The organism is Streptomyces sp. NPDC088197, assembly GCF_044741185.1.
Taxonomy (GTDB): Bacteria; Actinomycetota; Actinomycetes; order Streptomycetales; family Streptomycetaceae; genus Actinacidiphila.
Genome location: NZ_JBIUSD010000005.1, coordinates 352937 through 410607 on the forward strand (window position 1 = coordinate 352937; position 57671 = coordinate 410607).

Sequence of the window (57671 nt, forward strand, 5' to 3'; positions counted from 1 at the left end):
GGGGGGGGGGGGGGGGGGGGGCCGCCGGGGGGCCCCCCCCCCCGGGCCCCCCCCCCCCCCCCGGGGCCCCCCCCGCCCGCCGGGGGGGGGGGGGGGCCCCCCCCCCCCCCCGCGCCCGCGTCACGCTCCGCTCAGCGCGGCATGTCGCTCACAGGTACAGCGAGTTGGGCTCAAGGCCGGTCAGGGACCTGCCGTACAGCTCGATGTTGGTGCTCGGCGTGATCAGGGCGTGCAGGGACGTCGCGTGCACGTCCCGCTGGATGCGGGTGATCGGCACGTCCCGGAAGATCGAGGAGCCGCCGCTGGCGGCGGCGAGGATCTCCACGGCCTGCTTGGTCTGCTTGGCGATCCAGCCGATCTGCACCCGGGAGAAGACCCGGTCGTCCTGGGACCACGGCTCGTCCCGCCGGATCTTGTCGGCCAGCAGATCGGCGAACCGGTGGGCGCGGGCCTCGGCGTCCTCGATCAGCAGGGCCGCCTCGCCGACCTGGAGATGCGTGATCGGCGCCTCCAACTGGCTGGGGTAGCTGGTGTACGTCAGCGGCCGGCCGGGGAGCCGCTCCAGGAAGCTGGACAGGGCGTACTTGGCGGCGCCGACGAGCTGGCCCGTCTGTATCACCGTGGCGCTGACCAGCATCGGCACCCGGTAGGCGCCCTTGGCCGCGTTGGCCTGCGACTTCGAGACGTTCTGGTAGAAGTCGGCGCCGGAGATCACCCGGTGGTCGGGGACGAAGACGTCCTTCGCCACGGTGGTCACACTGCCGGAGCCCGCCAGGCCGATGGTGTTCCAGTCGTCGACGATCTCCAGTTCGGAGATCGGGATGAGGGCGAAGACCGGCAGGGTCTCCCCCGCTGGCCCCTCGGGCATCGCCGCGGTGATCTTCCAGTGGGCGTGCAGCACGCCGCTGTTGTAGCCCCAGCTACCGTTGAACAGATAGCCGCCGTCGACCCGGGTCGCCTTGCCGGACGCGGCCGTCGTGCCCGTCACGCGGACATGGGGCTCGGCGAACACCTCGTCCAGCGCCTCGTCGGGCCACAGGCCGACCATCCAGGTCAGCGAGGCGTAGATGGACAGGACGAAGGCGGCCGAGCTGTTGCCCTTCGCGACCTCGGCCAGCACGTCGACGAAGGCGCGCGCGTCCGACTCGTATCCGCCGTACTGCGTGGGCACCTGCATCTTGAGCAGACCCGACGCCTCGATCGCCTCGATGACGTCCTGCGGGAGCCTGCGGTTCTCGTCGATCCACAGCGCCCGGGAGCGCAGCAGGGGCACGAGTTTCCCCGCGGCCTCGACGAGATCGTCCCGGGACGGCGCGGTGGTGGTCATGATGGGTTCCTCCCGATGTGGGTAGCACTTGACGCGCCCGCTGCCGGGCACCGGTATTCCGGACGGTCCGCGCGCTGACATCGCCGGCGGGAAAGGGGAGTTGAGAACGGAATGCGGTCGGTGCTCTGATCACCGACCGACCGTTTTCCCGATCCTCGCACCCTCGGCGAAGCGGCGGCGAAGGAGCCGGGGAAACCTACGGTTCGCCCGCAGGTTTGTGTCGCACTGCCGGGGATTCCCCGACCGCGCTCAGTACCATGACGAGTTCGCCTCTGCCGGAGATGGCGAGTTTGCGGTAGACGCCCGACAGATGGAATTCGACGGTTCTGACGTTGAGGAAAAGGGCTTCCGCAATGCGCCGGTTGCTGTATCCGGCGCGGGCCAGCTGCGCGATTCTGGCCTCCTGCGGGGTGAGTCCGCGCGGGGCGCCCGGTCCGCCCAGCCGCCGCAGCGCGGACTCGGCGCGGTGCGCCCAGAAGGTGTTGCCGCAGGTGCGCGCGACCGCGGCGGCGGCCGTGAACCGGCTCCGCGCCCCGGCCGCGTCCTTGCGTTCGGCCCGCAGCGCGCCGAGGTCGTAGAGGGCCTGAGCCACCTCGCCCTGGGCGTCGGCCAGGCGGAGCAGATCGACGGCCTCCTCCAGCAGTACGAGGGAGGTCTTGTCGCGGCGCGCCACGGCGACGGCGCGCAGGGCCGTCCCCAGGACGCGCGCCGACCCCCACTTCCGCGCGGCGACGAGTTCGTCCTCGGCCAGGGCGACGGCGAGGTCACGGCGACCCGCGACCGCGGCCCCGAGCGCGCCCGCCGAACGCCAGGCGACCACCGCGGGATTGTCGATGCCGTGCGAGGCCAGCAGCCGGCCGCTGCTCAGGCAGTCGTCGATCCCCTGCCGGAACTGGCCCGCGGCCAGGTGCAGCGCGCCGCGGGCCGCCAGGACGTGGGCCCGGTCGTGGCCTTCGAGGTCGAGCGCGCCGACCATGCCGTTCTCCTGGAGCACCGTCCACGCGCCGTCGAGGTCGCCGGTCCCGACCAGCGCCTCGGTCAGCCAGACCGCGGCGAGGGGGACGCGGGTACCGGACCGGCCACGGGCGAGGACCGCGCGCAGAATGCGTACGGCCCCGCTCGTATCCCCTCCGAGCAGCTTGATCCGTGCGCGCAGCAGGGCCAGCGTCTGGCGGTGGCGGACCGAACCCGACCAGAGCGGTTCGCGGGCCAGCCGGGCGCAGTGCGCGCTCGCGGACGAGGTGTCCCCCGCGTACAGCAGGGTCAGTACGGCCTGCCACACGCTGTCGGCGTCGGCTCGCCGCTCGTCCGCGGCGAGCAGGCGCTCGGCCTGGCGCATCGCCGTGGAGCGGTTCACCCCGCGGTGGGCCAGTTCGAGGACGCGGGGGGCCGCGGACACCTCGGTCTCGTCGGGACGCGCGCGCTCGCCGTCGTCGGCGCGGCGGATGCCCGGTGCGGGCGGGTGCGCCGCCGCGTATTCCTCGTGACGCCACCGTGCGACCGCCGAGGGTGCCTCGGCGAGACGCAGCGGCGCGGATTCATTCCTTCCGCCCTGCACGGTGGACTCCGTTCGGTAGGTCGGTGGGCCGGTGGGCCGGTGGGCGCGCGGATCTGACGTGGTGTCAGGCTGTGAGGCTGTGCAGGAGGTGGTAGCGCTTGAAGCCGATCGGCCGGACGCCGGGAGTGTCGTGGGTGGCGCGCAGGGTGGCCGCCCGCGTGGCGCCCTCAAGGAACGAGATGTGCGCCTCGTCGCTGGTCCACTCGGCGTAGTTCAGGACGCGGGTGCCGTCGGTGCTGAGGTGGAAGTTGGCCGAGAGCAGGCCGGGGTGCTGCGCGCCGGGGGCGCTTTCGAGGGCGCCCACGATCGACTCGACGATGTGCTCCTGCGGGGCGGGCCCGTCCACGTCGAAGGTCGCGACCACGAAGCTGGACGGCACCAGCGGCCCCTTGTGCAGCACGATCGCGCGGCGCAGCGTGTACGCGACCGTCGCGGCACCCGCCAGTCCCGTCAGCCCCGAGGTGAAGTCGCGGTGGGCCGAGGCTCGCGAGGTCTGGAGGTAGGTCAGCACCGTGTCGTCCTCGGTGCTGAGATACGCGGAGGCCGACAGGAGCCCGGTCGGCCAGTCGGCGGCGCGCCACTGCTCGACGGTCTCGGCCACGGCCTCGACCCCGGACTCGCGGTCGGGGACGTGCCACTGCGCGACGTGCGCGGCCGTGCTGTCGGCGCGCCGGATGTCCGGCGGTGCGGAGGAGATCTGCTGGGTCATTGCCGTCGTCCTTCCAGAGGACCGGGGTCCGGGGGTTCGGGGCGGGAAGCGGACGGTGCGTGGGGAGTCACCGGCCGGGTGCGGGCTCAGCGCGGGTACGGATCGGGCGCGGGCTCAGCGCGGGTACGAATTGGGCGCGGGCTCAGCGCGGGTACGAATTGGGCACCGGTTCAGCGCGGGTACGCGCGCTCGGCGCGGGCCGCCCGCAACGCGTTGCCCCACCAGTGCAGTTGGTCCAGGAGCAGTCCGGCCGACAGGACGCTCGGCTCCGGGTCGATCAGCCGGCCCGCCTCGTCGAAGCGGTTTCCCGCCAGGGGAAAGGCGACGTTCTCCCGTACGGTCAGGGTGTGCACCTCGGCGAAGACCTGCCGGAGCTGCTCGACGGCGCGGATGCCGCCGCTGAGGCCGCCGTACGAGACGAAGCCGACCGGCTTGGCGGTCCACTCCTCGTAGAACCAGTCGACGGTGTTCTTCAGCGCGGCCGGGAAGCTGTGGTTGTACTCGGGCGTGACCACGACGAAGGCGTCGGCCGCCACGAGCACGGAACGCAGCGCTTCGCGCGTCCTGGCCGTCTCCAGCGACACGTCCTTGCCGGGCCCCGGCAGGACCAGCGGCAGCGGATGGTCGATCAGATCGACGCTCTGCACGGTGAATTCGGGGCGTTCCTTGACCTGGGACAGGAACCAGTCGGCCACGGCGGGACCGAGCCGCCCGTCACGGACGCTGGCGGTGATGATGGCGAGGGAGAGCTGGTCATCCGTCATGGTGCGACCTGTCTGTGAGGGGTACGGAGTCCGGTCAGTGCGGCCAGCAGGCCGATCCCGGAGACGGCGGTGATCAGGGTCAGCGCCGGGCGGTGACCGTGGTGGGAGCCGAGCAGCGCCGCGGTGGCCGGGAGCATCACGACGGCGCCGACCTGCACGGCGGTCTGGAACAGCGGGACGGCCGCGGCCCGTTCGGCGGGCGGCAGGGCCCCGGTCGCCTGGAGATTGAGGGCGGCGAAGGAGAGCACGAACCCGGCGCCGACCAGAAGGAGCGTCGGCAGCATTCCCGTGAGGTAGGAACCGCTGTCGGGCCGCCACAGGTAGAGGGCGTAGCCCAGCAGCGGCGCGGTCGCGCCGAGGGCGATCAGCCGCCCCGTGCCCCACCGCGCCGTCATGGCTCCGGCGAAGGGCACGGTCACGGCCAGCGGCACGCACGCGGGCAGCAGGGCGACCGCCGACTGCCAGGGAGACCAGCCCAGTTGGCGCTGGGTCTGGAAGACGAGCAGCAGCAACAGGCTCTGGTACGTGCCGTTGAGACAGGCCGCGCCGACGGCGGAGCGCAGCAGTTGGCGGTTGCGCAGCAGCGCGGGGGTGACGCGCGGGGCCGGGACGGCGCCCCGGTCGCGCGGGATGATCCGCAGGGCGAAGACCAGCAGGATCAGGGCCACGGGCGCCGGGAAGAGAAGGGTCCAGCGCCAGCTCTCGGTCAGCAGCGCGCCCGACAGCAGCAGTCCGACCGTGAATCCGGCCGCGCCGAACAGGGCGTAGACGGACACCGCCCGCCGCTGCTGCGGTCCGCTGGGGAAGGTGGTGCCGATGATGGCGAGACCGGTCGGTGCGGTGAGCGCCGCGCTGAGCCCCTTGACCACCCGGGTGGCGATCAGCAGGGCCGCGCTGTCGGTGAGTCCGCCGACCACCGAGGCGGCGGCGAAGAGCAGCATCGCGGCGAGGTAGACCCGCCTGCGGCCCAGTCGGGCGTTGAGCCGGGGGCCCAGGACGAGCAGCGTGGCAAATCCGACGGCGAAGCCGCTCATCAGCCACTGCGCCGTCCACAGGTCAAGGCCGAGCGCGGCGCCGATGGAGGGCAGCGCGACGAGCACCAGGGAGACCTCGATCGCGTCGAGGATCATGTTGGCCGACAGGATCAGGAGGACGGTCCAGAGCCGGGCGTCCCAGCGCGTCGATTCCGCCGCCGGTCCTGTTCCCGTGCCCGTGCCCGCTCCCGTGGCCGTTCCCGTGGCCTCGGGGTCGGCATCGGCATCGGCATCGGCATCGGCATCGGCATCGGCATCGGAAGAGTCGGTCCACGAGGGAGCTGTCATGAGGGGCCGCCGTGTCTGTGTCGGATGGGGTCGCGGTGTCGGCTTCGGCGTCGGGTCCGGCTCACGGCAGCAGCGCGGGCAGCTTCTCGGTGACGAGCCGGATGTTCTCGGCGACCAGCTCGTCCGGCATCCCGGCGATGCTCGCCCAGAAGATGAGGTGCTTGACCGGCAGGTCACCGGTCAGTTCCTTGATCCGGACGGCCGCGTCCTCGGGGGTGAGGATGTCGAGCAGGCCGCGGGTGTCCTCGGCGTTCGGGTCGCGGAGATCCTCGGCGGTGAGCAGCGGTTCGGACTTCTCCCGGCCCTCCACCGACAACTGCCGGTAGGAGTTGACCTGGTGGGCCAGGTGCGGCGCGACCTGGTGCCACGCCTTCTCCGGGTCCTCGGCGAGGATGATGGGCATCAGGTCGCTGACCCGGGCCGCCTGCGGGTCGTGGCCCGCCTCGACCAGGCCCTTGCGGTAGTGCTTGAACATGGGGCGCGAGATGTGCAGCAGCCCGATGCCCAGCTCGCCCGCGAGCTTCGCGCCGCGCGGACCGTAGAAACCGCCCCACAGCGGCGGCGGGTCCTGGATCGGCAGCGGCGAGATCACCCGCTCCTGCCACAGGCGCAGGATCTCGCGGATGTTGCGGCCGGTGCCCGCGAACCGGCGGCCGAAGTCCGCGCCGAACAGCTCGTATTCGGGCACCCGGTACCCGGCGCCCAGGCCGAGTTCGAGCCGGCCGCCGCTGATCAGGTCGACGAGCGCGGCCTGTTCGGCGAGGTCGACGGGGTGGTGCAGCGCGGGCAGCACCACCGAGGTGCCGATCCGGGCCCGCCGGGTGCGCGCGGCGACGGCCGCCGCGACGGTCAGCGGCTGCGGCAGATAGCCGTCCTCGAAGCGGTGGTGCTCGGTGAACCACAGGCCGCCGACACCGCGTTGGTCGGCCTCTTCGCAGAGTTCCAGAGTATGCGCGTAGTGGTCGGCCCACGGCCGGTGCCACTGCTCGGGGTTGCGCAGGTCGAAGAGGAGTCCGACGTCCATGCCACGATCCTTTTCACTGGGGTGGGTTGCCGTGCTTGCGGTGCGGCAGGTCGGCGCCCTTGGCGCTGAGCATGTTCAGGGCGCGGCAGAGCACCGGCCGGGTCAGGCGCGGGTCGATCACGTCGTCGACGAGGCCGCGTTCGGCCGCGTAGTACGGATGGACCAGCTCGTCGCGGTACTCGGCGATCTTCTGGGCGCGCATGGCGGCCGGGTCCTCGGCGGCGGCGATCTCGCGCCGGAAGACCACGTTGGCGGCGCCCTCGGCGCCCATGACCGCGATCTCGTTGGTGGGCCAGGCGAAGGCCAGGTCGGCGCCGATGGAGCGGGAGTCCATGACGATGTACGCGCCGCCGTACGCCTTGCGCAGGATCAGTGAGACCCGCGGCACGGTGGCGTTGCAGTACGCGTAGAGCAGTTTGGCGCCGCGCCGGATGATGCCGTTGTGCTCCTGGTCGACGCCGGGCAGGAAGCCGGGGACATCGACGAGGGTGACCAGCGGGATGTTGAACGAGTCGCAGAACTGGACGAACCGGGCGCCCTTCTCACTGGAGTCGATGTCCAGTACGCCCGCCATCGCCGCGGGCTGGTTGGCGACCAGGCCCACCACCCGGCCCTCCAGCCGGGCGAGCGCGCAGACCAGGTTGGGCGCGAACGCGGCGTGCACTTCGAGGAATTCGCCGTCGTCGACGATCTCCTCGATCACCCGCCGGACGTCGTAGGACCGGTTGCCGTCGGCGGGCACCAGGTCGAGCAGTGCCTCGGACTCGCGGTCGGGCGGATCCGCGGTGATGGCGCGCGGCGGCAGTTCGCGGTTGTTGGCGGGCAACAGCGAGAGCAGATAGCGGACTTCGGCCAGGCAGGTCTCCTCGTCGTCGTAGACGAAGTGGGCGACCCCCGAGGTCGCGGCGTGCACGTCCGCGCCGCCGAGGCCGTTCTGGGTGATCTCCTCGCCGGTCACCGCCTGGACCACGTCCGGGCCGGTGATGAACATCTGCGAGGTCTCCCGGACCATGAACACCAGGTCGGTGAGGGCCGGGCTGTAGGCGGCTCCGCCCGCGCACGGGCCGAGCATCACGCTGATCTGCGGGATCACCCCGGAGGCGCTGGTGTTGCGCCGGAAGATCCCGCCGTAACCGGCGAGCGCCGAGACGCCCTCCTGGATACGGGCGCCCGCCCCGTCGTTGAGCGAGACCAGCGGGGCGCCGGCCGCGATGGCCAGGTCCATGATCTTGTGGATCTTCTCGGCGTGCGCCTCTCCCAGCGCGCCGCCGAAGATCCGGAAGTCATGGGCGTACACGAAGACCGTCCGGCCCTCGACCGTGCCCCAGCCGGTGACCACACCGTCGGTGTGCGGCTTCTTCGCCTCCAGGCCGAAGCCGCTGGCGCGGTGCCGCCGCAGCCCTTCGACCTCGGTGAAACTGCCCTTGTCCAGGAGCAGTTCGATCCGCTCCCGCGCGGTGAGCTTGCCGCGTGCGTGCTGTCGTTCGGTCGCCCGCGGATCGGGTCCCTGCCGGACCCGTTCCTTCAGGGCGCCGAGTTCGGACGTGCGGTCCGCGATGCTTCCCGGGACGTCTGTCGGCATGCCGGGCCACCTCCTCTCCCGTTCGATTCGGTCGGTTCCTGCTCCCCTTGGGCGGTCAGCCCAGCAGCGTGCCGCCGGTGGCGTCGATGAAGGCGCCGGTGATCCACCGGGCCTCGTCGGTGGCGAGGAAGGTGACCACGTCCGCGACGTCACCGGCCTTGCCGACCCGCTTGAAGGCCGAGAGCTGAGCCATCTGCTCGACCGCCTCGGGGATGTCGAAGACGGCGCTGCCGTTGTCGGTGATCCCGGGCGCGACGCTGTTGATGGTGATGCCGCGCGGCGCCAGGTGGCGGGCGAGGTGCAGGGTGAGCTGCTCGATCGCGCCCTTGGTCATCGCGTACGCGACCTGGTCGGGGTTGGCGACCCGGGTCAGGCCGGACGAGATGTTGATGATGCGACCGCCCTCGGGGATCTGCGCCAGGGCGCGCTGCACGATGAGGTACGGGGCCTTGGCGTTCACCGCGAAGAACAGGTCGAGTTGCTCCGGGGTCACGTCCTCGGGGGCGATGCCGCTCGCGCTGGTCGCACCGGCGTTGTTCACCAGGATGTCGAGGGTGGTGCCGCCGGACCGCTCCTTGAGGCCCTTCTCCAGGCCGAGGAAGAGTTCGTGCACATCGCCGGGCGCGCCCAACTCCGCGCGGACGGTGAACGCCTGGCCGCCGTCCTTCTCGATGAGTTCGACGGTCTCCTGGGCCGCCGCCTCGTTGGCGGCGTAGTGCACGGCGACCAGCGCGCCCTCCCTGGCCAGCCGTACGGCGATGGCGCGGCCGATGCCGCGGCTGGAGCCGGTGACGAGCGCCGTCTTGCCGATGAGCCTGCTCATGATGCCTCTCCTGGGGTGACGTCATCTGTGGTGGTCTGGTGTGGTGCCGCGGGGCCGGACGGGTCGGGGTCGACGGGGTCGGGGTCGGGGTCGGCCGGACCGGGTTCGGCGGGGTCGGGGGCGGCGGCGCCGAGGCCGCTGATCGCGCGGGCCAGATGGCGCCGGGCCGAGTCGATCTCCAGCAGTTGGCCGAAGACCGACCGCAGGCCGTCCACTTCGGGACCGCCGAGCAGCAGCCGGGCCTGGGCCTGGATGTTGGTGAGCGTCGCGGCGCCGATCCGGTGCCGGGTGTCGTGGTAGCTCTCCAGCAGGGCCGAGCCGCTGTCCTCGCTGCCCCCGTCGCCCTTGGCGATCTGTTCCGCGAGCTTGCGGCCGAGGTCGGCGGCGTCCTGGAGGCCGAGGTTGAGCGCCTGGCCCCCGACGGGCATCTGCACATGGGCCGCGTCGCCCGCGAGGAGCACCCGGCCCTTCACATAGCGGGTGGCCTGGATCGTGGTGTTGTCGAAGGCGTTGAGCCAGACCGGGGTGCCGGCGCCGATGTCCTCGCCGGTCACCAGGGACCAGGCCCGGACGACCTCGTCCAGGCTCGGGGCGCCGGTCCGCCGTCCGGGGCCGGTGCCAGTTCCGGTGCCGGTGCCGGTGCCGGTGCCGGCTTCGGCTTCGGCTTCGGCTTCGGCTTCGGCTTCGGCGGACGGACCGCTGCCTTCGTCGTGCACATGGACCATCACCCGCGTGCTGCCGTCGGGCCAGCGGAAGGCGGTGGCGAGCCCGTTCGGATGCCGCTCGAAGCGCCGGTTGGGGATGTCGATGCCCGCGAGGTCGGCCCGGAGCATCTCCAGCGTGCCGTCCCCGCCGTCCACCTCGAATCCGGCCAACTGCCGTACGGTGCTGCGCTCGCCGTCGCAGCCGACCACGTAGGAGGCGGTCAGGACGCCCGGTTGGGAGCCCAGTTGGATGAACCCGGCCTCCACCCGGTCGGTCCGCGAACGCAGGCCCGTCACCGCGTGCCCGCGCAGCACCCGCGCGCCCAACTCCGTGGCCCAGGCGTACAGCACGGCCTCCAGACGCGCCTGGGCGCACTTCCACTGCCCGGCCCAGCGGTGGCCGGGAGCCGCCGCGGTCAGGTCGAGGCGCAGGCCGCCGAAGTGCCCGGGGCCGCCGCTGGGCAGCGTGCCCAGCCGTGTCAGCAGCCCGCGTTCGTCCAGGATCTCCATCGTGCGGGTGTGCAGCGTGGACGCCCGGGACTCGGTGGTCGGTTCGGTGAGCTGCTCCAGCACGGTCACCCGCGCTCCGCCGAGGCGCAGTTCACCGGCGAGCAGCAGCCCGACGGGTCCTGCCCCGACCACGACGACGTCGGTGTCCAGTGGGCCCGCCATGCTCAGCGCCGCGCTTCCGCGTGCTCCTTGGCGTGGTTCAGCGTGGCCCGGCTGTTGTTGCCGAGCGCCTCACGGATGAACCGGCGCGCCTCCTCCACCCCCGCCTCGGGGCCGAGCACCTTGCCGATGTTCTCGGCGTTGAGCACGACGGTGTGCTGTGAGGTGGCCGTGGTGACCCCGTCCTCGCCCTCCTCGAAGGTCCAGTAGCCGGTGTGCAGGTCGAGCAGCGCGGGCAGCGTGGTCTGCTTGTAGGCGATCTTGTGGTGCGGGAAGCAGACCCGGACCGACTCGGTGGTGTGGGTCGAGCCGTCCTTGGTGAGCGTGTCCATCCGCAGGGTCTGGAGGCCCGGGGTGTCCTCGGTGAGTTCGACCTTGGCGACGTGCGGCAGCCGCTCGGTCCACAGGTGGGCCTCGTTGACGAAGTCGAAGACGTCCTTGGCCGCGCCCTCGACCCGCACGCTGTCCTCGAAAGACAGGCTCAGCCCGGCGTCCTGCGCCGACAGCTCCAAGTTGGTCTTCAGGCCCGGCAGTTCGGCCCGGCTGTTGCGGTCAACCGCCTCGTCGATCCATCGCAGACCCTCGGGGTCGTCGTCGATCGCGCGGTAGCTGTGCAGCAGCCGTACCCGCGACTCCCGCTCTCCCAGCCGCTCGATGATCCAGGTGCCGGTCATCTCGGCCACCGGGGGCGCCGAGACCTCCTGCCAGAAACGGATACGCAGGGCCTCAGGGTCCAGCGTGCGCCGCGAACTCCAGTTCTTGGCCTCGCCGTTGGCGGTGGCCCAGATCCGGATGCGCTCCTCGTTCCCGTCGCGTTCGAGGTAGTCGACGTAGACGGACGGCGGGAACAGCCGGGGCCAGTTCTCGACCTCGGCGAGCAGCCGGTAGACGTCGGCGGCGGGGGCCCGCACGGTGATCTCGTGTTCGACCTCACGGGTCGTCATGTCACAGCTCCGATCGGTGGTGGAAAGGACCGCGGGACCGGGCGGTCGTCCGCGGTCGGTCAGGGGCCGGTCAGGGGTCGGGCAGCGGTCGGGCAAAGGGCAAACGGGATCGGCCGGAGATCGGCCGGAGATCGGCCGGAGATCGGCGAGGGCTCAGAAGTTGCCGAGGCCGCCGCACACGTTGAGCGCCTGCGAGGTGATGGAGGCGGCGGTGTCGGAGGCGAGATAGCCGACCAGGCCCGCCACTTCCTCGGGCGAGGAGTAGCGGCCGAGCGGGATCTTGGACTGGAACTTCTGGAGGATCGCGTCCTCGCTCGTGTCGTAGGCCGCCGCGTAGCCCTGCCGGACCCGCGCGGCCATCGGCGTCTCGACGTAGCCGGGGCAGACCGCGTTGACCGTGATCCCGGTCGGCGCCAGCTCGTTGCCCAGGGCCTTGGTGAAGCCGACGACGCCGTGCTTGGAGGCGGAGTACGGGGCGCCGAGCACCACGCCCTGCTTCCCGGCGGTGGAGGCGATGTTGATGATCCGGCCGCGGCTCTTGTCGCGCAGACCGCCCGTGTTCAGCACCTCACGGGTGACCCGGAAGACGCTGTTCAGGTTGGTCTCGATCACGTCGTACCACAGCTCGTCGGTGATGTCGGCGGTCACTCCGCCGCCGCTGCGGCCCGCGTTGTTGACGAGCACGTCGATGGTGCCGAAGCGGTCGACGGCCGCCTGGACGAACGACCTGACCTCCTCGTCGCTGCGGATGTCGACGACCGCGCCGTCGACCTCCAGCCCCTCGGCGCGCAGTTCCTTGACGGTGGCCGCGACGTTGTCGGCGTTGCGGGCGCCGATGAAGACCCGGTGCCGCTGGCCGGCCAGCAGGCGGGCGACCGCCAGGCCGATACCGCTGGTCGCGCCCGTCACCAGGGCGACCCGCTCCGTGTTCTGCGACATGTGCCGTCTCCTCAGACGCTCGGGGCAGCGGAGAGCTGCGAGTTGACGGCGTCGATGAGGCCGCGCGGTGTGACCGCGTCGGTCAGGGCGGAGTCGTCGAGCGAGATGTCGTACTCGCGCTCGATCCGGCTGCCGGTCTCCAGCAGGGCGAGCGACTCGTAGCCGAGCGCCTGGAACTCGGTGTCGATGATGTCGCCGCTCAGGTCGACGCCCTCCTCTTCGCCCGCGGCCTCCAGCAGGATGCGGCGGAGGTCGTCGAGGGTGAACGGGCTGGTGGTGGACATGTCCGGTGCCTTTCGTGGTGGGGATGGTGGCCGGGGCGCGAAGGCCGGAGCCCGCGGTGGCCGGTGGTCCCGGCGGCGGGCGGCCTCAGCGATCGGCGGCGGGTGACTACAGCGGTCGGCGGCAGGTGGCTTCAGCCGTCGTGGGCGGGCGACAACAACCGTCGGCGCCGGGTGGGTTCAGCGGTCGGCGGCGCGTACGACGAGGGCCGAGTTGAATCCGCCCTGGCCGCGGGCGAGCACCAGGGCGGTGCGTACGGGCGCGGGGCGGGGGGCGCCGACCACCAGGTCGATGTCGTACCGGTCGGCCAGGGCCGTGCCGATGGTCGGCGGGATCACGCCGTCGCGGATGCTCAGCAGCGCGGCGGCGACGTCCAGCGGCGCGGCGCCGGAGTAGAGGCGGCCGGTCATGGTCTTGGGCGCGGTCACCGGGACCCCGTGCGGGCCGAAGGTCTTGGTGATGGCCTCGGCCTCGATACGGTCGAGTTCGGGGATCGCGGCGGCGTCCGCGAAGACCACGTCCACCTCGTCGGGGCCGGTGCCCGCGTCCAACAGCGCTTCCTCGATGGCCCGTTCGATGCCGGGCGCCCGGCCGCTGCCCGGCCGGGGATCCATGGTGGCGGCGTGGCCGACGAGTTCGCCGTAGATGTTCCCGGCGCCGCGGGCCCGCGCGTGCTCGGCGTCCTCGACGACCAGCAACGCGCCGCCCTCGCCGGGCACATGGCCGCGGGCGGACGCGTCGAAGGGCAGGTAGGCGCGCTCGGCGTCGTCCCCGGTGGCCAGCCGTCCGCCGGCCAGTTGGGCCACCCACCCCCAGGAGCAGATCGACGCGTCGACGGCGCCGGCGACCACGACCGACGTCCCCTTGCGGATCTGGCGCCTGGCCTGGGCGAGCGCGTCGAGGCCGCCCGCCTGGTCGCTGACGACCACGCTGCTGGGGCCGCGCAGTCCGTGGCGGATGGAGATCTGCCCGCTGTTGACGGCGTAGAACCAGGCGAAGGACTGGTAGGCGGAGACGTACCGGCCGCCCTTGCTCCACAGGGCCTTGAGTTCGTTCTGGCCGAACTCGAAGCCGCCGGAGTGGCTGGCGGTGATCACCCCGGCCGCGTAGGCGGGCAGGTCGTCGGCGTCGATCCCGGCGTCCTTCAGCGACCAGTCCGCGCCCACCAGGGCCAACTGGGTCATCCGGTCGGTCTGCGGCAGCAGCCTGCTGGGCAGGTGCTCGCGGGCGTCGAAGCCGCCGATCTCACCGGCGAGCCGCGACGGGTAGTCCGAGGGGTCGAAGCGGGTGATCCGTCCGATGCCGCTGCGTCCTTCGAGGGTGGCGGCCCAGTACTCCTCGACACCGAGGCCGTTGGGCGCGACGACACCGAGTCCGGTCACCACGGGGTGGGCGTTCATCGAGCGCTCCGATCCGGTCGGGCGAGCACTACCGCGCTCTGGAAGCCGCCGAAGCCGCTGCCGACCGACAGCACCGTGTCCGTACGCCAGTCGCGCGCGGTCAGCGGCACGTAGTCGAGGTCGCACTCCGGGTCCGGGTGGTGCAGATTGGCGGTGGGCGGTACGACGCTGTGCTCCATCGCCAGCACGGAGGCCGCGATCTCGATCGAGCCGATGGCGCCGAGCGAGTGGCCCACCATCGACTTGATGGAGCTGACCGGCGTCCGGTAGGCGTGGTCCCCGAGGCTGCGCTTGAAGGCGGCGGTCTCGTGGCGGTCGTTCTGCTTGGTGCCGGAGCCGTGCGCGTTGATGTAGTCGATGTCCTGCGGATCGATCCTGGCCTCGTCGAGCGCCACCCGGATCGCCTCGGCCATCTCCGCGCCGTCCGGGCGCAGTCCGGTCATGTGGAAGGCGTTGGACCGGGTCGCGTAACCGGCGACCTCGGCGTAGATGTGGGCGCCCCTGCGGCGCGCGCTCTCCAACTCCTCCAGGACGAACACGGCCGCCCCTTCGCCGAGTACGAAGCCGGTGCGGCTGGCGTCGAACGGCCGGGAGGCGTGCTCCGGGTCGTCGTTGCGCGCCGTGGTGGCCTTGATCGCGTCGAAGCAGGCGACGGTGATGGGCGAGATCGGGGCGTCGCTCGCCCCGGCCACGACCACGTCGGCCGCCCCGTCGCGGATCAGGTCGGTCGCGTAGCCGACGGCGTCGAGGCCGGAGGTGCAGCCGGTGGAGACCACCGTGCCGGGCCCCTCCGCGCCCACGGCCCAGGCGACCTCGGTCGCGAAGGAACTGGGCACCAGGAAGTTGTAGAGGTGCGGGACCGCGTACTCGTGGTCGACCAGGTCCAGCCGTCCGCCGTCGCTGACCGCGCGGTACTCCTGGTCGAGGCCGGTGGTGGCGCCGACGGCGCTGCCGATGGTCACGCCCACGCGGTGCGGGTCGACGGAGTCGAAGTCCAGTCCGCTGTCGGCGACCGCCTCGCGGGCGGTGACCACCGCGAACTGCGCGGCGCGGTCCATCCGGCGGATCTCCTGCGGGGTGAGCCCGGACAGTTCGGCGTCGAAGTCCGCCTCGGCGGCGATCTGGGAGCGGAACGGCGCCGGGTCGAAGAACGAGATCCTGCGGGTCGCGGTGCGTCCGTCGGCCAGCAGTTGCCAGAAGTCCTTGACCCCGATGCCGCCGGGGGCCGTGACACCGACTCCGGTGATCACGACGCGGCGGCCGGTCGACCTGCTCACGAAGCGCTCCAGTGGTAGAAGCGCTGGGCCATCGCGTCGGCCGGCGAGCGCCAGGTGGCGGGGTCGTACGCCTCGATGTGCGGCTTGAGGTCGTCGCTGATCCGGATGAACCGGGGGTCGTTCTTGGCGGTCTCGATGCGCTCGCCACCGTTCTCGGCGTCGAAATCCTGGAGGTGGAAGTACAGACCGCGGTACGAGAACAGCTCACGGCGGCGCGTGCCCATCAGATGCGGCATGTCGGTCCCGTCGAAGGCGCCGAATATCCGGGCGACCTCCTCGGCCGAGCCCAGGTTCATTCGGGCGACGATCAGTGTGCTGTGCATCTCTACCTCTCTCGCGAATCGAGTCGGGCGGGACCGAACCAGCGGTCCAGTGCCGCCGGAAGGTCGTAGTGGCTGCCGGGTCCGGCCCACGCCACATAGCCGTCGGGGCGGATCAGCACCGCGGTGGTGCCGTCGAGCGGGTCGGGTCCGTCGCCGCGCGGGACGGCGGTGACGATGTCGATCCGCTCGCGCCAGTCGGCGGCGCGGCGGCGCACGTGCGGGTTGTCGGCCAGGTCGAGCAGGACGCCGCGGCCGGCGTGCAGCAGCGCGGTGCTGCTGGTCGGCCGGCCCCGCACGCTGAGTTCCACATGCGGCATCCGCGCCCCGAGGAGCGGATTGGGGCCGGGTCCCACGTCGTACCGGATCGCCAACCCGCTGACCTGCGCCGCGAGATGGCGGGTCACGTCCTGGTACGCGGTCAGCTCGGCGAGCACGTCGCGCAGCGGCTGCGCCTCCTTGCCGCCGAGGATCAACTGGCTCTGCGCGCCGGTGTTGGCGAGCAACTGCCTGCCGACCTCGTGCCGTTCGGTGTGGTACGTGTCGAGCAGGGATTGCGGCGCGGTGCCGCGCAGGACCGCCGCGAGTTTCCAGCCGAGGTTCACCGAGTCCTGGATGCTGGTGTTCATGCCCTGGCCGCCCGCGGGGAAGTGGATGTGGGCGGCGTCGCCGGTCAGCAGGACCCGGCCCCTGCGGTAGTCGGAGACCTGGCGTGCGGCGTCGGTGAAGGCGCTGATCCACACCGGCTCCGCGCCGGAGATGTCGTCCCCGGTGAGCCGCTTCCAGGTGTCGGCGACCTCGTGGAAGAGCGGCGGCCCGCTCCGCCTGCGCGGCGGTGTGCCGCGCTCGCCGACGATGACGCGGTGCACGCCGCCCGCCAGCGGGGCGGACATCACCATGCCGCCGGCCGACAGTTCACCGGTCATGCGGGGCGCCACGTCGATGCCGCGGATGTCCGCGAGCAGCAGTTCGGTGGCGCCCGCGGTGCCGGGGAAGTCGAAGCCTCCGGCCTTGCGGACGGTGCTGCGCCCGCCGTCGGCGCCGATCAGGTAGTCCGCCCGCAGTGTCCGCTCCCCGTCCGGGGTGCCGACGCGTACGGCGACGGACGCGTCCTCCTCCTGGTAGGAGCGGACCTCGTGACCGCGGCGGATCTCGGCGCCGAGTTCGAGCGCCCAGTTCTGCAGAACGGTCTCGGTGACGGACTGGGGCACGGTCTTGGCGCTGCGGTACGGGCCGTCGAGCACGCCGAGGTCCAGCGGGACCCCGCCGAAGTGGCCCTGCTCGCTGGTCGTGAGCTCACCGAAGCGGCGGAGCAGTCCGCGCTGCGCGAAAGTCTCGACTGTTCGAATCGCCAATCCTATTCCGCGTGATTCCGCGGTGGGTCCGGAAAGGCGCTCCAAAACAATGACGTCAATACCGGCCAGCCGCAGTTCCCCGGCGAGTACGAGCCCGGCCGGTCCGGCTCCCGCAATGATGACCGAAGCGCTCATACACCTCTCCCATCTGAAAGGGCAATCGCGTCCGCCGGGTTTCCGTTGGACGCAAATATCGTCCGTCACGCCCTGCCCAGAATTCAAGCAAAAATCTAAAGGGTATCTGAAAATGACCGTCAGAGGAACGTCAAACCGTGTCTTCAGGTTCCTGACACTCCGACCATGAAGCCGACGTCAGGCGCCACACCGCTCGACGGCGATTCATAAGAAACCGTCAAGGGATGTACAGGTTTCTTGACCGAGCACGACCGGCCGCTCCGCCCCAACTGCGCGTATGCGCCGGATAGTTGCGGGAACCTTGCAGGAGTATGAAATGTCCCGCCGGATCTTCAAAGCGGGCCCGGCGGCCGCTAATCTGCCAAAGAAATTTGAGCGATCCCCATCGAGGTTGGAAAGTCATGCGGGTGCTGGTAGCGGATTCCGACACGATTGGGGTCGGCAGCCTGAGTACCGAGTTGCAGCGGCACGGATTCGACATCGAGCAGTGCGGCACCGGTGCGGAGGCGCTGGAGAAGTACTCCAAGTTCGATTTCTTCCTCATCGACCTGGCGCTGCCCGACATGGACGGTCTCGAAGTGTGCCGATTGCTCCGGTCGGCGAGCGACATACCGATCATCGCCTTCACCGACCCCGACACCGAACTCGACCGGATCCTGTGCTTACAGGCCGGTTGCGACGACTGCATGGCCAAGCCTTTCGGATACCGCGAACTCCACGCGCGTATCGAGGCCGTCCTGCGGCGTTCAGGACCGCAACTCTCGGCCGCCGTCCGGTCGCAGCCGATCATGATCGGCTCGCTGTGCGTCGACCCGGACACGCGGGAGGTCCGGGTGAACGGCCGGCTCATCAGGCTCACCCGGATCGAGTTCTGCCTTCTCCTCCAACTCGCGTCACAGCCGCAGACGGTCTTCACCCGTACGCAGTTGATGGCCGACGTGTGGGGCTATCAGCACGACGGCCGCCCGCTGAGCGCGCGGGCGAGCCGCACCATCGACACCCATGTCAGCGCGCTGCGGAAGAAGTTGGGCGACCCGAGCTGGGTCGTCACGCTCCGCGGGATCGGGTTCCGGATGGGACACGGCTGAACGACTCCCGCCGCCCCCACCTCACTTCACCGCCGGAACACCCGTTCCGGTATCTCGCACCCCGGAACTTGTGTCCGGTACATCTCGCCCGGAAGGCCCTGCCTCATGCCCGGCTCACGCCACCAAGCCCACCTGCTCGCCACGGCCGTCGTCCTGTCCCTGACGCTGGCGGCCTGCTCGTCGTCGGACTCCACGTCCCCGTCGACCGACGGGAAGACGGCCAAGCCCCACGCGGGCGGTCATCTGACCTTCGCGCTGGGCTCGGACCCGATCTGCGTCGACCCGCACCAGGCGGCCACCAACGACGCGGTGTACGCCGCGCGCGGGCTGGTGGACTCGCTCACCGACCAGGACGCGGCGACCGGGAAGATCGCCCCCTGGCTCGCCACCTCCTGGGACGTGAGCCCGGACGCCTCGGCGTTCACCTTCCATCTGCGCGACGGCGCGACCTTCAGTGACGGCAGCCCGGTGGACGCGAACGCCGTGAAGGCCAACTTCGACGCCGTGGTGAAGCTCGGGGCGAAGTCGATCTTCGGATCCGGCTACCTCAGCGGCTACCGGAGCACCGAGGTCATCGACGCGCACACCGCGAAGGTCACCTTCGACCACCCCAACGCCCAGTTCCTCCAGGCCACTTCCACCACCACGCTCGGCCTGCTGGCCCCCGCGAGCCTGAAGGGCAGCGCCGAGAAGCTGTGCGCGGGGCCGCTGATCGGCTCGGGCCCCTTCACCCTGGCGAGCTACACCCCGGGACGCTCGGTGGAACTCAACCGGCGCGCCGACTACACCGGGGGCTCGGCCCTGTGGAAGCACAGCGGCCCCGCCTACCTGGACAAGATCACCTTCAAGGTCGTACCGGAGTCGGGCGTGCGCACCGGCAGCCTGGAATCCGGGCAGGTCGACGCCATCGCCGGGGTCGCGCCGCAGGACGAGGCGGGCGTCACCGGCCAGGGCGCGAAGCTGCTGTCCCGTTCCAACCCCGGCGTTCCGGTCGCGCTGAGCGTCAACACCTCGCGGCCCCAGGCGGGCGACATCGCGGTACGCCGGGCGCTGGAGGTCGCCATCGACCGCAAGGAGGTCGTCGACACCGTCCTCAGCGGCAGTTACCACCCGGCCACCAGCTCGCTGTCCAGCACCACCGACGGCTACCAGGACAACTCCAAGCTCCTCGCCCACGACCCGGCCGCCGCGGGGCGGATCCTGGACGCGGCGGGCTGGAAGCCGGGGCCCGGCGGCATCCGCGTGAAGAACGGCGCGAAGCTCGACCTCAAGGTCATTCTCGCGCCCAACTTCGGCCCCAACCAGTCCGTCCTGGAACTCGTGCAGCAGCAGGTGAAGAAGGCCGGCATCGGCCTCACCCTCAAGGTGCTGAGCATCGCCGACTACCAGGTCGCCCAGAAGAGCGGCGACTACGACCTGTCCTGGGGCAACGGCACCAGGGCCGACCCGGACATCCTGCGCACCGCCTTCTCCAGCAAGCTGCTCAACCTCTCGCACATCGACGACCCCGAGTTGCAGACCCTGCTCGACACCCAGGCCGCCGCGGCCGACCCCGCCAAGCGCGCCGCCATCGTCGCCTCGGCGCAGCGCCGCGTGCTCGAACAGGCTTACCAGATACCGGTGTTCGAGATGACCAGCGTGTACGCGCTCAGCGGCAAGGTGCACGACATCACCCTCGGCTCTTCGTCCCAGGCGCAGTTCCACGACGCCTGGCTCTCCTGAACGAAGGCGACGATGAGGACCTATCTCCTACGGCGGCTGCTCCAGGCCGTGTTCGTGCTGTGGGCCGCCTACACGGTGTCCTTCGGTGTGCTGTACCTGCTGCCCAGCGACCCGGCGACGATCATGGCGGCGGGCGGCGGTGACGCCAGTACGGTCACCCCGGCGCAGACCGAGGCACTGCGCCACCAGTACGGCCTGGACCAGCCGTTGGCCGAGCAGTACGGCACCAGGCTGCTCCATGCCCTGCACGGTGATCTGGGGCGGTCGGTGCAGAACGGTGTCCCGGTGACCCGGCTGCTCTCCCACGACCTCCCGACCACCGTCCAACTGGCCGCCAGCGCCCTGCTGCTGGCCCTGGTGCTGGGCAGCGCCGTGGCGCTGCTGGCCAGTTGGACGAGGAGCGGGCCGCTGCGCCAGCTCCTGCTCTCCTTACCCGCGTTGGGGGTGTCGGCGCCGACCTTCTGGGTGGGGCTGGTGCTGGTCCAGTTGTTCTCGTTCCGCTGGCATGTCTTCCCGGCCTTCGGCGACGAGGGCTTCGACTCCCTGGTCCTCCCGTCGGTCACGCTCGCGCTGCCCGGTGCCGCGCTCATCGCGCAGGTTCTCGCCAAGAGTCTGCGCACGGCACTGGCGGAGCCGTACGTCCAGACGGCCCTGGCCAAGGGGGCGAACCGGCGGCGGGTGCTGTTCGGACATGCCCTGCGCAACGCGTCGATCGCCCCGCTGACCCTGGTCGGCATCATGATCGGCAATCTCCTGGCCGGGGCGGTGGTCGTGGAGACCGTCTTCGCCCGTGCCGGGATAGGGCGTGAGACGGCCGCGGCGGTGACGGCCCAGGACATCCCGGTCGTCCAGGGCGTCGTCGTCCTCGGCGCCGTCACGTTCGTCCTGACGACTCTCGCCGTCGACCTGCTCCTGCCCCTGCTGGACCCGCGGATCACCGCGACGACGAAGCCGACGGTGCGGACATGACCGAACTGAGCCTCCCGGACGCGGACACGGCGGGGCCGGGCGCGGACCTGACCCGCGCCGAGCCCGCGCGGTCGCCGCACCCGCGGTCCCGGCTCCGCCGGTACGCGCGGTTCTGGCTGACGCGGCCGGGGCTGCTGCTGTCGGCGCTGCTGATCGCGGTGCTGCTGCCGACCGCGTTCTTCCCCCGGCTGCTCACCTCCCGCGATCCGCTGGCCGCGGCGCCGCGGGACAAGCTCGCGGCGCCGAGCACGGAACACCTCTTCGGCACCGACCAGTTGGGCCGCGACGTCTTCGCCCGTGTCGTGCACGGCGCCCTGCTCACCCTCCAGGCGAGCGGGCTTGCCGTACTGGTCGGACTCGTCGTCGGGTCGCTGGCGGGGCTGCTCGCCGGCTACCTCGGCGGGGTCGTGGACGACACGCTGATGCGGCTCACCGACGTCCTGCTGTCCATCCCCGGCCTGCTGCTCTCGCTCGCGCTGGTGACGGCGCTGGGATTCGGCACTGTCAAGGTGGCCCTCGCCGTGGGGGTGACCAGCGTGTCGACCTTCACCAGGATCATGCGCGCCGAGGTGCTGAAGGTCGCGGGGTCCGGCTATGTGGAGGCGGCGCGGGCCTCGGGCACCCGATGGCCCGCGGTGCTGTGGCGGCACGTGCTGCCGAACGCGGCCGGTCCCGTACTGGTCTACGCGGCCATCGACTTCGGCGCGGTCATCCTCCAGGTGTCCTCGCTGTCGTTCCTCGGCTACGGCGCGCAGCCCCCGGCGCCGGAGTGGGGCTCGCTGGTCTCGGACGGCCGCAATTACCTCGCCACGGCCTGGTGGCTCACCACCTTGCCGGGGCTCGTGATCGCGGCCACCGTGCTCGCCGCCAATCGCATCGCCCGCTCCCTCGACGGCGAAGACACGGAGGACCGATGACGCACACGACACCGACGGACGGCGCATCCCCGCCGTCCGCAGGTCCGTTGCTCGACATCCGGGGGCTGCGGATCTCCTACCGCACCCGCACCGGAACCGTGCCCGCCGTCCGCGGCGTCGACCTGACCGTCCAGCCGGGCGAAGTGGTCGCCCTGGTCGGCGAGTCGGGCTCGGGCAAGAGCACGGCGGCGCTCGCGGTGACGGGGCTGCTGCCGCGCGGCGGCTCGCTCGACGCGGGGTCCGTCCTCTTCGACGGCGCCGACGTGGCGCGCGCCGGGGAGACGGGACTGCGCGGGCTCAGGGGCCGGGAGATCGGCCTGATCCCGCAGGACCCGATGCTGTCGCTCAATCCCGTGCGGCGGGTCGGGTCCCAGGTGGCCGAGGCGCTGCTCATCCACCGGCTCGCCGACCGGGCGGGGGCGGCCCGGCAGGCCCTCGACCTGCTCGGCGAGGCGGGGCTGCCCGACCCGGTCCGGGTCGCGCGCCAGTACCCGCACGAGCTGTCCGGCGGCATGCGCCAGCGGGTGCTGATCGCCATCGCGCTGGCCGCGCGGCCCCGGCTGGTCATCGCCGACGAGCCCACGAGCGCGCTGGACGTCACCGTCCAGCGGACGATCCTCGACCACATCGACACGCTGACCCGGGACCGGGGCATCGCGGTTTTGCTGATCACCCACGACCTCGGGGTCGCGGCGGACCGAGCGCACCGGGTGAGTGTCATGTCGCGCGGCGAGGTCGTCGAGACCGGACCCGTACGGCAGGTGCTCGAAGAGCCGGAGCACCCCTACACCCGCGGCCTGCTCGCGGCGGCCCCGAGTCTGGCCCGGTCGCCGGTGCCGGCTCCGGCCCGGTCGCGAGCCGCGTTCCGGTCCGTTCGGGAGCGGGCGTACGGAGCCGGCCCGGTCGCCGGGAAAGCGCCGCTCGTGGCCGGGGAGCCGGGCGCGGCGGAGGACCTGGTCGTGGCCGAGGACCTGGTCAAGGAGTACCCCGGCCGCCGAGGGGACCGGCGCCTCGGCGTACGGGCCGTCGACGGCGTCAGCCTGCGGGTCGGCCGGGGCGAGACCGTCGCCCTCGTCGGCGAGTCGGGCTCGGGCAAGTCGACGACGGCGCGGATGCTCGTACGGCTCACCGAGCCGACCTCCGGGCGGATCACCTTCGACGGGCGGGACATCACCGGCCTCGACGGCGGTGAGCTGCGCCGACTGCGCCGCCGTATGCAGATCGTCCAGCAGAGTCCGTACGCCTCGCTGTCCCCCCGGATGTCCGTCGCGGAGATCGTCTGCGAGCCGCTGCGGGCCTTCCGTATCGGCTCCCGCGCCGAGCGCGCCCGGCGGGCGGCGGATCTGCTGGACCTGGTCCGGCTGCCCGCCGCGTTCCTGGGCCGCCGCGCCTCCGAGCTGTCCGGCGGCCAGCGCCAGCGGGTCGCGATCGCCCGCGCGCTGGCGCTGGACCCGGACCTGGTGGTCTGCGACGAGCCCGTCTCCGCGCTCGACGTGTCGTCGCAGGCGCAGATCCTGGATCTGCTCGCCGGTCTCCAGGACCAGCTCGGTCTCAGCTATCTCTTCATCTCGCACGATCTGGCCGTCGTCCGCCAGATCGCCTCACGGGTCGGCGTGATGCGGGCCGGACGGCTCGTCGAGAGCGGCACGGTGAAGGAGGTCTTCGCCGCGCCCTCCCACCCGTACACACGGGAACTGCTGGCCTCCGTGCCGGGCAGCCTCGTCCGGTGACCGGTCGTCCGTGCCCGGCCCGCGGTTCGTCGCGGGCCGGGCACGGACATTGGCGCGGGCGGTTCTAGCCCGCGCTGAAGGAGACCACCGGCGTGTAGGCGGTGCCCGCGTTGAACTCCACCTGCTGGGTGCCCCTGGGCGAGCCGAGGGCGGTCAGCGGCAGCGTCCAGGTGTACGTCGAGCCGCTGATCGTGGTGGTCGGGGCCGGTGTGGCCGCGGCCCACGCCCAGCCGGTCGAGGTGCTGCGGTAGAGGGAGCCGTTCTCGATCATGTAGTCCGCGCCGAGCGGTGAGGACGACGGCGCAGGCGCCTGGTAGCCGGTCGCGGTGTTGCCGTCGGTGTTGATGAAGACGTGATGGAAGCTCTCGGAGCTGTTGAAGGTCGCCTTGAAGACGGCCGTGCCCGCCGAGGCGCACGCCGAGTACGAGGTGATGGCGCCGGAGCCCGCGGTGGTGGTGCACCCGGTGCCCCCGCCGGAGCCGCCGGTGCCCCCGGACCCGCCCGATCCGGCGGCAGCGGCCTTCGCCAGTTCGTCGGACCAGTACGCGCCGGTGGGCAGGGTGTCCCACGGATTGGGCAGGTTGTCCGGGGTGACGTACAGATAACCGGCGTTGCGCTGCTTGCTCAGTGCGACCGCGTTCTCCATGTCGGCCTGCGCCGGGGTGTCGTAGACCAGGTGCCAGAACTTGTCGGGGTTGGCGTAGTGCAGCTCCCAGTCGGGCGCGGTCCAGGAGGCGTAGACGCTGTAGGTGTTCTCGAACATCACCAGGACGTCGGCCGCCGACGCGTAGCAGGACTCGGCGGGCGAACCGGGGTTGTCGACGGTGAGGGCGCCCGGGTGGGCCTGTTTGGTGGTGGAGTTGATGCCGGTGTAGAGGTTCACGTGCGCGTTGCCCGAGCCGCAGTCGCCCAGGGCGTCGTCGAAGAAGATGCCCGCGAGGCCCGAAGAGCCGTACCAGGAGTACCAGTTGGCCACGTCGGCATTGATCTGCGCGGTCCACGCGGCGACGCTGGTCTGCCCGCCGCGGGTGGTACGCCCTGTGGTGCCGAAGTAGCCGGTGTCGACGTAGCCGAGCACCTTCGCCCCGGCCCCGGCCGCCGCGCTCACGGCCGAGGCGTAGCCGCTGTCGACCGCGGTGCCGGGCCCGTTGGAGGGGTTCGCGACGGCGATGCCGACGCGGGACCCCGCCTGGTCGATCTGGGTCCAGAAGGCGCGGCCGGCGGCGTCCGAGGGGTTGAAGTACGCGGGCACGGCCAGATGCTGCGCTCCGGCTGCCGCGCTCGCCCGGCCGGACAGCGTGCCGGACATGGTCAGCGCGAGCGCGGCGGCGACCGCCGCGCTCACGGCGGCCCTGGTCCGGTGCGCGGCGGTGAGGCGATGCCGCGACCGGGTGTGTGCGAGTGATCGGATGAGGGACATGTGATCCCCTTTCGACGGTGGGGGGTTGCGTGAACAGGGGGTGGGATCAGGGGGTGGGACCAGGGGGACAGGAAGCGTCAGCCCTTGACCCCGGTGTGCGCGATTCCCTGCACGAACTGCCGTTGCAGGAGCACGAAGACGGCGATGACCGGGAGCGAGGCGAGCAGCGATCCGGCCATCAGCACGGGGTAGTCGGTCTGGAACTGCCCCTGGAGCGAGGCCAGTCCGGCGGACAGGGTCATCTTGTCCGGGTCGGTGTTGACCACCAGCGGCCAGAACAGGTCGTTCCAGGACCACAGCAGCGCGAGGACCGCCAGCGCGACGAGTCCGGGGCGGACCAGCGGCAGCATCACCGACCAGTAGATCCGCCAGGGCCCCGCGCCGTCGATGCGCGCCGCCTCCTCCAGCTCCTTCGGCAGGGCCAGGAACGACTGCCGGAGCAGGAAGACGCCGAACGCGCTGAACATGCCGGGCAGGATCAGCGCCTGGAAGCTGTTGAGCCAGCCGAGGTCGGACATGATCTGGTACTGGGGGATGATGAACAGTTGCGGCGGCACCATCAGCACCGACAGGAACAGCCCGAAGAGCATCCCGCGGCCGGGGAAACGCAGCCGCGCGAAGGCGTAGGCGGCCATCGGGCACAGCACGACCTGGCCGAGCGTGCGCCCGAGCGACATCAGCAGCGTGTTGAGGAACTGCCGGCCGAACGGCAGCAGGTCGAAGACCTTGCCGTAGTTGTCCCAGTGGCCGCCGGGCAGCGGCGACGGCGGTACATGGGTCGCGTCGCTCAGCGACTTCAGGGAGGTGACGATCTGCCAGAGGAACGGCGCGACCATCGCCAGCGACGCCGCGATCAGCACGGTGTGCACCAGCGGATGACGTCCGCGCCGGGAGCGGCGGGCGGGCCGGTCCGCGGCCCGGCCGGCCGTGTGGACCTCAGCCATAGTGCACCCACCTCTTCTGCATGCGGAACTGAAAGGCCGTCAGCGCGACGATGATCAGCAGCAGGACCATCACGATCGCCGCCGCGTAGCCGCGGTCGTTGGTGACGAACGCGCGGTCGTAGAAGAGCTGCACGACCGTCTCCAGGCGCGGGAACGCCGGGTTGGAGCGGGCCGCGGCGCCCGATCCGGCCATCACGTAGACCAGGTCGAACAGTTGGAGCGAGCCGATGACCGAGATCACCGAGACGAAGAACGCGGTGGGCGACAGCAGCGGCAGGGTGACCGAGCGGAACTGCCGCAGCGGGCCCGCGCCGTCGATCTCCGCGGCCTCGTAGTACTCGCGCGGGATCGCCTGCATCCCGGCCAGGAAGATCACCAGGTTGTAGCCGATGCTGCTCCACACGCCCACCACGACCAGGGCGTACAGCGCCACCCGAGGGTCGGCCACCCAGTTCGGGCCGTCGATGCCGACCAGCGACAGCAGGTAGTTGATCAGCCCGTAGTCGCCGTTGTAGAGCCAGCGCCACACCATGCCGATCGCCACCGGCATGGTGACCACCGGCAGGAAGAACAAGGTGCGGTAGACGCCGACGCCGCGCAGCCCCCGACGGTTGAGCAGCGCCGCGAAGACGATCGCCAGCGGGATCGACAGCAGTCCGAGCCCGGTGTAGGCGAGGGTGTTGACCAGCGCCCGGCCGAACTCGCCGTCGTGCAGCATCCGGTGGTAGTTGTCCAGCCCGCTCCAGGTGTGGCCGCCGAAGGCGCCCCAGCGGGTGAACGAGAAGTACGCGGTCTGCACGACCGGCCACAGGTAGAAGACCGCGAGGCCCAGGCCGGTCGGCGCGATGAAGGCGTAGCCCCACAGCGCCTCGGTGACGCGGTCGCGGCGCGGTCGCCGGAAGCGGCCGGGCAGCCGTGACAGCCGCCCGGTCCGCGGCCGGGCGCCGGTGGCCGCCTGCACGTCCCCGGCGGCGGCGCCGGGGGTGGACGTGAGGGTCATGTCACTCCTTGGCGAGCAGGTCGTCCATCGCCGCGGCCAGCCCGCGCGCCGCCTGGTCCACCGGCTCCTGGCCGTTCCACGCCTTGGTGAGATACGTCAACTCGGCCTCGTTCCAGGCGGCGGTGTTCTTCGAGACCGGGTACGGGACGCCGTACGGCACCTCGTCGAGGAAGGTCTGGAGGTGGAACTGCGGGTAGGCGGCGATCCAGGCGCCCTGCGTGCCGTTGTACGCCGGCATCGCGCCGGACTTGGCCAGGATCTCGGCGGCCGGCTCGGAGCCGAGGAAGTTCACGAACTGCCATGCCTGGTCGGCGTGTTTGGTCCGCGCCGAGACCACGTTGGCGAGGCCGTGGATGATCGTGGCCCGCTTCTCGCCCGTGGGCAGCGGGGCGACGTCGACCCGGTCCTTGGTGTAGGCGTTGCCGCCGAATTCCAGGGAGTCCCAGGAGCCGCCCCAGTACATCGCGAGCTTGCCCGCCTCGAAGAGCTGGAGCGGCGCGGTGTCCGTCATGGTCTTCAGGTCGGGCGACTGCTTCTTCTGGATCAGGTCGGTCCAAAAGCGCAGGCCCTCGATCGTCTTCGGATCGGCGTAACCGGACTTCTTGCCGTCCGGTGAGATCACATAGCCGCCGGCCTGGGCGATGGTGTTGTACTGGTACTCCTGGAAGCTGGTCAGCTCCGCGCCGGTGGCGTACTGGCCCTTGCTCGCGTCCGTCAGCTCCGCGGCCGCCTTCCGGAAGTCGCCCCAGGTCCAACCGGCCTTCGGGTAGGGGACCTTGGCGGCGTCGAAGAGCGTCTTGTTGTACCAGACGCCGACCGTGTCCAGGTCCTTCGGCAGTCCGTAGTGCTTGCCCTGATACGTGTACTGGTCGACCAACTGCTTGGGGTAGGCGGACAGGTCGGTCCTGTCCTTGGCGATGCCGTCGTCCAGCGGGCGGATCACGCCGTTGGAGGCGTAGAGCTGGAAGTTGGGGCCGTTCATCCAGAAGACGTCAGGGGCGGCTCCGCCGGTGGCAGCCGCCTTGAGCTTGGTCCAGTAGTCGGCCCACGGGGTGAGCTGGACCTTGACCGTGATGCCGGGGTGGGTGCGGGTGAACTCGCGGCCGAGCTGCTCCATGGCCGTCTTCTGCGTCGCGTCCCACACCCCGTACGACAAGGTGACCTTGCCGCCCGAACCGCCCGCGCCCGAACCGCCCGCGTCCGAGCCGCTCCCGCCCGACGAACAGGCCGAGGCGGCCAGCACCACCCCGAGCGCCACCGCACACCATCGCACCGACTTCCGCATACCGGGCCCTCCCAGGATCCACACGCCCCGGCGGTGGACCGTCAGCCGGAGTCGTCGAGTGGCATTAATCATGGAGTCCATGGAAATTAAGTCAAGACCCGTGAGATGAAGAATTCCTCTCAGCGGTCTCCGCGCCCGGTCAGACGCGGCGGGAGAAGTGCTCCACGCCGCCCAGTTCGTGCCGTTCGCGCAGTTGCCGGTCCACGTGGTCGAGGGCCAGCCGCAGCGCGCCCAGCGCCACCCCCTCGTCGCCGAACTCGGAGATGCGCACCTCGGGCGTGCGGATGCACCAGCGGTCCAGCTCGCGCCGCAGCGGCTCCGCGATCAGGTCGGCCGACCGGGAGAAACCGCCGCCGATCACGACCAGTTCGGGGTCCAGGGTCAGCACCAGCGCCGCCGTCCCGACGGCCACGTCCCGCACATAGCGCCGCACCACCGCCGCCGCCTTGCGGTCGCCCGCGCGCGCCGCCTCGAACACCGCCTCGGCCGCGGCCTCCTGGTCAACCGCTGTGTCCGCGTGCACTCCTGCGCCCCGCCCCCGCCCCTGCCCCTGCCCCGACGACCCGGTGCGCTCCCGCGCGGGACCGGCCTGCGGCGGCCACGCGCGCAGGTGCTCCTGCGCCCTGATCCAGCCCGAGGCGGGCAGTGCTCCGATCTCTCCGGCCGCGTTGCCGAAGCCGCGGTGCAGCTTGCCGTCGATGATCAGCCCGGCGCCGGTCCGCAGACCGGCGAGGATCACCACCACGTCCTTGGCGTACCGCGCCGCCCCGCACCACGACTCGGCCAGCGCGGCCAGCTTGCTGTCGTTCTCGACCAGCGCCGGGCCGCCGACCAGGCGGCGCAGATGCGCTCCGACGTCCACGCCGGTCCACTCCGGCAGCGCCTCGGAGAGCATCACCCTGCCCGCGCCGTCCACCAGTCCGGTGGTGGCCACGCCCGTCGCCCACAGGTCGCCGGTGGTCAGGCCGCCGCCCGCGAGCGCTCCTGCCACCGCGCCGTCCAGCGCGGCCAGGCGCTCCTTGCGGCCCATGGCCGGCGCCACCGCGACCCGGGCGCTGTGCAGCACCGTTCCGTCCAGGTCCGCCACCAGCGCCAGGATCTTGTGGCCGCCGATGTCCACGCCGAGCACACGGCCCGCGTCGGCGCGGAACCGGAACCGCCGGGCGGGCCGGCCCACCATCCCGGCCGCTGCGGGCACCTCGGCCAGCCAGCCGTTGTCCAGCAACTCACGCACCACGTCCTCCGTGGAGGCGCGCGACAGCCCGGTCCGCCGGGACAGCTCGGTCAGGGTCATCGCCGGTGCGGACCTCAGCTCCCCCAGCACGGCGAGGGAGTTGAGTTGCCGGAGCCGGGAGAGGTCGCCGCCGCTCGGAGTCTCGGTCACGACGTCCCCTTGAGTTTGGTTGCTGCGCGCTTAATAATGAGAGAGTCCATGATAAATAGGAAAGGATCCTATGTCTCGGGTGACTCTAGCTCTCGTCGGCGCCGGGCTGCGCGGACAGACCTACGCACGCCACGCGCAGGTCACCGGCACAGGGCGGGTGGTGGCACTGGCCGAACCCGATCCGGTGCGGCGCGCCGCCGCGGCCGAGGAGTTCGCCGTCCCGCAGGACCGGGTGTACGCCGACTGGTCGGAACTGGCGGCGGCGGGACGGCTCGCCGACGCCGCGATCGTGGCCACCCAGGACAGACAGCACACCGAACCGGCCGTCGCGCTGGCGGACCTCGGCTATCACGTGCTCCTGGAGAAGCCGATGGCCACCACCGAGGCCGAGTCCGCGGAGATCGCCGAGGCGGCCGAGCGGAACAAGATCATGCTCGCCGTCTGCCATGTCCTGCGGTACACCCCGTACACGCAGACGCTCAAGCGGATGCTGGACGAGGGCGCGATCGGCCGACTGGTCAGCGTCCAGCACCTGGAGCCGGTCGGCTGGTGGCACCAGGCGCACTCGTTCGTCCGGGGCAACTGGCGCCGCTCGGACACCTCGGCGCCGATGCTGCTCACCAAGTCGTGCCACGACATCGACTGGCTGGTCTACCTCTTCGGCCGCTCGCCGCGCCGGGTCAGCTCTTTCGGCAGTCTCACCCACTTCCGGGCCGAGGCCGCCCCCGCGGGCGCCGCCGCGCGCTGCACCGACTGCCCGATCGAGAGCACCTGTCCGTACTCGGCCAAGCGCCTGTACCTGGACTGTCTGGAGGACCCCGAGCGGCGCTACTGGCCGCTGTCCGCGGTCACCGAGGACCACACCGAGGCCGGTGTCCTTCAGGCGCTGCGCACCGGTCCCTACGGGCGCTGCGTCTACGCGTGCGACAACGACGTCGTCGACCACCAGGTGGTCTCGATGGAGTTCGACGACGGCGCCACCTGCTCGTTCACGATGAGCGCCTTCACCCCGCAGGAGCACCGCAGGACCCGGCTGCTGGGCACCCACGGCTATCTCGACGGCGACGGCGTCACCATCAGGACGGTCGACTTCCGTACCGGCGAGGAGGGCGTCGTGGACACCAGCACCACCGCGGGCGCCTCGGCCGCGGACGGTCACGGCGGGGGTGACGAGGCGCTGATGGACGCTTTCCTGGAGGCGGTCGCCACCGGAGACGGCGGCGTCCTGAAGTCCGACGCGGCGGCGAGTCTGGCCAGCCACCGCGTGGTGTGGGCCGCGGAGGAGGCCAGGACGACCGGCACCGTCGTCGCGCTCGCGTCCGCGGTCTGAGGAGCCGCGCCCCGGAGAACACCGGCCCGTGCCCCGGAGCAGACGGGCCCGCGCCCCGGAAAAACCGCACGGCGCCCCCGGACACGACCGGCCCGCGCGCCACCGCCGGTCAGTCGGCCACCGGACGCCGCACCCCCGTCGTGGACTCCCCCACCTCCAGCCGGTACGGGGCCACGTGCACCGCGTGCCCCGGCGGGGTCGCCGCGCCGATCCGGCCGGCCAGCGACGTGACGGCCAGCGAGGCGATGGCCGCTTTGTCGGGCACCACCGTCGTCAGCGAGGGAGTGGCGTAACGGCCCTCCTCGCTGCCGTCGACGCCGGCGACGGCGATGTCCCCGGGCACGGCGAGACCGGCCTCGTGGAAGGCGCGGATCGCGCCGACGGCCAGCATGTCGTTGAAGCAGAACACCGCGTCCGGGCGGCTCCCGGCGGGCAGGGCGGCCAGCGCGCGGCCCGCCCGCAGCCCGCTGCGCCGGTCGAACTCCTCGACCCGCGGCGCGAGTCGGGGGTCGAAGGACAGACCCGCCGCGTGCAGGGCGAGTTGGAAGCCCTCCAGGCGCTGCCTGCTGGTCGCCGAGCCCTGCCGGTCCACGCCGACGACGGCGAGCCGGGTCCGGCCGAGCGAGACCAGGTGGGCGGCGGCCTCACGGGCGGCGGCCACATTGTCGATCAGGACGTGGTCGGCGTGGAGTTGCTCCCGGCCGTCCTCGCGCTCGCCCAGCAGCACCAGCGGGAAACCGGCCGTGGTGGCGGCGAGTTGGTCGAAGGGCACCCGGAGCGGGGAGAGGATCACGCCGTCGAGCAGGGCCGCGCCGAGCCCGGTGGCCAGCCGCAGCTCCTCGCGGGGGTCGCCCAGCGTCTCCTCGATCAGGACGGTGAGTCCGATCCGGGACGCCTCGGTCCTGACGTGGTGGGCGAGTTCGGCGAAGTAGGGCGTGGCCAGGAACGGCACCGCCAGGGCGATCAGCCCGCTGCGGCCGGTGCGCAGCCGTACCGCCGACGGGTTCGGACGGTACCCCAGTTCGCTCACCGCGACCATGACGCGCTCTCGGGTGGCGGGGGCCACTCTCGACATTCCGCGTACAACGTTGGAAACAGTCTTGACTGAGACGCCCGCGCGATCGGCGACGTCCTTGAGCCGCACTGCTGTCACGTACCCGCCCTTCTCGGAGACGCCTCATTGTAGGGCAGTTCAACGCAGAGCGTCCCGCAGACGCGTGCAGGCGGCAGTCGTCCGCGCCCAAAGGGTTGACCGCCAGGACACACACTGGTTACAACGTTGGAACAGCCGGGCGAAGGAACCACTGGCCGACCCTGCCGGGGGTCTCCGTGCGCCCGGACGCCGTGGGCGCGTGGCGGACCGCCGTCGCGCCCCCGGCGGTCGAGCGGCGGCCGGACAGCCCGTTTCCGCGCCACCGCCCGTGACGTACCGCCAGCCTCACGAGAGGGCCCGCATGTCCCCGCACCGCCCGAATCTCCCGCTGCGCACCGCCGTGGTGGGCACCGGATCCATCGCCCGAGGAAGTCACCTGCCCGCGCTCGCCGCTGTGGCGGCGGAGGGCTCGGTGGAGATCGTCGCCGTGGTCGACGTCGCCGAGGAGGCGGCCCGCGCCGCCGCCGAGGAGTTCTCCGTGCCGGGCGCCTTCACTGACCTCGACACCATGCTCGGCGAGGTACGCCCCGACCTGGTCGTCCTCTGCACGCCGCCCTCGCTCCACCGGGAGCAGGCCGTCGCCGCGCTGCGGACCGGCGCCCATGTGTGGTGCGAGAAGCCGCCGTGCCCCTCGCTCGCCGACTACGACGCGGTGACGGCCGCCGCCGAGCGGGGCCCCGGCGCCCCGACCGCGGCCTTCGTCTTCCAGCACCGGTTCGGCTCCGGCGCCCGCCACGTCCGCGAGCTGCTGCGCGAGGGGGCCTTCGGACGGCCGCTGGTCGCGCACTGCCAGACCACCTGGTACCGGGGCGCGGACTACTACACCGTGCCGTGGCGCGGCCGTTGGGACACCGAGGGCGGCGGTCCCGCCATGGGGCACGGCATCCACCAGAACGACCTGCTGCTCGACCTGCTGGGCCCGTGGCGGGAGATCCGCGCGATGGCCGCCCGGCTGGTGCACGACGTGCAGACCGAGGACGTCTCCACCGCCCAGGTCCGGTTCGCGAGCGGCGCGGTCGCCACCGTCGTCAACAGCGTGCTCAGCCCCGACGAGGTCAGCCGGATACGGATCGACTGCGAGCTGGCGACCGTCGAGCTCACCCATCTCTACGGCTACCGCAACGCCGACTGGCGGATCACCCCGGCCCCCGGCGTCCCGGCGCGGACGGCACGGGCCTGGAACGACTTCGGCCCCGACGAACCCAGCTCCCACCTGGCCCAACTACGCGCCCTCGTCGCCGACATCCGGGCCGGAACCCCGCACCCGACCGGCGGCGAAGGCGGCCGCGGGATCGTGGAGTTCACCGCCGCGCTCTACAAGTCCGCCTTCACCGACGCCACCGTCCGGGCGGGCGAGATCGGCCCCGACGACCCGTTCTACGCCGCCATGCACGGCGGTGAACCCGACCGGCTGCCGGTCGGCGCCCGCGAGGAGGAGCAGGCCGCATGACGCTGTCGCTGACCCACGTCCACGACGACCGGATCACCGTGACCCACCGGGCCACCGGTACCGAGCTGTTCGCCTACGTGTACCGCCCGGAGGCCGCCTGGGAGGCGCCGAAGCCGTACCTCCACCCGATCCGCACCCTCGGCGGTGGTCTGGTCACCGACTACCGCCCGAACGACCACCGTTGGCACAAGGGCCTCCAGCTCACCGCCTCGCACCTGTCGGGTCAGAATCTGTGGGGCGGCAACACGTATGTGCACGGCGAGGGGTACGTGGCGCTGCCCGAGCGGATCGGCTCGATGGCGCACGTCGGCTTCGACGAGGTGTCGGCGGGTCCCGACGGCGTGGTGATCGCCGAGCGCCTGACCTGGCACCCGTACGACGGCGCGCTCTGGGCCGAGGAGGACCGCAGGATCGAGGTCACCGCCGAGGAGGGCGGTTGGACCCTGACCTGGTCCTCGGCCGTCACCAACCGGCGCGCCGAGCCGTTGCGGTTCGGCAGCCCCACCACCGCCGGGCGGCCCGACGCCGGTTACACCGGGCTGTTCTGGCGCGGGCCGCGCGCCTTCCGCGACGGGCACGCCTTCACCGCGGACGGCGACAGCGCCGAGCGCGACCTCATGGGTGAGCAGGCGCCCTGGCTCGCCTACAGCGGCGAGCACGACGGACGCGACGGACACGCCACCGTCGTCTTCGAGCACGCGCCGGGCAACGACCACGCGGGCGAGAAGGGCACCCACCCCGCGCACTGGTTCGTGCGCACCGACCCGTTCGCCGCGGTCGCCCCGTCCTTCGCCTTCCACGAGGAGCTGGTCCTGGCCCCCGGCGAGGTCCTGGACCGTACGTACCGCGTCCATGTCGCCGACGGCGCCTGGGACCGTGCGGCGGTCACCGCCCATCTGGAGCGGCACCCGTGGTGACGGCGGGCTACGACGGGTTCCCCGGGGCGGTCGCGGTCTCCCGGCTGAGCGTCTACGACTGGCCGACCGTGGACGGCAGGCCGGGCGGCGGCACCCCGCACCTCCATCTGACGTGCAGCGAGGGGTACGTGGTGACCGACGGCGAGGGCGCCGTGCAGACCCTGACCGCCTCCGGTTTCGAGGAGACCCCGCTGCGCGCGGGCACCGTGGCCTGGTTCACCCCCGGCACCATCCACCGGCTGGTCAACGACGGCGGACTGCGGATCACCGTCGTGATGCAGAACGGCGGACTCCCCGAGGCGGGCGACGCCGTCCTCACCCTGCCTCCCGACCGGCTGACCGACCCCGAGGTGTACGCGGCGGCGGTCCGGCTGCCGACGAGCGGGAGCGAGCGGGAGCTGGTCGGCGCGGCGCGGGCCCGCCGTGACCTCGCCACCCGCCGGTTCCTCGAGCTGCGCGACGCGCTCGCCGCGGGTGATCCGGAGCCGCTGGCCGCCTTCCACCGCGCGGCGGCCGAGCTGGTGCGGCCACGCCTGGCCGACTGGGAGCGGCGCTGGCGCGAGGGCGCCCGCGCGGCGGTGACCGCCACGCACGACCAGTTGGCCGCTCTCGGTGACGGCGACGCGCGCCATCTGGCCGACGCCCGTACCCACGCGAGCGGACCCGCCGCGACCGGACGGTTCGGGATGTGCGGCCGTCTCGACGTCTACCACGACGGGTGAGCCGAACGGCCCGTCCCCGCCCCTCGACGTCCGCCCATGACGGGTGAGCCGTACGGCCCGTCGCCGTTCCCAGCCCCCGTGCGGTGGCGGGCGCCTCGTGCCACCGCTCCACCCACCCACCCACCCACCCCGGAAAGGCCACCATGCCCGAGCCCCGAAGCGGCCGGCGTCGGTTCCTCCGCCGCCGAGCGGTCGCCACGGCGGTCGCCGCCGGTTGCAGCACCGTTCTGCTGGCCGCGCTCACCTCCTGCGGCGCCTCCGGCGCCTCGGGCGGTCACCTCACCCTCACCTTCTCCTGGTGGGGCAACGACGAACGCCAGGCCCGTACCGAGAAGGCGGTGCGCCTGTTCGAGAAGGCGCACCCGGACATCAGCGTCCAGATGTCCAACGCCGACTTCGGCTCCTACAAGCAGCGGCTGTCCACCCAGGCCGCGGGCGGCGGGATACCGGACCTGGCGCAGCTCGACTACCGCCAGATCTCCCAGTTCTCCACCGGCGGCGCGCTGCTCCCCCTGGACCGGTACGTCAAGGACGGCACCCTCGACACCGCCGAGATGGACACGTCCTTGGTGCGCACCGGCTACCTGGCGGGAAAGCAGTACGCGCTGCCGATGGGCCGCGGGATCACCGGTTACGTCTACGACGCCGACGTCTTCGACACCGCCGGTGTCCCGGCGCCGCAGCCCTCGTGGACCTGGCAGGACTGGGCCGACGCCAGTGCGAGGATCGCCGGGCTGAAGCTGAAGTCCCCCGACGGGCGGACCGTGGCGGGCGGCAACGACGGCGGGAGCAACGAGGACGTCTTCGAGGACTGGTTGCGCAGCCACGGCAAGCAGCTCTACGCGAGCCCCACCGAGCTCGGCTACACCGAGAAGGACCTCGCCGACTTCTGGACCTTCTTCCACGAACTCCAGAAGGCGGGGGCGGTGGTCTCGGCCAAGGACAGCGCGCAGGCCGACGCGACGGGCATCAGCGCCTTCAGCCGCGGTCTGGACGCCATGGACTACTCCTGGGACGCGACCTTCACCGGCTTCACCAGCCCGACCGGGCACGCGATGCGCTTCGCGCCGGTGCCCACCATCGACGGCAAGGCGGGGTCGTACTTCAAGCCGACGATGCTGATCGGCATCGGCGCCCACTCGAAACACCCGCAGGAAGCGGCCCAGTTGATGAACTTCCTCCTCAACGACCCGCAGGCGGGCGACATCCTGGGCGTCACCCGCTCCCAGCCGCCCAATCGGAAGATCGCCGCCGAGGTGAACAGCAAGCTGACAGGACCGGAGTTGAAGGTCTGGCAGTTCGACGAGGTGATGCAGAAGTACGGCGTGCGGCCGCCGCCGTCCGCACCTCCCAAAGGTGACGTCGCGATCCAGAGCGCCTTCGTCCGCGAGTACCAGCGGGTGGAGTTCGGCCTGGCGTCGCCCGCGAAGGCGGCCCATGAGCTGGTCGTCCAGGCGAAGCAGGAGTTGGAGTCATGAGCGTCGCGCGGATCGAGGCGGCCGAGGCCGCCGGGCGGGCCGAGGACACGCCGGGACCGGACCGGCGCACCCGCCGCGGCCGGGAGGCGCGCTGGCCCGCGTATGTGTTCCTCACCCCGTGGATGATCGGCGCGGTCGCGGTGACCCTGGTGCCGATGGCGGTCTCCCTCTATCTCTCCTTCACCAGTTACGACATGCTCTCCACCCCGCACTGGGTGGGCCTGCGCAACTACTCGGAGATGCTGACCGCCGACCCGCGGTTCTGGCGATCGGTCCTGACCACCCTGAAGTACGTGGTGATCGCCGTCCCGCTCAAGCTGGCCCTCGCGCTGGGCGCCGCGATGCTGCTCAAGCGGCTCAGCAGCCGGGGCCGGGGCTTCTACCGGTCGGCGTTCTACGCCCCGTCCCTGCTCGGCGCGAGCATGTCGATCGCGCTGGTGTTCCGGGCGCTGTTCAACGACGGCGGCACGATCGACAACGTCCTCGGCACCCTCGGCATCCACATCGGCGGCTGGGTCGGCAATCCGCATCTGGCGACCTACGTCGTGGTGCTGCTGACGGTCTGGCAGTTCGGCGCCCCCATGGTCATCTTCCTGGCCGGTCTCCAGCAGATCTCGCCGGAGCTGTACGAGGCGGCGGCGCTCGACGGGGCGGGCGCCTGGCGGCAGTTCGTGTCCGTCACGGTGCCGATGCTCTCGCCGGTGGTCTTCTTCAACCTGGTGCTCGAAGTGATCCAGTCCTTCCAGGTCTTCACGCCCGCCTTCGTCGTCAGCGGCGGCAACGGCGGACCGGCCGACTCGACGCTCTTCTACACGCTCTATCTGTACGAGCGCGGCTTCACCGCCTCGCACATGGGCTACGCCTCGGCCATGGCCTGGCTGATGCTGCTCGCCATCGCGGCCGTCACCGCGGTGCTGTTCAAGACCTCCCGGTCCTGGGTGTTCTACGCGGACGAGGCGGAACGATGAATCTGACCCTGCGCCGCCGGCTGCCCCACACGGTCGCCCTGATCGCGCTGCTCGCCCTGGTCTACCCGCTGCTCTGGCTGCTGGTGACGTCCGTCAAGCCCGCCGACGAGGTGGTGACCAGCGTCGATCTGTGGCCCCGGCACTTCGAGTGGAGCAACTACACCACCGCGCTCGACGGCGTCTCGGGCGTCTCGGTGACCCGGCTGCTCGGCAACAGCATGCTGATCGGCCTCGGTTCGGTGATCGGCACGGTGACGTCCTGCTCGCTGGCCGCGTACGCCTTCGCGCGGCTGCGGTTCCGGATGCGCGGCCCGATGTTCGCCTTCACCGTGGCCACGCTGATGCTGCCGCAGCACGTGGTGCTGATCCCGCAGTACATCATCTTCAACAAGCTCGGCATGATGAACACCTACTGGCCGCTCATCCTGCCCAAATTCCTCGCGGTGGACGCGTTCTTCGTCTTCCTCATCGTGCAGTTCATGCGCAATCTGCCCAGGGACCTGGAGGAAGCGGCCAGGATCGACGGCTGCGGCCCGTTCCGCTCGTTCTTCCACATCGTCCTGCCGCTGAGCCGGCCCGCGCTGATCACCACCGCGATCTTCTCGTTCATCTGGTCCTGGAACGACTTCTTCGCCCAGATGATCTACCTGCTCTCGCCGGAGAAGGCCACTATCACGCTGGCGCTGCGGAGCTTCGTCGACCAGTCGAGCACCTCCGCCTACGGGCCCATGTTCGCCATGTCGGTGATCTCCGTGCTGCCCATCGTGCTGTTCTTCCTCGTGTTCCAGCGCTATTTGGTGCAGGGCATGGCCACCTCGGGACTGAAGAGCTGAGGAGGACCGATGAGTCACCCACCCGTCGTTTCCCGCCGGGCCCACCGCGAGCCGGGCGAGGTGTTCGGCTCCGGCTTCACCCTCTTCGCCGACATGCTGCTGGTGGGCGTGGTCACCGCCGTGGCCTGCCTGCCGATGGTCACCGCCCCGGCGGCGCTCTCCGCCGCCTGCGCCGTATTCCGCCGGACCGCGGCGAACGGCGTGCAGGTCCGGCTCGGCGACCTGGCGGCCGAGGTGCGAGCCCGGCTGACCCTGCCCGCGCTGCTCAAGGGCCTGGTGCCGCCCGCGTTCGCCGTGCTGTTCCTGCTCGACGAGGAACTGCTGCGCTCCGGGCTGCCCGGCGCGGCCCTCATGGCGCCGGTCCTGATGCTGCTCGCCCTCGGCGCGGCGGCCGTCGGCCTGCGCGCGGTCGCCCTGGACGGACCGCACCGGCTCTCGGGCCGGGAGGCCCTGGCACGTTCCCTGGCCGACCCGCGCGGCACCGCCCTGCTGGCCGGAGCCGTCGTCCTGGCGGCGCTGCTGCTGTGGGCCATGCCCGTCCTCCTGCCGCTGCTGCCCGGCCCGTTGGCGTTCGCCGCGACCGCCGTGGACCTGCGGCGCCCCGCCGACCCGTACGACCGCTGACCGGCGCACCCGCCCGCCGCCCGCGTCCCGCCATCCGTCAAGACTCACCTCCGGAGCACTCCCCCATGCCCCACACACACCTCGACGCGGCCGGTCACCCCCGGCCGCAACTGGTCCGCGACCCCGACTGGCACGACCTGTGCGGCCCCTGGCTCTTCGCCCACGACGACGCCGACACCGGGCGCGCCGAGCGCTGGATGGACCCGGCGGTCACCGAGCCCTTCACCACGACGATCACCGTCCCGTACCCGCCCGAGTCCAAGGCGTCCGGCGTCCACGACACCGGCCACCACCCGGTGGTCTGGTACCGCCGCTCCCTCGATCTGCGCCGGCCCGCCTCCGGCCGCCTGCTGCTGCACTTCGGCGCGGTGGACTACCGCGCCGAGGTGTGGCTGGACGGGCGGCCGGCAGGGCGGCACGAGGGCGGGCACACCGGGTTCACCTGCGACCTGACGGACGTTCTCGACGGCGACGGCGAGCATGTGCTCGTGGTCCGCGCGGAGGACCAGCCGCTGGACGCGGCGCAGCCACGGGGCAAGCAGGACTGGCGGCGCGACCCGCACGTCATCTGGTACGAGCGCACCACCGGGATCTGGCAGCCGGTGTGGCTCGAAGAGGTCCCCGAGGAGCACGTCACCGTCCTGCACTGGCTGCCCGACGTCGCCCACGCCCGGGTCGGCTGCCGGGTCCGCCTCAGCCGCTGGCCGCGCGGCCCGCGCGACCTCACGGTCCGCCTCACCGTCGGCGAGCGGGTGCTGGCCGAGCAGCGGATCCGGACCGAGGGCCAGGAGACCGCCTTCGACATCTCCGTCCCCGCGCTGCGGCACGGTCAGGACCTCGACGACCTGCTGTGGCGCCCGGAGAAGCCGCACCTGGTGGACGCCGCCGTGACGGTCACCGACCCCGCCGACGGGACCCGCCTCGACCAGGTCTCCTCCTACCTGGGCCTGCGCGACCTCGGCTGGGACGACGGCGTCTTTTTGCTCAACCACCGGCCGTACTTCCTGCGCATGGCGCTCCAGCAGGGCTACTGGCCCGAGTCCCACCTCGCCGCGCCCGGGGAGGCGCTGCGCCGGGACGTGGAACTCGCCAAGGAACTGGGGCTCAACGGGCTGCGGATCCACCAGAAGATCGAGGATCCGCGGTTCCTGTACTGGGCCGACCGGCTCGGCCTGCTGCTCTGGGAGGAGATGCCGTCGGCCTACGTGTTCGGCGCGCCGACCGTGGAGCGGGTGGCGCACGAGTGGACCGAGGCGATCCGCCGGGACCTCAGCCATCCCGCGATCGTCGCCTGGGTTCCGGTCAACGAGTCCTGGTCGGTGCCGAATCCGGCGCTGGTGCCGGAGCAGCGGCACTTCATGGACGCGCTGTACCACCTGACGAAGGCGCTCGACCCGACCCGGCCCGCCGTCTCCAACGACGGCTGGGAGCTGTCGGCGGCCGACATCTGGGGCGTCCACGACTACACCCAGCACGCCTCGGTCCTGGCCGACCGCTACGGCCACGCGGCCCTGCGCCAGGGCGCGTTCACCGAGCGGTGGCCCGCGGGCAAACGGCTCACCCTGGAGGGCGTACGCCACCAGGGCCAGCCGGTGGTGCTGAGCGAATTCGGCGGCGCCACCTTCGAACCGGCCGACGGCGAGAACTGGTTCGGGTACGACACGGTGGCCACCGAGGAGGACTTCACCGCGCGCCTCGACGCCCTGGTGACCGCCGCCGTCGACTCCGGCCTGGCCGGCTTCTGCTACACCCAGTTGACCGACACCCTCCAGGAGACCAACGGCCTGCTCACGGCGGACCGCGAGCCGAAGGTGCCGACGGAGACGGTGCGCGCGATCGTGGGACGGCCGCGGACGCTCGGATGAGACGGAGGGCGCCGCCCTGACGCCTGCCCGGACGCCGCTCGGCCGGAGCCGGGTCAGGCGTCGGGTGCGCCACCGTTCTGCGGCGTCGGTCAGCCGCCGGTCGTGAAGACCGGTTCCAGATCGGCCCACCGGTCGGCGGTCGCGTACACGGGGATGAGGTCCAGCGGCGCGGCCCGTTCGACGACCCGGCCGCCGGTGTGGGTCCGCCCGGTCCAGACGTCGACCCAGTCGCCGTGCGGCAGATAGACCTCACGGCCGGTGGCGCCCGGCTCGGTGACCGGGGCGACCAGGAGCGCGGAGCCGAGCCGGAACTGGTCGGGGAAGTCCCAGATGCGCCGGTCCCGGGGATCGTCGAAGAACAGCCCGCGCATCAGCGGCTTCCCCTGTACCAGACCGGTGCGGGTCTCCTGCGCCAGGTACGGCACCAGCCGCTCGCGCAGGTGGGTGTACGTCCGGGAGATCTCCAGCACGCGCGGGTCGCCGGAGCGGTCCGCGATGTTCCACGGCGTACGGTCGCGCAGCGGCAGCCGGTGGTGGTTGTACTCCGAGTGGTACTGCATGATCGGCATGAAGCAGGACGCCGCGAGGGCCCTGACGTACAGCTCGGCGTCCGGGACGTCCCCGGAGAACCCGGCGATGTCCCAGCCCCAGTAGACGATGCCGCAGGCCGAGGCGGTGATGCCGGCGGTGAGGGAGTGCCGGTAGGCGTCCCAGGTGGAGTCCTCGTCGCCCGCCCAGAAGACGCCCGCGTTCTGCGAGCCGGTGAACCCGGCACGGCTGAAGGTGACCGGCGCCTTGCCGCACTCCCGCAGCAACTCGCCGTACGCGCGCGGGTATTCGACGGTGAACAGATTGTTGGTCAGCGCGCCCGTCGTGCCGTCGTCGTACCGCAGGTCGTCGCCCCAGGCGTGTTCGCCGCCGTCGGTCTTGAAGCCGTCGACGCCGACCTCCTCCACCAGATAGCGGCGCTTGGCGAGCCACCACTGGCGTGCCTTGGGGTGGGTCAGGTCCGGCATCAGCGCCTGGGGGAACCACCAGCCGCGGTTGCGGTAGGGTCGCGTGCCGCCCTCCTCCATGACGGTGTACCCGTGCTCGATCATCGCGCGGGCGTCGGCGGCGGCCTGGCCGCGCGGCGCCGGGCGCGTCTTCATCAGCGGGATCTGCCAGAGCAGCACCTTGATGTCGCGGCTGTGCAGCTCGTCGACCATGCCCTTGGGGTCGGGCCAGGCGCCGTCCGGCGGGAAGGTGAAGTCGGCCAGGCGGTGCGGAGCGCCGTCCTCCGTGACCGGGTACCGCGCGTCCCGGAAGGCGGTGAAGGTCGCCTCGTCGCTCCACGCCTCGATGACCAGCGCTCCGACCGGGATGTCCTCGTCGCGGTGGCGGTCCATCTCGGCCATCACCCTTTGCTGGGTGTTCCATTCGTTGCCGCTGGCCCACAGGCGGAAGACCCAGTCGGGCAGTTCCTCGGGGCGTCCGGCCTCGTCGAGGAAGGCGGACAGCAACTCGTGGGGCGCGCCGCCGAAGCAGACCGTCTCGACCGCGCCGTCCGGCGGGGTCTGCGCCTCGATCCACAGCAGGTCCGGGTCGCTCGCCGCGATGTCGTACCAGGTGCGTCGCGAAGTGCGGACGTGGAAGGCCCAGTTGTCCGCGCCGTCCCCGCCGAGCACCATCGCGAACGGCATGGGCAGGTACGTACGGGTGGTGAAGCCCTGCCCCTTGTACTGCTCGAAGACCTGGGCGTCCAGGGTGTGTCCGCGTTGGTCGACGGCGTTGTAGCGCTCGCCGAAGCCGACCACATGCGCGTCGGGCGCCAGCCGCAGCGCGAAGCGGACCCGCAGCACCGCGCCGTCGGCGGCCACAAGCCTGGAGGCGGACCCCTCGACCAGGCGGCCGGTGTCCGCGGTGACCCGCAGCAGCGCGGCCCCCTCGCGCCACACCGCGGGGGCGACGGTGTGCCAGGACGTGGCACGGGTGCGGCCGTCGCGGTGCCTGGCCACGAAGCGGTAGCGGGCGGCCGTGCCCTCGGCGAGCGGGGCGGGGCGGACGACCCAGCGGGTACGGTCGCCGCGCCCGCTCGCGGCCGCCGCGAGGTGACTGTCCGAGTCTCCGCCGTTGTCACCGGCCGGGTCGGTGCCGCCTTCGACGGCGGCGGTCAGCGCGGTGACGCCGTCACCGGCGTCCCACTCGCACACCACGGCCTCGACATCGGCTCCGGTGGAGGCGCGTACCTCGAACGGCTCACCCGCCGACGGGATCACGGGCACGCGCTGGTCGTCGGTCGGCTCGTAGGGGTGGCCCGAGCCGTGCGGACGGTGGCGGATCATACGGAGACTCCGAGTTCATGGGCGAGGATGAGGTACATGGCGTGGGACCAGAGCAGCGGGGTGGCGTTCGGCCCCCACCGCTCCTCCCACTCCGCGAGGTGTTCCGGCGCCAGCAGGCGTACGCCCGGGGCCTGTTCCGGCAGCAGTCCGTCGGCGGTGGACCGCGAGGCGATCCACTCCAGCTCGCGCAGGGCGTCGCCGGTACGGCCGACGCGTGCGTAGTGCCACCCGAGCAGCCCGGCGAGCACGGGCCACTGGCCGCCGCCGTAGAAGACGTCCTGGAGGTAGCGGTGCACGCCGCCTTCGGGCTCCACCAGGTCGCGCTCGATCGCGGCGAGCGTCGCGCGCGCGACCGGTCCCGCCGGGTCCACGGAGCCGAACGGGGTCAGGCAGGCCAGCAGGCTCGCGTCCACCGCCGCCCCGCCCAGCCACTTCGCCAGGCCGCCGCCGTACAGGCCCTGTCCGCGGACGAGGGTGTCGATCCGGGTGACCGTGGGTCCGCAGCGCCCCGCCGTGTCGAGCCCTGCCGCGCCGACTGCCGCGAGGCCGCCGCGGATGGCGCCGAGCGTGGCCCCGTGCCGGTGCTCCTTGGACTCCTCCCACCAGTCGTAGCAGGGCAGGTCCCAGGTCGCGGCGAGGTAGCCGACGGTGAGGCGGATCGCCTCGCGGTAGGGGGCGGGGTCGCCGCCGTGCCGGCGCAGGTGCTCGGTGAGCGCCCACAGCCAGGTGCCGTAGCCGTCGGTCTGGAAATCCCACCAGCCGACGTCCCCGGTGTCCGCGCCGTCCAGGGTGTACCGGGTGGGCAGCAGATCGGCCTCGGCGGGCTGTCCTCCCGCCGCCCGTACGGCGATGATCCGCTCGATACGGGAGGCGCGGTCCGTGATCACCTTGGCGCACCACCGGTGGAAGGCGTCGGCGGAACCGGTCGCGCCGTACCGTGAGGCGGCCTCCGCGACGAACGAGCCGTCGCGGAACCAGGAGTAGCGGTAGACCTCGTAGCCGGGGCAGGCCGGGTACGCCCCGGAGGCCGCCTGGTGGGCGGTGATCACCTCCAGGCTGCGGCGGGCGAGGCGCGCGTGGCCGGGTGACTGCGTCGTGGAGGTGGACAAGGCTGGTGTCTCCTAAGCGGGCGATACGGGTGTCGCCGGGTGTGGCGGAGGGGTGCGGGGAGCGGGGGTTCGGGCGCCCGCGTGAGTGTCAGGTCTCCCGCGGGCGCCCGAAGTCTCACTTCAGCAGGCCGGTGACCTGCGCGGCCGCCTGCGACAGCGCCTTGGCGACGTCCGTCCGGCCGGCGGCGGCGTTGGTGAGGGCGTTGTTGATGATGTCCTGCATCTGCTGCTGCTTGGCGATGACGGGCGAGGCGGCCTGGTTCTTCAGGGAGTCGAAGACGGCCTGGCGGTTGGCCGGCTTGCCCGCGGTGAGGTATCCGGCGACCTTGCCGGTGTCGGACAGCGGCGGGAGCTCCCAGGAGGAGTCGACGCGGGTCTTCGCGGTGATGTCGGACGTGGTCAGGTAGTTCAGCCACTTGAAGGCCGCGCCGGAGTGCGCGGTGGCCTTGGAGACGGCGACGGAGTTCTGGAAGACCGCGCTGGCCTTGTGGGCGTCACCGGGTTCGACGGCCACGTCCCAGCCGAAGGGGACGTCCTTCAGGGCGCTGAACTGCCAGTTGCCGTTGTGCCACATGGCGAGCTTGCCGGCCTTGAAGAGGTTGGTGTCGAAGTCGGGGGTGCTCGCGCTCTTCGCGGCGTCGGGCATCGTCCGGTTGTTCTTGCCGATCAGCCATCTCGCGGCGGCGACGCCCTGTGGGCTGTCGAAGGTCGCTCTCGCGCCGTCGGCGGAGAAGAAGGAGCCGCCCGCCTGGTCGAGGGCCTTGGTGAACTCGTTGAAGCTGATGGGCTGGTAGTCGCCCCATACGCCCTTGGCGCGGTCGGTGAGCTTGAGCGCGGCGGCCTGCTCGTCCTTCCAGGTCCACTCCGCGGTGGGGACGGGGACGCCGGCCTTGGCGAAGAGGTCCTTGTTGTAGATGAGGACCACGGTGGAGAAGGACTCCGGCAGCGCGTACTGCTTGCCCTTGTACTGTGCCGCTTCGAGGTTGGCCGGGGCGTACGCCGACGCCTTGTAGGCCGGTTCCTCGGCGGCGGGGTCCGTCAGGTCGAGCAGGGCGCCGGAGGAGGCGTAGGTGACCAGGCTCTGCTGGTCGAGTTCGAAGGTGTCGGGCGCGGTGCCGCCGGCGATCGAGGTCTGGAGCGTCGTGGCGTAGTTGGCGTAGGGGACGGCCTGGACCTGGATCTTGATGGTGGGGTTCTGCTTCTCGAACGCGGCGACGATCGTGTCGAGGTCCTTGGTGTGGTCGGGGGCGGAGGAGAACGTCATGTAGCGGACGGTGGTCACGCCGTTGTCCGAGGTCGTTCTGGTGGCGGAGCCCTGGGAGCAGGCGCTGGTCAGGGCCAGTGCCGCGAGACCGGTGGCGAGGGTGATGTGGCGGGTGCGCATGGCGGATTCCTCGGGGTGGTGGCGAGTGGGAGGGTGTTCGGGAGGTGCGCCGGGGGGCGGGGCCGCTCGGGCGGCCGGCTACTTCAGGCCCGACTGGGCGACGCTCTGGACCACGTGTTTCTGGGCGAAGAGGTAGATGGCCATGATCGGGAGGGTGCTGAGGACCGATCCGGCCATCACCACGTTCCACTGGGTGCCGAACTGGCCCTGGAGGTCGGCCAGTGCCAGCGGGAGGGTCTTGAACTCCGGCGAGCGGATGATGACCAGCGGCCACAGGAGGCTGTTCCAGCTGGCCATGAAGGCGAAGACGGAGAAGGTCGCGAGCGACGGGCGTACCAGCGGCAGCACCACAGAGCCGAAGATCCGCAGGTGGCCCGCGCCGTCCAGCCGGGCCGCCTCGTCCAGTTCGCGGGGTACGGCGTCCATGGCCTGGCGCAGCAGGAAGACTCCGAAGCCCGAGGCGAGGGTCGGGGCGAGCAGGGCGAAGTAGGTGTCGACCAGATTCAGGGCCTTCATCTCCGCGAAGAGCGGGACGATCAGGACCTGGAGCGGGATCATCATGGTGGCGAGGTAGAGGGCGAAGACCAGGCCCCTGCCGCGGAAGCGCAGCCGGGAGAAGGCGTACGCGGCCATGGAGCTGGTGATCAGCTGCACGACCGTCGAGACCAGGGCCAGGCAGAGGCTGTTGACGGCGACCCGGGTGAAGGGCATCGCGCGGAAGAGGCTGCGGTAGCCGTCCGCGCTGACGGTGTCGGGTATCAGGGAGGGGGCGGAGATCCCGCTGCCGTGCGGTTGCAGCGAGGTGATCAGCACCCACAGGAACGGGAAGAGCATTCCGGCCGCCCCGAGGACGACCAGGGCGGTGACGCCGGCGGCCCGCAGCCGTCGGCGGGTGCTCGTGCGCGGGCCCCGGTCCGCGGTACGGGACGGCGGGACGCGAGGGAGGTCCGCCGCGGGCGCGGGCTGTCGGGCGGGGGTCGTGGTCAGTTCAGGCATGGGTCACCCACCGCCGCTGGACTCGGGTCATGACCGCGGTGACGGCCATCATCACGGCGAAGAGCAGCCAGGACAGCGCCGAGCCGCCGCCGACCTGCCCGTACCGGAAGGACAGGTCGTAGACCTCCTCGACGACGGTGCGCGAGGACCCGGCGGGGCCGCCGCCGGTCATCACGAAGACCTGGTCGAACACCTGGAAGCCGTTGATCAGGGAGATGAGGACGACGAAGTAGGTGGAGGGCGAGAGCAGCGGAAGCGTGATGCGCCGGAACCGCTGCCAGGCGTTCGCTCCGTCGATGGTGGCCGCTTCGTACAGCTCCCGCGGGATCGCCTGGAGCCCTGCCAGCAGGATGACCATGACGAAGCCGAGGTCCTTCCACGCCGAGGCGAGGATCACCGAAGGCAGCGCCCAGGTCGGTGAGGCCCACCAGTCGGGGGTGGGCAGGCCCACGCCGCCCAGGACCCGGTTGAGCAGTCCCCCGTCGGGGCTGAGGATCCACTTCCAGGTCAGCGAGACCATCACCCAACTGGTGATGACCGGCAGGAAGTAGACCGACCGCAGGACGCCGCGGCCCCGCATGCGGCGGTTGAGGGCGAGCGCCAGGACCAGGCCGCCCACGTACACCAGCGGGAGGTAGCCGGCGATGAAGTACACGGTGTGCAGGAAAGCGACCCGGGTGTCGCCGTCGCCCAGCAGGTGGCGGTAGTTGGCGAATCCGACCCAGCGCATCGGGGAGATCAGGTCCCAGGAGTGGAGGCTGATCCACAGCGAGGAGACCATCGGCGCGAAGGTGAACAGCAGCAGCGGGACGGCGCTCGGTGCCAGGAAGAAAAGCACCGCGCCGCGGTTGCGCCACTTCCGCCGTCGGGCGGCGGCGGCCGCCGGGACGGACGCCGGGGCGGACACCGGTCCCCGGCCAGGGCGTACGGATAGGGGGCCGATGGTCATCTGGCGCTCCGTTCGACCGCCGCGCCGCCGAGGCCGTGGATCCGTCGGCGCGGATCGACGCTGCCGACGCCGCCGTCCAGGGACGCGGCGAGCACCAGGGCGGCGGCGCCCTGCGCCCAGATGGTGTCCGTGTACGGCTCGACGGTGATCGCCAGTTCCCGGGCGCGGCGGGGTGCGTGGCGTTCGAACGCCTCCCGGACGCCCGGTTCCCACCAGGGCCAGGAGCGGGTCCCCTCCCCCATGACCACGATCTCCTGCGGGTCCAGGAGCGTGGCGAGTCCCGCCAGTTGGCGGCCCAGGAGCTGTCCGGCCTCGCGCAGGATGCGACGCGCCATCGCCGTACGGTCATCGGCGCCGCCCGAGTCGTTGGCGCCGCCCGAGCCGTTGGCGCCGCCCGAGCCGTTCGCGAGGTCCGCGAGGTCGGCGGGCGTGGCGCCCTCGCCGAGGACGCCGGCCGAGTGTGCCGTACGGAGCAGGACGTCATCGCTGATCAGGGCTTCCAGGCAGCCGCGATTCCCGCAGGTGCACGGCGGCCCGTCCGGATCGACCGGGACGTGGCCGAAGTCTCCGGCGCCCCCGTGGGCGCCCCGGTAGACATGGCCGCCCGCGACGACGGCCAGGCCGATGCCGCGGCCGATGGTGACCACCAGGAAGTCGTTGAGACTGCGTCCCCGCCCGTACAGGCGCTCACCGCTGCCCAGGGCGTTGACGTCGTTCTCCACCAGGACGGCGAGCCCCAAGGAGGCGCCGAGCATGGTGCCGAGCGGCACGTTCTCCCAGTTCAGCATCGCCGCGTCCACGACCCCGCTGTCCGGGCGGTCGACGGTGCCGGGCACGCCCACTCCTATCCCCAGCAGCGGGGGCACCCCCTGCGCGGACTCGGTGAACGGACGCAGGAGTTCGGCGATCGCGGGCACCGCCTCCAGCGCCGTGGCGTCGAAGGGGACCGTCATGGTCTCGGTGACCCGTCCGTCCAGCCGCATGTCGACCAGCGCGACGTGGTCGACGGCCACCTTGACGCCCAGCGCCCGGCCGGCGCTGCCGACCAGACCGATCAGCCGACCGCGACGGCCGCCCCGGGAGGGCTCCTGCCGGTCGAGCTCTTCGATCACTCCTTGCGTCAGCAGCCGCCGCGTCACCTGGGTCAGCGTCGCCGGACTCATCCCGAGGTCCCGCGCGAGCGCGGCCCGCGACATCGGCCCTGCCCTGCCCAGCAGTGCCAGCACGGCGGTGCTGGTGAGATCCTCGCCCGACGACCCGTTCATTCGCACTCTTTCTTTACTGGATAAATAAACTGCCTGAACGTTAGAGCGGGCTCACGGCCACGTCAACCCCCGGTTTCCATGACGTTTCGGCCACCGCCGGGCGCGCGTCCGCCGCGGCCCGCGCACCGGCGCGCCCGGTGGGACGCCTGGGGCGTCAGTGCTGCCGGAGTGCGGGCTGTCGGACGGTGTTGGCGCGGCCTATAGTGCGGTTGCGACGATGCGACGCGGAGGAAACCACGACGTGAATCGCAGTCGTGGAACCGCGCGCGCGTGCCGTGCGGGGCCGGGGCACCGCCTCCTGGGAGTTCCGTGATGGACAACGGTCGTCTGAGGGTTGAGACGCTCGGGCCGCTGCGCGCGTACGCGGCGGGACGGGAACTCGCTCTCGGCCCGCCGAAGCAGCGCGCGGTCTTCGCCGTCCTCGCGCTGAGCGGGAACGCGGTCGTCTCGCGCGACCGTCTGATCGACGGGGTGTGGGGCGAGTCGCCCCCGACCACGGCCGTCGGCAGCCTGCACACCTACGTGTCCGGTCTGCGCCGGGCGCTGGACGGTCTCGGTGAGCCGCTGACGAGTTCGGCGGCGGGTTACTCGCTGCTGCTCGACCCCGACGGCCTCGACGTCACGGTGGCCGGGCGGCTGGCGGCGCGGGCCAGGTCCCTGGCCGCCGGGCGGGAACCGGCCGCCGCGGTCACCGTCTTCGAGGAGGCGCTGGCCCTGTGGCGCTCGGGCACGGCGCTCGGCGGTCTGCCGGGACCGTTCGGCGCGGAGCACCGCGCCTGGGCGGCCGACCTTCGGTTACGGCTGGTGGTGGAGCACGCCGAACTGCTTCTGGAACTGGCCCAACCCGCCGCCGCGGCCGACCGGTTGGCGCTCCACGTGGCCGACCATCCCTACGACGAGCGGCTGCGCGCCCTGCTGATCACGGCCCTGAGCCGCAGCGGCAGGACCGCCGACGCGCTCGCCCGCTATCACGATCTGCGCAAGCTCCTCGCCGAGGATCTGGGCATCGACCCGTCGGCCGAACTGCGGGCGCTGTACGCGTCGTTGCTGGCCGACGGCGCCGGTGCGGACACCGCGCCCGCCGCCCCCGCTCCCGCCGCGGCCCCGGTGCGCCCCGCGCAACTGCCGCGCGAGGTCGCCGACTTCATCGGCCGGGAGGACGCGGTGCGCCGGGTGCTGGACGCGGCGCGGGACGCCGCGCCCGACGGCGGGGGCGAGGCCGCGCCGCCGCGGATCGTGATGGTCGTCGGGGTCGGGGGCGTGGGCAAGACGGCGCTGGCGGTGCGGTGCGCCCACCTGCTGGCCGACGCGTACCCGGACGGCCAGTTGTATGTGAACCTGCGCGGCTTCGACCCCAAGCGCCCGGCCCGCTCCCCCGCCGACGCCCTGCACCACCTGCTCGCCTCCTCGCACGCGGGGACGGTCCCGACCGACCAGGAGGAGCGGGTCGCGCTGTGGCGCAGCATCGTCCGGGACAAGCGCATGCTCATCGTGCTGGACAACGCCGAGTCGGCCGACCAGGTCGAGGACCTGCTGCCGGGCGACGGCCCGTCCTTCGTCGTCGTGACCAGCCGCAACCGGCTCAGCGGCCTCGCGGTGCGGTACTCGGCGCACCGCGAGACGCTCTCCCCGCTCACCGCCGACGAGTCGCTGAGCATGCTGCGCACCTCGATCGGGGACGCGCGGGTCGGCGCCGAACTGCCCGCGGCCCGGCGGCTGGCCGAGCTGTGCGACCGCCTGCCGCTGGCCCTGCGGATCGCCTCGGAGCAGGTGACCTCCGGGTCGTCCCAGGTGCGGATCGCCGACCTGGCGGCCGAGTTGGAGGACGTGCGGTACCGGCTCGACGCGCTCCAGATCCCGGACGACGAGCTGTACTCGGTGCGCGGCGTGCTCTCCTGGTCCTACGCCCGGCTGGACGCGCGGGCGGCGCACGCCTTCCGCACGCTGGGGCTGTTCCCCGGGGTGAGCATCCGCGCGGAGGCGGCCACCGCGCTGCTGGACGTCCCGGCGCCGGTGGCCGCCGCCGCGCTGCGCAATCTCGCCGCGCAGCACCTGATGGAGACCACCGGCAACGGCTACTGGATGCACGACCTGACCCGTATCTACGCCGAGGAGGTCTCCGGCGACGGCGAGAGCGCCGAGTCCCGCAAGGGGGCGCTGCGCAGGGTGCTGCACTGGTATGTGCGGACCCTCACGCAGGACTACAAGTCCAACGCGGTCAAACTCCCCTTCACCCTCGACCCGGTGGCCCCGCACGCGCCGCTGCGCTTCGCCGACCAGAAGGAGTTGGTGACCTGGTGCGTGCAGGAGTGGGACAACATCTCCCCGCTCCTGCGCACCGCGCAGCGCATCGGCTGCCACGACGAGGCGTGGCAGTTGGCCTATCTGCTCTTCGACTACTTCTACGCGGCCGGGCAGACCAAGGACTGGGTCGAGGTGCTGCGGCTCGGGGTGCGCAGCACCGAGATGGTCGAGGACCGGCGGGCCCAGGCGGTGCTGCTCAACCATCTGGGCGTGGCCTACTCCCGGTTGGGGGACAACGAGGCCGCGGTGCACGAACAGCGGCGCGGTCTGCGGCTGTTGGAGGATCTGGGCGACGACGTCCTGCGCACCAGCCTGCTGGGGAATCTGGCCTCCACGCTCCGTGAGGCCAAGGAGTACCGGGCCGCGCTGTCCTACGCCAGTCAGGCCCTGGACCTGGCGCGCCACAGCGGCCACGAGTACTACGAGGCGGGCTGCCTGGACGTGCTGTGCGAACTCCACGCCGAGCTGGGCGAGTTCGAGGACTCGCTCTGGTACGGCACCTTCGGCCTCGCGGTGTCACGGCGCTGCGGGAACGTCCTGCTGGAGGCCAACATCCTGATCAATCTGGGCGGCGCCGAGTACGGGCTCGCCCACGACGAGAAGGCGCTGCGGTACTTCCAGGAGGCGTTGACGCTGTGCGAGTCGAGCGGCGACCACTACCACGAGGCGCTGACGCTGTTCGGTCTCGCCAAGGTGAAGCGGGCCAGGGCGGAACCGGACTCCGCCCGCGCCCTCGCGGACCGGGCGCTGTCGCGCCTGAGGGAGCTGGGCGCGGAGGAGGTCGGCGACGTCACGGAGTTCCTGCGCGCTCTGGACGCGGGACCGCAGGAAGCTCCGGCCGAGCAGCCAGGACCGCGCGCCGGTCGGTACCGTCCCACGGTCCGCGCTGTCCCCGCTGCCAGATCAGCACCGCCTCGACCCGGCTCTCGGCACCCAGCGACCTGAAGATCCGGTTGATGTGGTTCTTCACGGTCTTCTCGCTCACGTGCAGGCGCGCGGCGATCTCGGCGTTGCGCGCGCCTCGGGAGACCAGGGCCATCACTTCGTGCTGACGGCGGGACAGGGCCGGGGCCGTGTCCTCGGGGGCGGTGTCCTCGGGGGCCGCGGGCGCGTGCGGCCGTACCTCCAGGGCCGGTTGCCCCGCGGGCGGCAGGCTCTCCACCGCGACCGCGCTCAGCCGGTACTCCGCGCACAGCCGGCGCGGGTCCTGTTCGGCCCGCGGGACCGCGGGCGCGGCGGCGGGGGCGACGGCGACCTCGACGTAGGGCATCCGCAGGAATTCCACGTCGAGGTTCTTACGGGCGAAGACCTGGCGGATCTGGGCGAGGATGTCCGGGCTCACGATGGCGATCCGCACCCGGGTCGGGCTGATCGGCGCGGAAGTGGCGACGACTGTCATACGACCAGCGTGGCCGGGGCCGCTTCATACTTTCTTCGCGTTCGGTTCACGCGCCGGAGGCGTCGGCCGACGGCTCGCTCCGCGCGGAGGCCGACGAGCCGGTCGGCTGCTGATCCGGTGCGGGCCGGTCCATCTCGGCCAGTTGGGCCAGCACCTCGTCCTGGGTGGGGACGTCGACGCGGTTCGCCCAGCGCAGAGTCGTGACGATCATGTCGAAGAGCAGCACGACGGCCTGTACGGGTTCCGCGTCGATGTCGCCGTCGGTCAGCACGGTGAAGGTCAGCAGCCCCCAGGTGCCGGGCGCGTCGGGGTTCGAGACGTAGTACGAGACCCGCCAGGACGGCGCCTTGCGGCCGACCCGGCTGCTGTCCACCACCGAGGCGACCCGTACCGCCGGGGCTCCGCCGATCTCCAGATAGGTGCCGTCGGCCCCGGCGTCGGCGAGGAGGGAGGCCAGCAGCTTCTCCGGGTCCTCGGTCTCGTCCTGGCTCTCCAGGACCGTCACCAGCATCGATCCGGGCAGCCGGACGCCGCTGAACTCCTGGAGCGGGAGCAGCACCGAGCGGGCGTTCTGCCGCGCGGCCTCCTCCGTCGCCTCCGTCAGCTCCCTGCGCAGCATCCGCCGCCACGGGCCCGCCGAGTCGCGCGGCAGCGAGTCCGGCACATGGTGGCGGATCACCGCGTCGACGGTCCTGCGGCGCAGCGCGGTCGTGTCGGGCGTGGTCGGAATCTGCACCCAGCCGTCGGGCAGGACGAGTTCGAAGTCGATCACCGCTGGCTCCCCTCGGTGGTGGTGGCGAACCCGAGCCTGGCCGGGCCCCCGTCGGCCGGAGGCGCGCAGTCGTGGGCGATCTGCTGCATCAACTGCTCGACGCCCGCGCTGATCAGCGCCATCAGCCCCATCTCGAAGACGACCGTGGTCAGTACGACGTCGGAGCTGACGCTCGCGGCGCCGCCGACCGGCGGCACGTCCAGGCGCATCGCGGCTTCGGCGCGTCCGAACGCCGCGCCCTCCGGGGTCCGTCCGAGGGCGAAGACCTGCACTCCGTCACCGATCGGGGTCGTCACGTAGTCGATCGTCGGCTGTCGTGCGTCGCCGTCGCGGCCGGAGGCGCCGACGACCTCCATCAGGTAGTTGGGGTCCTCCTCCCGGGGGCGGCGGAATTCCACCACCACCGGGACCGGCGCCCAGCGCGCGCTGCCCTGCACGAACGCCGCGCCCCAGGCGAGCCGGGACCACGCGGGCAGTTGGCCCGCCCGGTGCAGCAGCCATGCGGCGGCGCCCTGCCCCACCATGTCGGACGTGAAGGGGAATTCGACGCCCGCCTCGGCGGGCCAGGCCAGCCGCGCCGCGTCCAGGCCCCCGGACGTCCAGTCGGCGAAGAGCGCCACGATGTGCGCGGTCCAGGCCGCGTACTCCTCGTCGTCCGGCCGGATGTCGGGCACCCATTCCCAGTGCCAGGGCAGTCCGTCCGGCGCGGCCAGGTCGTCGCTCATGTCGTCTCCCCTGGTCATGAGGCGGCCACACCGGGCGGGTTGACCGCGGGAATCCAGCCGACCAGGCGTCCGCCGGTGTAGATCAGACCGCCCATGCCGAAGGCGCCGTTGAGGCCGCCCCAGACGTACCAGAGCGGGGAGATCTTGCCGCCGATGGCCGCCATGACGGCCGACAGGTCGCGGAAGCCGCTCAGACCGCCGATGACGCCCGCCCAGTCCTTGGCGAAGTTCAGCGGATCGGTGAACAGCTTTCCCCACATCGCGCCGGCGCCCTTGAACTGCAGTCCCGCCGACTCCCAGAAGCCCAGTTCGGGGGTGATGGCCCCGAATTTGCCCAACAGCCAGTTGGTGGCGGGGTTGTTGAACCAGTCCGACATGTTCGTCCAGCCGGTGGCCGGGTTGATCGGCATGACGAAGTCGCCGGGCACGGTGTTCACCCCGCCGATCACGCTCGGCCCGGTGCGGGTGCCCGCGCCCGCCGCGGGCCCCATCGGGGTCAGCTCGATCGGCGCACCGGGGCCCCAGTGCAGTTGCGGGGGGTTGGTCGTCACCGGGCGGGGCCGGCCGGCCAGCTGGCCGAGCGTCTTGGCCGCGTTGGCCAGGCCCTTGGCGGCCAGCGAGGCGATGGCGCCGATGCCCGCGAGGCCGAGACCGACCGCCCCGAGGATCACGTCGACCAGGCTGCCCTTGCCGTGCGCGTACAGCACGATGTTGGCGACCAGGGTGATCGCGCCTGCCACCACTCCCGCGATGATCAGCGCGTTCACACCGGGGATGAGGATCGCGAGGACTCCGAGGATCATGCCGATGATGGCGAAGATCTGGCTGATCTTGGCCATGACGGCGTCGAGCTTGTCCTTCCAGGAGTCGGTCAGGCCGTCGTCGTACTTCTTGCAGTTGACCGCGTCGCCGAAGCGCTTGCCCGCGACGTTCAGCGCGTCCATCGCGTTGGTCAGCCGCGTCTTGGCCGCCGCCAGCTTCCCGTCCGCGTCGGCGGTCGCCTTGTCCTTGTCGGAGCCCTTCTGCTGCTCCTCGGGGGTGGTGGTGCCGTCCGACTGCTTCTGCGGGTCGGGCATGGCGTGCGCCTTGGTCTGGTCGTTCTTGGCCTCTTCGGCGTCGGTGCGCGCGGCGGCCGTCTCGTTCAGCCCCTGTTCGAGGTCGGGCTCGTACTTCTTGATCTCCGCGGCGACGTCGTGGTAGCGCACCGCGGCCTTGGTGAGGCTGTCCTTGACGCTGGTCGCCTCGGACCTCAGGCCCTCCACGTACTGGCCCGCCAGGCTGTCGCTGTCGGTGTCGACGATCCGCTGGAGCTTGGTGATCGCGTCGTCGATGGTGTCGGCGATGTGCTGGTAGCGCGTCTGCGCGCCGCTCACCACGTCGAGGTCGGTGTGGATCGGGTCCGAGTGCCGGTCCAGTGGCGACCAGTCGAGGTTTCTGATGGACATGCGGTTCTCCTTGTGACGCTCGTCAGCCGTCCTGGCGCTCAGCCGTAAACCCAGCCGTGGGCCCGGCCATGGACCCAGTCATCGGCTCAGCCGTCCTCGAACGAGTCCAGCAACTGCTGGTCCGCCTGCGCCCACGCCTCGTCGACCTTGTTGACCTTGTCGCGCAGGCTCTTCATGGACTTGACCATCGCGTCACGGTGCACGGTCCAGTTGTCGGCGAAGTCGCCCATCGACAGGTTGGCGTTGAGCTGACCCCACAGGCCCTTGTCGTCGTTCTGGAAGTCCAGCGCTCCCTCGAACTGACCGATCAGCTCGCTGAGGTCGCTCGCGAGGCTCTGGAGGTCCTTCACCACGAGGTCCGCCATCACTGCTCCCTGTTGTCGTGTGCGGAGTTGTCGCGTGCGGGCTCGCCGGCGGCCGGCGGCAGCGGGATCTGGGCGGGCAGCAGGCTGCCGCTGCCCAGGTGCACCAGGGCGGCGCCCGGTACGACCCTGGCGGCGAGCTGGGAGCGGGACAGCCGCACCCCCACCAGGTCGCCGTCGTTCAAGGTGGGCGGCGACAGCAGGACGCCGCGCCGGTTGCGCTTGACCTCGGACTGCCAGCCGGAGAAGCCCATCGCCACCGAGGCGACATCCCCGCCGAGGACCACGCCCCGCCTGCTTCCCGACGCCTTCTTCACGAACGCCTTCAGCCAGTCGCGGCACGGCAGGTCGCGCCAGGTCTCGGCGTCGTCGACCACGAGGACGACGGGCCCGTCACCGGGGTTCAGCAGATCGGAGAACTGCTGCTCGGTGGGGGCGTCCGCGGTGATGACACCGCGCACCCCGGTCTTGCCCTCGAAGGCCCGCAGCGGTGAGTTCATGGGAGCGCCGATGACGATCTCGACGCCGCCGCGCAGCAGCGACTCGGTCATGACGGTCAGCGCGGTGCTCCGCCCCGACCTGGACGGTCCCGCGACCAGGAAGGTCGGCTGATCGCCCATCAGGTCGGCGCCGACGGGTTCGAGGTCGTCGCCCGCGACGCCCACCAGCGCCCACATGGGCTTCGGCGTCTCCTCCACCATCTCCCACGCCTGGTCGAAGGAGAGTTGGGTGGGCAGCACCGCGATCCGGTTGGGGCGGGCCGATTTGGGGACTCCCGCCTCGCGTTCGGTGAGCCGGGCCGCCAGCGCGTGCACGGCGGCGGCCTGCGCGGGGCCCGCCGGGTCGTCCGCCACCAGCCCGACCTGGGTCTCGATCGCGCTGGGCGCGCGGTAGCCGCGGCCCGGCGGCAGATTCTCCGGGATCTTCCGCGAGTTCAGCCCCGCCAGGCCCATGTCGCTGCGGTCGGAGAGCCGCAGCACCAGCTTGTCGTCGCACAGCGAACTCATCCGGCCGCTCAGCAGCATGTGGTCGCCCGCGATGACCAGGTGCACCCCGGCGCTCGCGCCTTCCCGGTGCAGGGTCTGGATCAGATTGGTCAGCGACCCGCTGTCGTACTCGCTGAGGGTGCCCATGAACCCCTCCCAGCGGTCGAGCAGCAGCACGATGTGCGGCAGCCGTTCGGCCTCGGGCCGGGCCGCCCGCTGCTCGGTCACATCGGCGAACCCGCCCTCGCCGAGCAGTCGTTGACGGTTCTGCACCTCGGCGTGCAGCCGCCTGAGCAGCCGGGCGGCGCGGTCGGTCTCCGAGCGCTGCACCACCGCGCCGCAGTGCGGCAGCCGGGTGAGCGGCAGCAGGGCGCCGTTGCCGCAGTCGAGCCCGTACAGGTGCAGGTCGGCGACGGTGGACTGGCTGGCCGCCGCGGCGGCGAAGGTGCGCAGCGCCATGGAGCGGCCCGAGCGGGGCGCGCCGACGATGTGCAGGTGGCCGAAGGTGGCCAGGTCCACCGTCACCGTCTCCTGGCGCTGCCGCATCGGCAGGTCCTGGATGGCCCACGAGAAGGACGGGTCCTGCCGGGAGCCGCGGACCGGGTCGGCCGTCAGGTCGACCACCGCGGACAGCGGCAGCGGCGGCAGCCACGGGCGGCGCTGCGCGGGGATGCCCAGCATGGCGTTGGCCTGGCCGATGGCCGACACCAGGACCGAC

46 protein-coding genes and 2 pseudogenes (1 of these 48 cut by a window edge) are annotated in these 57671 nt (G+C 71.8%); 15 read left to right on the forward strand and 33 right to left on the reverse strand.

What is annotated here, in order from left to right:
• Nucleotides 1–148: 148 nt before the first annotated feature.
• The 15 genes and pseudogenes from ACIOC1_RS15920 to ACIOC1_RS15990 form a co-directional block, all read right to left on the reverse strand.
• Entirely contained in the window at nt 149–1327 is a 1179-nt protein-coding gene (locus ACIOC1_RS15920; RefSeq protein ID WP_355335444.1) for an acyl-CoA dehydrogenase family protein, read from the reverse strand.
• 196 nt (nt 1328–1523) lie between these two features.
• Nucleotides 1524–2885, reverse strand: a complete 1362-nt coding sequence (locus ACIOC1_RS15925) for a LuxR C-terminal-related transcriptional regulator (RefSeq protein ID WP_401854720.1) — start codon at nt 2883–2885, stop codon at nt 1524–1526.
• A 64-nt stretch (nt 2886–2949) separates the two neighbouring features.
• Nucleotides 2950–3594 carry a hypothetical protein gene (locus tag ACIOC1_RS15930; RefSeq protein ID WP_401854723.1) on the reverse strand — a complete coding sequence of 215 codons (645 nt, stop codon included), beginning with the start codon at nt 3592–3594 and terminating at the stop codon, nt 2950–2952.
• A 170-nt stretch (nt 3595–3764) separates the two neighbouring features.
• Nucleotides 3765–4358, reverse strand: coding sequence for an NAD(P)H-dependent oxidoreductase (locus ACIOC1_RS15935; RefSeq protein ID WP_355335452.1), 594 nt, complete (start codon nt 4356–4358; stop codon nt 3765–3767).
• On the reverse strand, nt 4355–5680 hold the full coding sequence (locus tag ACIOC1_RS15940) for an MFS transporter (protein ID WP_401854726.1): 1326 nt from the start codon (nt 5678–5680) through the stop codon (nt 4355–4357). The genes ACIOC1_RS15935 and ACIOC1_RS15940 overlap by 4 nt, the downstream gene beginning before the upstream one ends.
• A 61-nt stretch (nt 5681–5741) precedes the next feature.
• Complete coding sequence (locus ACIOC1_RS15945) at nt 5742–6704, reverse strand: LLM class flavin-dependent oxidoreductase (protein WP_391051276.1); 963 nt, start codon at nt 6702–6704, stop codon at nt 5742–5744.
• A gap of 13 nt (nt 6705–6717) precedes the next feature.
• Nucleotides 6718–8286 carry a carboxyl transferase domain-containing protein gene (locus ACIOC1_RS15950; RefSeq protein ID WP_391051274.1) on the reverse strand — a complete coding sequence of 523 codons (1569 nt, stop codon included), beginning with the start codon at nt 8284–8286 and terminating at the stop codon, nt 6718–6720.
• 55 nt (nt 8287–8341) lie between these two features.
• Nucleotides 8342–10485, reverse strand: a pseudogene (locus ACIOC1_RS15955) (SDR family oxidoreductase).
• A gap of 2 nt (nt 10486–10487) precedes the next feature.
• The gene (locus ACIOC1_RS15960) at nt 10488–11426 is read right to left on the reverse strand and encodes an aromatase/cyclase (RefSeq protein ID WP_355335462.1); all 939 of its coding nucleotides are present in this window, start codon (nt 11424–11426) and stop codon (nt 10488–10490) included.
• A 153-nt stretch (nt 11427–11579) separates the two neighbouring features.
• Nucleotides 11580–12365: a 3-oxoacyl-ACP reductase FabG gene (gene fabG, locus ACIOC1_RS15965; protein ID WP_355335464.1), complete on the reverse strand. Its 786-nt coding sequence runs from the start codon at nt 12363–12365 to the stop codon at nt 11580–11582.
• 11 nt (nt 12366–12376) lie between these two features.
• The gene (locus tag ACIOC1_RS15970) at nt 12377–12649 is read right to left on the reverse strand and encodes an acyl carrier protein (RefSeq protein ID WP_355335466.1); all 273 of its coding nucleotides are present in this window, start codon (nt 12647–12649) and stop codon (nt 12377–12379) included.
• A gap of 177 nt (nt 12650–12826) precedes the next feature.
• Nucleotides 12827–14047 (reverse strand): ketosynthase chain-length factor, encoded by a 1221-nt coding sequence (locus tag ACIOC1_RS15975; protein WP_355335468.1) that lies wholly within the window; start codon nt 14045–14047, stop codon nt 12827–12829.
• Complete coding sequence (locus tag ACIOC1_RS15980) at nt 14044–15324, reverse strand: beta-ketoacyl-[acyl-carrier-protein] synthase family protein (RefSeq protein WP_355335471.1); 1281 nt, start codon at nt 15322–15324, stop codon at nt 14044–14046. Before ACIOC1_RS15980 ends, ACIOC1_RS15975 begins: the two co-directional genes overlap by 4 nt.
• Nucleotides 15321–15647, reverse strand: a complete 327-nt coding sequence (locus ACIOC1_RS15985; RefSeq protein ID WP_355335472.1) for a TcmI family type II polyketide cyclase — start codon at nt 15645–15647, stop codon at nt 15321–15323. The genes ACIOC1_RS15980 and ACIOC1_RS15985 overlap by 4 nt, the downstream gene beginning before the upstream one ends.
• Nucleotides 15648–15649: 2 nt before the next feature.
• Complete coding sequence (locus ACIOC1_RS15990; protein WP_355335475.1) at nt 15650–17134, reverse strand: FAD-dependent monooxygenase; 1485 nt, start codon at nt 17132–17134, stop codon at nt 15650–15652.
• 401 nt (nt 17135–17535) lie between these two features.
• Between ACIOC1_RS15990 and ACIOC1_RS15995 the strand changes: the two genes are divergently transcribed.
• The 5 genes from ACIOC1_RS15995 (at nt 17536) to ACIOC1_RS16015 (ending at nt 23560) form a co-directional block, all read left to right on the forward strand.
• Nucleotides 17536–18222 carry a response regulator transcription factor gene (locus ACIOC1_RS15995; protein WP_355335477.1) on the forward strand — a complete coding sequence of 229 codons (687 nt, stop codon included), beginning with the start codon at nt 17536–17538 and terminating at the stop codon, nt 18220–18222.
• A gap of 105 nt (nt 18223–18327) precedes the next feature.
• Nucleotides 18328–19944, forward strand: a complete 1617-nt coding sequence (locus ACIOC1_RS16000; RefSeq protein WP_391051266.1) for an ABC transporter substrate-binding protein — start codon at nt 18328–18330, stop codon at nt 19942–19944.
• A gap of 12 nt (nt 19945–19956) precedes the next feature.
• Nucleotides 19957–20913, forward strand: a complete 957-nt coding sequence (locus tag ACIOC1_RS16005) for an ABC transporter permease (RefSeq protein ID WP_355335481.1) — start codon at nt 19957–19959, stop codon at nt 20911–20913.
• Nucleotides 20910–21830, forward strand: coding sequence for an ABC transporter permease (locus tag ACIOC1_RS16010; protein WP_401854733.1), 921 nt, complete (start codon nt 20910–20912; stop codon nt 21828–21830). The genes ACIOC1_RS16005 and ACIOC1_RS16010 overlap by 4 nt, the downstream gene beginning before the upstream one ends.
• Complete coding sequence (locus tag ACIOC1_RS16015) at nt 21827–23560, forward strand: dipeptide ABC transporter ATP-binding protein (RefSeq protein ID WP_401854735.1); 1734 nt, start codon at nt 21827–21829, stop codon at nt 23558–23560. Before ACIOC1_RS16010 ends, ACIOC1_RS16015 begins: the two co-directional genes overlap by 4 nt.
• Nucleotides 23561–23624: 64 nt before the next feature.
• Here the strand turns inward: ACIOC1_RS16015 and ACIOC1_RS16020 are convergent, their stop codons facing one another.
• The 5 genes from ACIOC1_RS16020 to ACIOC1_RS16040 all read right to left on the reverse strand — a co-directional run bounded on the left by ACIOC1_RS16020 (nt 23625) and on the right by ACIOC1_RS16040 (nt 29593).
• Entirely contained in the window at nt 23625–24980 is a 1356-nt protein-coding gene (locus ACIOC1_RS16020; RefSeq protein WP_401854738.1) for a spherulation-specific family 4 protein, read from the reverse strand.
• A 77-nt stretch (nt 24981–25057) separates the two neighbouring features.
• Nucleotides 25058–25924 carry a carbohydrate ABC transporter permease gene (locus ACIOC1_RS16025; RefSeq protein ID WP_401854740.1) on the reverse strand — a complete coding sequence of 289 codons (867 nt, stop codon included), beginning with the start codon at nt 25922–25924 and terminating at the stop codon, nt 25058–25060.
• Nucleotides 25917–26924, reverse strand: coding sequence for a carbohydrate ABC transporter permease (locus tag ACIOC1_RS16030; RefSeq protein WP_401854742.1), 1008 nt, complete (start codon nt 26922–26924; stop codon nt 25917–25919). Before ACIOC1_RS16030 ends, ACIOC1_RS16025 begins: the two co-directional genes overlap by 8 nt.
• A gap of 1 nt (nt 26925) precedes the next feature.
• The gene (locus ACIOC1_RS16035) at nt 26926–28182 is read right to left on the reverse strand and encodes an ABC transporter substrate-binding protein (RefSeq protein ID WP_401854745.1); all 1257 of its coding nucleotides are present in this window, start codon (nt 28180–28182) and stop codon (nt 26926–26928) included.
• A gap of 166 nt (nt 28183–28348) precedes the next feature.
• Entirely contained in the window at nt 28349–29593 is a 1245-nt protein-coding gene (locus ACIOC1_RS16040; RefSeq protein WP_391162871.1) for an ROK family protein, read from the reverse strand.
• Between the two features lie 70 nt (nt 29594–29663).
• On the opposite strand from ACIOC1_RS16040, the gene ACIOC1_RS16045 reads away from it, so the two are divergent.
• Nucleotides 29664–30923, forward strand: a complete 1260-nt coding sequence (locus tag ACIOC1_RS16045; RefSeq protein ID WP_355335498.1) for a Gfo/Idh/MocA family oxidoreductase — start codon at nt 29664–29666, stop codon at nt 30921–30923.
• Between the two features lie 109 nt (nt 30924–31032).
• On the opposite strand, the gene ACIOC1_RS16050 is transcribed toward ACIOC1_RS16045, so the two are convergent.
• The gene (locus ACIOC1_RS16050) at nt 31033–32076 is read right to left on the reverse strand and encodes a LacI family DNA-binding transcriptional regulator (protein ID WP_401854747.1); all 1044 of its coding nucleotides are present in this window, start codon (nt 32074–32076) and stop codon (nt 31033–31035) included.
• A 301-nt stretch (nt 32077–32377) separates the two neighbouring features.
• Between ACIOC1_RS16050 and ACIOC1_RS16055 the strand changes: the two genes are divergently transcribed.
• The 8 genes from ACIOC1_RS16055 (at nt 32378) to ACIOC1_RS16090 (ending at nt 40933) form a co-directional block, all read left to right on the forward strand.
• Nucleotides 32378–33526 carry a Gfo/Idh/MocA family protein gene (locus tag ACIOC1_RS16055; RefSeq protein WP_401854750.1) on the forward strand — a complete coding sequence of 383 codons (1149 nt, stop codon included), beginning with the start codon at nt 32378–32380 and terminating at the stop codon, nt 33524–33526.
• Nucleotides 33523–34443: a PmoA family protein gene (locus ACIOC1_RS16060; RefSeq protein WP_401854752.1), complete on the forward strand. Its 921-nt coding sequence runs from the start codon at nt 33523–33525 to the stop codon at nt 34441–34443. Before ACIOC1_RS16055 ends, ACIOC1_RS16060 begins: the two co-directional genes overlap by 4 nt.
• A complete protein-coding gene (locus ACIOC1_RS16065) occupies nt 34440–35165 on the forward strand; it encodes a cupin domain-containing protein (RefSeq protein ID WP_391051287.1) in 726 nt (241 codons plus the stop codon). Before ACIOC1_RS16060 ends, ACIOC1_RS16065 begins: the two co-directional genes overlap by 4 nt.
• Nucleotides 35166–35308: 143 nt before the next feature.
• The gene (locus ACIOC1_RS16070) at nt 35309–36643 is read left to right on the forward strand and encodes an ABC transporter substrate-binding protein (protein ID WP_401719937.1); all 1335 of its coding nucleotides are present in this window, start codon (nt 35309–35311) and stop codon (nt 36641–36643) included.
• Complete coding sequence (locus ACIOC1_RS16075) at nt 36640–37611, forward strand: carbohydrate ABC transporter permease (RefSeq protein WP_401719934.1); 972 nt, start codon at nt 36640–36642, stop codon at nt 37609–37611. Before ACIOC1_RS16070 ends, ACIOC1_RS16075 begins: the two co-directional genes overlap by 4 nt.
• On the forward strand, nt 37608–38444 hold the full coding sequence (locus tag ACIOC1_RS16080) for a carbohydrate ABC transporter permease (RefSeq protein WP_401854756.1): 837 nt from the start codon (nt 37608–37610) through the stop codon (nt 38442–38444). The genes ACIOC1_RS16075 and ACIOC1_RS16080 overlap by 4 nt, the downstream gene beginning before the upstream one ends.
• 9 nt (nt 38445–38453) lie before the next feature.
• Nucleotides 38454–39068: a hypothetical protein gene (locus tag ACIOC1_RS16085; RefSeq protein ID WP_401854758.1), complete on the forward strand. Its 615-nt coding sequence runs from the start codon at nt 38454–38456 to the stop codon at nt 39066–39068.
• A 65-nt stretch (nt 39069–39133) separates the two neighbouring features.
• Nucleotides 39134–40933 (forward strand): glycoside hydrolase family 2 protein, encoded by a 1800-nt coding sequence (locus tag ACIOC1_RS16090; RefSeq protein ID WP_401854760.1) that lies wholly within the window; start codon nt 39134–39136, stop codon nt 40931–40933.
• 89 nt (nt 40934–41022) lie between these two features.
• On the opposite strand, the gene ACIOC1_RS16095 is transcribed toward ACIOC1_RS16090, so the two are convergent.
• The 6 genes from ACIOC1_RS16095 to ACIOC1_RS16120 all read right to left on the reverse strand — a co-directional run bounded on the left by ACIOC1_RS16095 (nt 41023) and on the right by ACIOC1_RS16120 (nt 48960).
• Complete coding sequence (locus tag ACIOC1_RS16095; protein ID WP_401854762.1) at nt 41023–43257, reverse strand: TIM-barrel domain-containing protein; 2235 nt, start codon at nt 43255–43257, stop codon at nt 41023–41025.
• The gene (locus ACIOC1_RS16100) at nt 43254–44366 is read right to left on the reverse strand and encodes a glycoside hydrolase family 15 protein (RefSeq protein WP_401854765.1); all 1113 of its coding nucleotides are present in this window, start codon (nt 44364–44366) and stop codon (nt 43254–43256) included. The genes ACIOC1_RS16095 and ACIOC1_RS16100 overlap by 4 nt, the downstream gene beginning before the upstream one ends.
• Nucleotides 44367–44481: 115 nt before the next feature.
• Nucleotides 44482–45750 (reverse strand): ABC transporter substrate-binding protein, encoded by a 1269-nt coding sequence (locus tag ACIOC1_RS16105; protein ID WP_401854767.1) that lies wholly within the window; start codon nt 45748–45750, stop codon nt 44482–44484.
• A 78-nt stretch (nt 45751–45828) separates the two neighbouring features.
• A complete protein-coding gene (locus tag ACIOC1_RS16110; RefSeq protein WP_391162881.1) occupies nt 45829–46746 on the reverse strand; it encodes an ABC transporter permease subunit in 918 nt (305 codons plus the stop codon).
• On the reverse strand, nt 46739–47695 hold the full coding sequence (locus ACIOC1_RS16115; protein WP_355335531.1) for a sugar ABC transporter permease: 957 nt from the start codon (nt 47693–47695) through the stop codon (nt 46739–46741). Before ACIOC1_RS16115 ends, ACIOC1_RS16110 begins: the two co-directional genes overlap by 8 nt.
• Entirely contained in the window at nt 47692–48960 is a 1269-nt protein-coding gene (locus ACIOC1_RS16120; protein WP_401854771.1) for an ROK family protein, read from the reverse strand. Before ACIOC1_RS16120 ends, ACIOC1_RS16115 begins: the two co-directional genes overlap by 4 nt.
• Before the next feature lie 312 nt (nt 48961–49272).
• Between ACIOC1_RS16120 and ACIOC1_RS16125 the strand changes: the two genes are divergently transcribed.
• The gene (locus ACIOC1_RS16125) at nt 49273–52209 is read left to right on the forward strand and encodes a BTAD domain-containing putative transcriptional regulator (protein ID WP_401854773.1); all 2937 of its coding nucleotides are present in this window, start codon (nt 49273–49275) and stop codon (nt 52207–52209) included.
• Between the two features lie 19 nt (nt 52210–52228).
• On the opposite strand, the pseudogene ACIOC1_RS16130 reads toward ACIOC1_RS16125, so the two are convergent.
• The 6 genes and pseudogenes from ACIOC1_RS16130 to ACIOC1_RS16155 all read right to left on the reverse strand — a co-directional run.
• Nucleotides 52229–52663: pseudogene (locus ACIOC1_RS16130) on the reverse strand (LuxR C-terminal-related transcriptional regulator); the annotation flags it as partial.
• Nucleotides 52664–52709: 46 nt separating this feature from the next.
• Nucleotides 52710–53435, reverse strand: coding sequence for a hypothetical protein (locus ACIOC1_RS16135; RefSeq protein ID WP_401307989.1), 726 nt, complete (start codon nt 53433–53435; stop codon nt 52710–52712).
• The gene (locus tag ACIOC1_RS16140; RefSeq protein ID WP_401854776.1) at nt 53432–54160 is read right to left on the reverse strand and encodes a hypothetical protein; all 729 of its coding nucleotides are present in this window, start codon (nt 54158–54160) and stop codon (nt 53432–53434) included. Before ACIOC1_RS16140 ends, ACIOC1_RS16135 begins: the two co-directional genes overlap by 4 nt.
• A 14-nt stretch (nt 54161–54174) precedes the next feature.
• Entirely contained in the window at nt 54175–55605 is a 1431-nt protein-coding gene (locus ACIOC1_RS16145; protein WP_401854779.1) for a hypothetical protein, read from the reverse strand.
• Between the two features lie 86 nt (nt 55606–55691).
• On the reverse strand, nt 55692–55970 hold the full coding sequence (locus ACIOC1_RS16150) for a hypothetical protein (protein WP_355335544.1): 279 nt from the start codon (nt 55968–55970) through the stop codon (nt 55692–55694).
• Nucleotides 55970–57671, reverse strand: the final stretch of a protein-coding gene (locus ACIOC1_RS16155) for an FtsK/SpoIIIE domain-containing protein (RefSeq protein ID WP_401854782.1). The gene runs 2720 nt beyond the window's last position; only the last 1702 of its 4422 coding nucleotides appear in the window; the start codon falls outside the window, past its right edge; it ends in the stop codon at nt 55970–55972. Before ACIOC1_RS16155 ends, ACIOC1_RS16150 begins: the two co-directional genes overlap by 1 nt.

Coding starts and splice junctions, on each gene's coding strand:
- ACIOC1_RS15920 (WP_355335444.1), bottom strand. CDS start 1,327: ATGACCACCACCGCGCCGTCCCGGGACGATCTCGTCGAGGCCGCGGGG.
- ACIOC1_RS15930 (WP_401854723.1), bottom strand. CDS start 3,594: ATGACCCAGCAGATCTCCTCCGCACCGCCGGACATCCGGCGCGCCGAC.
- ACIOC1_RS15935 (WP_355335452.1), bottom strand. CDS start 4,358: ATGACGGATGACCAGCTCTCCCTCGCCATCATCACCGCCAGCGTCCGT.
- ACIOC1_RS15940 (WP_401854726.1), bottom strand. CDS start 5,680: ATGACAGCTCCCTCGTGGACCGACTCTTCCGATGCCGATGCCGATGCC.
- ACIOC1_RS15945 (WP_391051276.1), bottom strand. CDS start 6,704: ATGGACGTCGGACTCCTCTTCGACCTGCGCAACCCCGAGCAGTGGCAC.
- ACIOC1_RS15950 (WP_391051274.1), bottom strand. CDS start 8,286: ATGCCGACAGACGTCCCGGGAAGCATCGCGGACCGCACGTCCGAACTC.
- ACIOC1_RS15960 (WP_355335462.1), bottom strand. CDS start 11,426: ATGACGACCCGTGAGGTCGAACACGAGATCACCGTGCGGGCCCCCGCC.
- fabG (WP_355335464.1), bottom strand. CDS start 12,365: ATGTCGCAGAACACGGAGCGGGTCGCCCTGGTGACGGGCGCGACCAGC.
- ACIOC1_RS15970 (WP_355335466.1), bottom strand. CDS start 12,649: ATGTCCACCACCAGCCCGTTCACCCTCGACGACCTCCGCCGCATCCTG.
- ACIOC1_RS15975 (WP_355335468.1), bottom strand. CDS start 14,047: ATGAACGCCCACCCCGTGGTGACCGGACTCGGTGTCGTCGCGCCCAAC.
- ACIOC1_RS15985 (WP_355335472.1), bottom strand. CDS start 15,647: ATGCACAGCACACTGATCGTCGCCCGAATGAACCTGGGCTCGGCCGAG.
- ACIOC1_RS15990 (WP_355335475.1), bottom strand. CDS start 17,134: ATGAGCGCTTCGGTCATCATTGCGGGAGCCGGACCGGCCGGGCTCGTA.
- ACIOC1_RS15995 (WP_355335477.1), top strand. CDS start 17,536: ATGCGGGTGCTGGTAGCGGATTCCGACACGATTGGGGTCGGCAGCCTG.
- ACIOC1_RS16000 (WP_391051266.1), top strand. CDS start 18,328: ATGCCCGGCTCACGCCACCAAGCCCACCTGCTCGCCACGGCCGTCGTC.
- ACIOC1_RS16005 (WP_355335481.1), top strand. CDS start 19,957: ATGAGGACCTATCTCCTACGGCGGCTGCTCCAGGCCGTGTTCGTGCTG.
- ACIOC1_RS16010 (WP_401854733.1), top strand. CDS start 20,910: ATGACCGAACTGAGCCTCCCGGACGCGGACACGGCGGGGCCGGGCGCG.
- ACIOC1_RS16015 (WP_401854735.1), top strand. CDS start 21,827: ATGACGCACACGACACCGACGGACGGCGCATCCCCGCCGTCCGCAGGT.
- ACIOC1_RS16020 (WP_401854738.1), bottom strand. CDS start 24,980: ATGTCCCTCATCCGATCACTCGCACACACCCGGTCGCGGCATCGCCTC.
- ACIOC1_RS16025 (WP_401854740.1), bottom strand. CDS start 25,924: ATGGCTGAGGTCCACACGGCCGGCCGGGCCGCGGACCGGCCCGCCCGC.
- ACIOC1_RS16030 (WP_401854742.1), bottom strand. CDS start 26,924: ATGACCCTCACGTCCACCCCCGGCGCCGCCGCCGGGGACGTGCAGGCG.
- ACIOC1_RS16045 (WP_355335498.1), top strand. CDS start 29,664: ATGTCTCGGGTGACTCTAGCTCTCGTCGGCGCCGGGCTGCGCGGACAG.
- ACIOC1_RS16055 (WP_401854750.1), top strand. CDS start 32,378: ATGTCCCCGCACCGCCCGAATCTCCCGCTGCGCACCGCCGTGGTGGGC.
- ACIOC1_RS16060 (WP_401854752.1), top strand. CDS start 33,523: ATGACGCTGTCGCTGACCCACGTCCACGACGACCGGATCACCGTGACC.
- ACIOC1_RS16070 (WP_401719937.1), top strand. CDS start 35,309: ATGCCCGAGCCCCGAAGCGGCCGGCGTCGGTTCCTCCGCCGCCGAGCG.
- ACIOC1_RS16075 (WP_401719934.1), top strand. CDS start 36,640: ATGAGCGTCGCGCGGATCGAGGCGGCCGAGGCCGCCGGGCGGGCCGAG.
- ACIOC1_RS16080 (WP_401854756.1), top strand. CDS start 37,608: ATGAATCTGACCCTGCGCCGCCGGCTGCCCCACACGGTCGCCCTGATC.
- ACIOC1_RS16085 (WP_401854758.1), top strand. CDS start 38,454: ATGAGTCACCCACCCGTCGTTTCCCGCCGGGCCCACCGCGAGCCGGGC.
- ACIOC1_RS16090 (WP_401854760.1), top strand. CDS start 39,134: ATGCCCCACACACACCTCGACGCGGCCGGTCACCCCCGGCCGCAACTG.
- ACIOC1_RS16095 (WP_401854762.1), bottom strand. CDS start 43,257: ATGATCCGCCACCGTCCGCACGGCTCGGGCCACCCCTACGAGCCGACC.
- ACIOC1_RS16105 (WP_401854767.1), bottom strand. CDS start 45,750: ATGCGCACCCGCCACATCACCCTCGCCACCGGTCTCGCGGCACTGGCC.
- ACIOC1_RS16110 (WP_391162881.1), bottom strand. CDS start 46,746: ATGCCTGAACTGACCACGACCCCCGCCCGACAGCCCGCGCCCGCGGCG.
- ACIOC1_RS16115 (WP_355335531.1), bottom strand. CDS start 47,695: ATGACCATCGGCCCCCTATCCGTACGCCCTGGCCGGGGACCGGTGTCC.
- ACIOC1_RS16120 (WP_401854771.1), bottom strand. CDS start 48,960: ATGAACGGGTCGTCGGGCGAGGATCTCACCAGCACCGCCGTGCTGGCA.
- ACIOC1_RS16125 (WP_401854773.1), top strand. CDS start 49,273: ATGGACAACGGTCGTCTGAGGGTTGAGACGCTCGGGCCGCTGCGCGCG.
- ACIOC1_RS16140 (WP_401854776.1), bottom strand. CDS start 54,160: ATGAGCGACGACCTGGCCGCGCCGGACGGACTGCCCTGGCACTGGGAA.
- ACIOC1_RS16145 (WP_401854779.1), bottom strand. CDS start 55,605: ATGTCCATCAGAAACCTCGACTGGTCGCCACTGGACCGGCACTCGGAC.
- ACIOC1_RS16150 (WP_355335544.1), bottom strand. CDS start 55,970: ATGGCGGACCTCGTGGTGAAGGACCTCCAGAGCCTCGCGAGCGACCTC.